General features: G+C 39.8%; 32 protein-coding genes. 24 read left to right on the top strand and 8 right to left on the bottom strand.

Annotation, left to right across the window (positions count from 1 at the left end; translation table 11 throughout):
• The first annotated feature begins 847 nt into the window (after nt 1–847).
• From VB732_RS20400 to VB732_RS20355, 10 genes are all read left to right on the top strand, one after another.
• The gene (locus VB732_RS20400) at nt 848–3,052 is read left to right on the top strand and encodes a polysaccharide biosynthesis tyrosine autokinase (RefSeq protein ID WP_323232726.1); all 2,205 of its coding nucleotides are present in this window, start codon (nt 848–850) and stop codon (nt 3,050–3,052) included.
• Between the two features lie 52 nt (nt 3,053–3,104).
• Nucleotides 3,105–4,064: a glycosyltransferase family 2 protein gene (locus VB732_RS20395; RefSeq protein WP_323232725.1), complete on the top strand. Its 960-nt coding sequence runs from the start codon at nt 3,105–3,107 to the stop codon at nt 4,062–4,064.
• Nucleotides 4,065–4,138: 74 nt separating this feature from the next.
• Nucleotides 4,139–5,461: a flippase gene (locus VB732_RS20390; protein WP_323232724.1), complete on the top strand. Its 1,323-nt coding sequence runs from the start codon at nt 4,139–4,141 to the stop codon at nt 5,459–5,461.
• Between the two features lie 51 nt (nt 5,462–5,512).
• A complete protein-coding gene (locus VB732_RS20385) occupies nt 5,513–6,442 on the top strand; it encodes a glycosyltransferase family 2 protein (RefSeq protein WP_323232723.1) in 930 nt (309 codons plus the stop codon).
• A gap of 27 nt (nt 6,443–6,469) precedes the next feature.
• A complete protein-coding gene (locus VB732_RS20380; protein WP_323232722.1) occupies nt 6,470–7,750 on the top strand; it encodes an O-antigen ligase in 1,281 nt (426 codons plus the stop codon).
• A complete protein-coding gene (locus VB732_RS20375) occupies nt 7,731–9,002 on the top strand; it encodes a glycosyltransferase family 4 protein (RefSeq protein WP_323232721.1) in 1,272 nt (423 codons plus the stop codon). The genes VB732_RS20380 and VB732_RS20375 overlap by 20 nt, the downstream gene beginning before the upstream one ends.
• 24 nt (nt 9,003–9,026) lie before the next feature.
• Nucleotides 9,027–10,043 carry a hypothetical protein gene (locus tag VB732_RS20370; RefSeq protein ID WP_323232720.1) on the top strand — a complete coding sequence of 339 codons (1,017 nt, stop codon included), beginning with the start codon at nt 9,027–9,029 and terminating at the stop codon, nt 10,041–10,043.
• Between the two features lie 76 nt (nt 10,044–10,119).
• Complete coding sequence (locus VB732_RS20365; RefSeq protein WP_323232719.1) at nt 10,120–11,013, top strand: glycosyltransferase family 2 protein; 894 nt, start codon at nt 10,120–10,122, stop codon at nt 11,011–11,013.
• A gap of 112 nt (nt 11,014–11,125) precedes the next feature.
• Nucleotides 11,126–12,277, top strand: coding sequence for a glycosyltransferase (locus tag VB732_RS20360; protein WP_323232718.1), 1,152 nt, complete (start codon nt 11,126–11,128; stop codon nt 12,275–12,277).
• A 134-nt stretch (nt 12,278–12,411) separates the two neighbouring features.
• Nucleotides 12,412–13,236 carry a WecB/TagA/CpsF family glycosyltransferase gene (locus tag VB732_RS20355; protein WP_323232717.1) on the top strand — a complete coding sequence of 275 codons (825 nt, stop codon included), beginning with the start codon at nt 12,412–12,414 and terminating at the stop codon, nt 13,234–13,236.
• A 95-nt stretch (nt 13,237–13,331) separates the two neighbouring features.
• On the opposite strand, the gene VB732_RS20350 is transcribed toward VB732_RS20355, so the two are convergent.
• The gene (locus VB732_RS20350; protein ID WP_323232716.1) at nt 13,332–14,078 is read right to left on the bottom strand and encodes a creatininase family protein; all 747 of its coding nucleotides are present in this window, start codon (nt 14,076–14,078) and stop codon (nt 13,332–13,334) included.
• 330 nt (nt 14,079–14,408) lie between these two features.
• On the opposite strand from VB732_RS20350, the gene VB732_RS20345 reads away from it, so the two are divergent.
• From VB732_RS20345 to ribD, 4 genes are all read left to right on the top strand, one after another.
• Entirely contained in the window at nt 14,409–15,008 is a 600-nt protein-coding gene (locus tag VB732_RS20345; protein ID WP_323232715.1) for an MBL fold metallo-hydrolase, read from the top strand.
• A 211-nt stretch (nt 15,009–15,219) separates the two neighbouring features.
• Entirely contained in the window at nt 15,220–16,482 is a 1,263-nt protein-coding gene (locus tag VB732_RS20340; protein WP_323232714.1) for an NAD(P)/FAD-dependent oxidoreductase, read from the top strand.
• A gap of 80 nt (nt 16,483–16,562) precedes the next feature.
• On the top strand, nt 16,563–17,099 hold the full coding sequence (locus VB732_RS20335) for a DoxX family protein (protein ID WP_323232713.1): 537 nt from the start codon (nt 16,563–16,565) through the stop codon (nt 17,097–17,099).
• Between the two features lie 142 nt (nt 17,100–17,241).
• Entirely contained in the window at nt 17,242–18,453 is a 1,212-nt protein-coding gene (ribD, locus tag VB732_RS20330; protein ID WP_323232712.1) for a bifunctional diaminohydroxyphosphoribosylaminopyrimidine deaminase/5-amino-6-(5-phosphoribosylamino)uracil reductase RibD, read from the top strand.
• A 29-nt stretch (nt 18,454–18,482) separates the two neighbouring features.
• Here ribD and VB732_RS20325 read toward each other — a convergent pair whose 3' ends face one another.
• The 3 genes from VB732_RS20325 to VB732_RS20315 form a co-directional block, all read right to left on the bottom strand.
• Nucleotides 18,483–18,701, bottom strand: a complete 219-nt coding sequence (locus VB732_RS20325; protein ID WP_114080301.1) for a hypothetical protein — start codon at nt 18,699–18,701, stop codon at nt 18,483–18,485.
• A gap of 373 nt (nt 18,702–19,074) precedes the next feature.
• Complete coding sequence (locus tag VB732_RS20320) at nt 19,075–20,901, bottom strand: protein kinase domain-containing protein (RefSeq protein WP_323232711.1); 1,827 nt, start codon at nt 20,899–20,901, stop codon at nt 19,075–19,077.
• Between the two features lie 265 nt (nt 20,902–21,166).
• Nucleotides 21,167–22,213, bottom strand: coding sequence for a hypothetical protein (locus tag VB732_RS20315; RefSeq protein WP_323232710.1), 1,047 nt, complete (start codon nt 22,211–22,213; stop codon nt 21,167–21,169).
• Between the two features lie 475 nt (nt 22,214–22,688).
• Between VB732_RS20315 and VB732_RS20310 the strand changes: the two genes are divergently transcribed.
• From VB732_RS20310 to VB732_RS20300, 3 genes are all read left to right on the top strand, one after another.
• Nucleotides 22,689–24,617: an alpha-amylase family glycosyl hydrolase gene (locus VB732_RS20310; RefSeq protein WP_323232709.1), complete on the top strand. Its 1,929-nt coding sequence runs from the start codon at nt 22,689–22,691 to the stop codon at nt 24,615–24,617.
• A gap of 477 nt (nt 24,618–25,094) precedes the next feature.
• A complete protein-coding gene (locus VB732_RS20305; RefSeq protein ID WP_323232708.1) occupies nt 25,095–25,835 on the top strand; it encodes a hypothetical protein in 741 nt (246 codons plus the stop codon).
• Nucleotides 25,836–26,118: 283 nt separating this feature from the next.
• Nucleotides 26,119–26,739 carry a hypothetical protein gene (locus tag VB732_RS20300; protein WP_323232707.1) on the top strand — a complete coding sequence of 207 codons (621 nt, stop codon included), beginning with the start codon at nt 26,119–26,121 and terminating at the stop codon, nt 26,737–26,739.
• Between the two features lie 242 nt (nt 26,740–26,981).
• Here VB732_RS20300 and VB732_RS20295 read toward each other — a convergent pair whose 3' ends face one another.
• Nucleotides 26,982–28,196: a DUF790 family protein gene (locus tag VB732_RS20295; protein WP_323232706.1), complete on the bottom strand. Its 1,215-nt coding sequence runs from the start codon at nt 28,194–28,196 to the stop codon at nt 26,982–26,984.
• Nucleotides 28,126–29,727, bottom strand: a complete 1,602-nt coding sequence (locus tag VB732_RS20290) for a DEAD/DEAH box helicase family protein (protein WP_323232705.1) — start codon at nt 29,725–29,727, stop codon at nt 28,126–28,128. Before VB732_RS20290 ends, VB732_RS20295 begins: the two co-directional genes overlap by 71 nt.
• 112 nt (nt 29,728–29,839) lie before the next feature.
• Here VB732_RS20290 and VB732_RS20285 point away from each other — a divergent pair, with 112 nt between their 5' ends.
• The 3 genes from VB732_RS20285 to ada all read left to right on the top strand — a co-directional run bounded on the left by VB732_RS20285 (nt 29,840) and on the right by ada (nt 35,666).
• Entirely contained in the window at nt 29,840–31,141 is a 1,302-nt protein-coding gene (locus VB732_RS20285; RefSeq protein ID WP_323232704.1) for an adenylate/guanylate cyclase domain-containing protein, read from the top strand.
• Nucleotides 31,142–31,392: 251 nt separating this feature from the next.
• Complete coding sequence (locus VB732_RS20280) at nt 31,393–34,074, top strand: PAS domain S-box protein (RefSeq protein ID WP_323232703.1); 2,682 nt, start codon at nt 31,393–31,395, stop codon at nt 34,072–34,074.
• Between the two features lie 488 nt (nt 34,075–34,562).
• Entirely contained in the window at nt 34,563–35,666 is a 1,104-nt protein-coding gene (gene ada, locus VB732_RS20275) for a bifunctional DNA-binding transcriptional regulator/O6-methylguanine-DNA methyltransferase Ada (RefSeq protein WP_323232702.1), read from the top strand.
• 67 nt (nt 35,667–35,733) lie between these two features.
• On the opposite strand, the gene VB732_RS20270 is transcribed toward ada, so the two are convergent.
• Both VB732_RS20270 and VB732_RS20265 read right to left on the bottom strand, forming a co-directional pair.
• Nucleotides 35,734–35,982 carry a hypothetical protein gene (locus tag VB732_RS20270; protein WP_323232701.1) on the bottom strand — a complete coding sequence of 83 codons (249 nt, stop codon included), beginning with the start codon at nt 35,980–35,982 and terminating at the stop codon, nt 35,734–35,736.
• A gap of 341 nt (nt 35,983–36,323) precedes the next feature.
• Nucleotides 36,324–36,731, bottom strand: a complete 408-nt coding sequence (locus tag VB732_RS20265; protein WP_323232700.1) for a hypothetical protein — start codon at nt 36,729–36,731, stop codon at nt 36,324–36,326.
• 188 nt (nt 36,732–36,919) lie between these two features.
• On the opposite strand from VB732_RS20265, the gene ppsA reads away from it, so the two are divergent.
• The 4 genes from ppsA to VB732_RS20245 all read left to right on the top strand — a co-directional run bounded on the left by ppsA (nt 36,920) and on the right by VB732_RS20245 (nt 40,969).
• Entirely contained in the window at nt 36,920–39,400 is a 2,481-nt protein-coding gene (gene ppsA, locus VB732_RS20260) for a phosphoenolpyruvate synthase (protein WP_323232699.1), read from the top strand.
• Between the two features lie 12 nt (nt 39,401–39,412).
• A complete protein-coding gene (locus VB732_RS20255; RefSeq protein ID WP_323232698.1) occupies nt 39,413–39,850 on the top strand; it encodes an element excision factor XisH family protein in 438 nt (145 codons plus the stop codon).
• Nucleotides 39,820–40,173: a XisI protein gene (locus tag VB732_RS20250; RefSeq protein ID WP_323232697.1), complete on the top strand. Its 354-nt coding sequence runs from the start codon at nt 39,820–39,822 to the stop codon at nt 40,171–40,173. Before VB732_RS20255 ends, VB732_RS20250 begins: the two co-directional genes overlap by 31 nt.
• A 172-nt stretch (nt 40,174–40,345) precedes the next feature.
• On the top strand, nt 40,346–40,969 hold the full coding sequence (locus VB732_RS20245; RefSeq protein ID WP_323232696.1) for a GNAT family N-acetyltransferase: 624 nt from the start codon (nt 40,346–40,348) through the stop codon (nt 40,967–40,969).
• Nucleotide 40,970 lies beyond the last annotated feature (1 nt).

Genomic DNA, 40,970 nt, shown 5'->3' with positions numbered 1-40,970 from the left:
CAAACAAGGCAATTGCAATGTTTTAGAGGAAACTCTCACGTAACCGAGAACCGCTAAAGCCAAGGATTGGAACTGTATTGAATTATAATTTCATACCTCAAGCCACATCAAAAAACATTTTTCATCAGCCTCATAAACTTAAACTGAGTACAAGTTATTACAACTGTGACACTCAAATCACACAACCTTATTATTACAGTACCTATCATTCCCAAGATTGATCGTTATTTAGAGCAAGAATTAATTTTTGCTGAAAGCTTTTAAACAGGTTATATAGACATTCACCCAGTCGTTCCAAGTGGCTATATTGACTCTATAAAGTTTCTATTTGAAATATTTATATTGTTTAGAGGACGGAGCAATCGCTCTATTCCTTACCTTTAAGGTATTAATTACTCTTGTGTTTTCACAGTTAGTGAACAAGTAGCGAATATACTAGCAATTTGTATGAATTTTGTGTAAAGTTCTACAATTCAGTGTTCTTACATAATATGATGTTGATTGTTAGATTGCTAACGAACACTTGCGTCAGTACTAACGCAAAGTTACAGTGGCAGAAAACAAAGTTGACAAAAAATCGAAAGTGAATAAATTAAAAGAAAGTTGCGAGCTATCCTATTTTTGCCGCCAGGATAATATCAAGCAACTTGATCTGTAAGTGCGACTATTTAACCTAATTAGTTTATTTGTTTTTTTGAACAAACCCCGCTAAAAAAAACTTTGATTTACAATCAATGCAACTATTACCATATCTAAATAGACTCCAATCCTAATCGCCGATAAAACACTGATAAATAGAAACATTTTCTGTGAGTAAATAAACTTTTTTATTGAATTTGTACATATTATGACAATGGAATCTTTGCCACAGTTTGAAGAAGTAAATATTCAGAAATACTTAGAAGTTGTTCAACGGCGTTGGCTACCTCTAGTCGGAATTTTTAGCATCGCTGTTACCCTTGGATGTTTATATGCATTTTCACTAAAACCCTTCTATAAAGCAGAAGGGAGTTTGATGATTAAAACAAATCGATCTTCCTCACTCACAGGCTTATCCGAAGATATAGGACGGCTAGAAGCCTTGAATATCAATGACAATCCTTTGGAAACTCAGGTGAGAGTTATTGGCTCAAATCCAGTGATTGACAAAACAATTAAATCCCTCAACCTCAAAGATAATAAAGGTAAACTACTGTCTATTCGTGACCTGATAAGCCAACTAAAAATAGAAGGAATTAAAGGCACTGATGTTGTGCAAATTTCTTATAAAAGCACTAACCCTGAACTAGCTGCCGAAATCGTCAATGAAGTTATCAAAAATTATATCAATTTAAATATCGAGGCTAATCAGGATGAAGCGCGGACAGCCAAAGCCGTTCTCGTAACAGAAGTACCGAAATCTGAGGAAGTTGTCAGAAGAGCCGAATCAAAACTACGGGTATTTAAAGAACAAAATAAAGTTGTTGTTCTGGGACAAGAAGCAACCGCAGCAGTTGATACAATATCCAAGTTAGGAAACCAAATTTCTCAAGCTCAAGCTCAACTAGATGATGTCAAAGGCCGTTTAGAACAGTTAGGTAGTGAAGTTCAGTTAGATTCACGTCAAGGTGTAATCGCATCTGACTTGAGCCAAGCACCTGGAGTTCAGAAAGTGCTTATCCAACTCCAAGAAACAGAAAGTCAACTAGCAATAGAGCGGACTCGTTTTTCTCCTGAGCATCCTACAATCACTAACTTAGAAGATAAAGTTGTAGCTCTTAAGAATTTACTAAAAGAGCGGACAGGACAAGTTGCCGGGAAAGCACAAGTAACAGAAGGAAGTTTACAGATTGGACAACTGCGCCAAAACTTAATTGCAGATATTACTCGTGCTCAAGCAGAACGTGTCGGTCTAGAAAGACAAATTGCCACCCTTTTACGGCAGCAAGATGCTTACATCAAACGAGCAAATAATTTACCAAGACTAGAACAGACTCAACGAGAGCTAGAACGGAAACTACAAGCGGCTCAAACAACTTACGAAACACTTTTAAAGAAACGTCAAGAAATTGATATTGTACAAAACCAAAAGATTCCTAACGCTCGTGTCATTTCCTTAGCTTTAGTCCCTGATAAAGCAGAAGGCCCTCGCAAAATCTTATTTATTGTTGGTGGAGGAGCAGTTGGTCTTTTCTTGGGTATTATTGTTGCCTTTAGCTTAGACTTAATAGACCGCTCAGTGAAGACAGTTAAAGAGGCTAAAGAAGTCTTGAAATACACTGTTTTAGGAGTGATTCCTACACAAAGTAAAAATGGTAAAACTCATTCTTCCATAGGAGGAATTGATAGACCTATTCCCAAAGTTATTGGCAGAGATATTCCTTATTTCCCTCTTGGTAACGCTTACCAAATACTCCAAGTAAACTTAAAGTTCCTCTGTTCTGATAAACCGCTCAAGAGTATTGTAATCACAAGTTCCGTTTCTAAAGAAGGAAAGTCTGACGTATCTGCAAATTTAGCTGTGACTATGGCTCAGGCAGGTCGTCGAGTCTTATTGGTGGATGCAGATATGCGTAATCCCATACAGCATCATATTTGGGGGCTAAACAATACATCTGGACTAAGTAATGTCATCGTCGGTCAAGTTTCTTTAGACGAAGTTGTTCAAGAAGTGATGCCTAATCTAGAAGTTCTAACTTCTGGAGTTTTGCCTCCCAATCCAGTAGCATTACTAGATTCTCAACGGATGGCAACATTGATAAATAATTTTGGTAGAGATTACGATCTCGTTATTTTTGATACCCCACCTCTTTCAGGTATAGCAGATGCTGCTGTTTTAAGCACCCTAACTGACGGTATCCTATTAGTCGTTCGTCCTGGAGTCGTTGACTTGAACAGTGCCAATTCAGCTAAAGAATTTTTAAACCAGTCAGGTCAGAAGGTGTTAGGGATAGTCATTAATGGTGTGAATATTAAAAATGATTCTCATAATTATTTGCCTGAAAGTAAAAAGCCACGAATTGAACAAGATTTAGTATCTAGTGGTTTAACCAAATTTTCCAAAGATCGTTAATCGAAACAAATGACAAAATTTAATTTTTCTTGGGGAGGCATTTTGATTTTATATGGATAAAAGCAAAATAAAAACATCTTGTTTAATTAATAACTACAATTACGCTGAATTTATTTCAGAGGCAATTGATAGTGCTTTAACTCAAACAATTAAATTTGATGAGATTATTGTTGTTGATGACGCATCCACAGATAATTCTGCGGAAGTCATCGCTAGATTTGCTCAAGCAGACAATGTTAAATGTATCTTCAAAGAAAAAAATCAAGGGCAGTTATCATCCTTCAACGAGGGTTTTTTAGCCGCAACTGGAGAAATTTTATTTTTTTTAGATGCTGATGATGTTTACGAACCTCAATATTTAGAAACTGCCCTAAATTTTTATAAGAGACGTAGTGAATGTGACTTTCTCTTTTGTGCATATAAGAAATTTGGGGCAATGGAAGGAATATTTAAAACTGATGTAGTTGATGTAGATTTGGGTTATTCAGTAATCCGAACTTTATGCAATGGTGAATGGATTGGTTCCATAACTTCAACATTATCAATACGGCGAGAAATAATCAGTAAATTTTTACCTATTCCAAACACAGAAGATTGGCGCGTAAGGGCTGATGATTGTCTGGTGTGGGGAGCCTCTTTGGTAGGGGCTAAAAAGTTTTATATGTCTAACCCTTTAGTAAGGTATAGAATCCATCAAAATAATCAGTATCATAACAAGAGATTTTTAGATGTAGACAATAACTATGAATATAAAAGATTTTGGAAACGCAATTCTTTATTTAATTACATCCTTCAAAAAAATTATTTTAGTTTACCGTTATTATTAGCCTTTAAATCCCTTGATGAGCTAAAAACAATCCCATGCCCGAAAATTACAGATTTTATTTCATATTTGAAAATAATATTTTTGTTTGAACGTAATTTTTATTGGAAAATCAAGGGTATTGTTCTGCTATTTAACTACTTTTTAAAACTTTTCATGTCTGGCAAATTAAAAAATATTAGTCAATAGTTCTATAAAATTCTGAGTTAAATTATCAAAAATTTGCATATTGATGGAGAGTGTCACATGGTTAAGAAAGGGTAATGCTAAGTAAATTAAAACTTAAAAGCTTATCACAATTAAAATCTCGTTCTGGGCTGCGGGCAATTATTGCCAATACAGGTTGGTTGTTCGCTGACCGCATTCTCCGTATGGGTGCAAGCTTAGTAGTAGGAGTATGGGTAGCACGCTATTTAGGAGTACAGCAGTATGGTCTTTTTAACTATGTTTTAGCTTTTGTTAGCTTATTTAGTCCGATTTTTACTCTTGGACTAGACGATGTAGTAGTTCGCCATATTGTCCGTAAATCATCAAACAAAGAGGAAATTTTAGGAACCACTTTTTGGTTAAAGTTTCTGGGTGGAATTGCGTCTGTCTTATTGGCAGTTGGCAGTATGTTCTTCTTAGGTGAGCATGAAGCACTGAAGATATGGCTAGTTGCAATTTTAGCAATGGCAGGAATTTTTAGGGCGACTGATACCATCGAACTGTGGTTTCAATCACAGGTGCAGTCAAAATACAGTGTGATTGCTAAGAATATAGCTTTTCTACTCAATACCATCATCAAAATAGGACTAATTTTAACAAAAGCACCATTGTTAGCTTTTGCTTGGGTAACATTAGCAGAATTTGTCATGAGTGCAATCGGCTTGCTCATTGTTTACCAAATCAGAGGAACTTCGGTGTTGTTATGGCGCTGGAGTTTTAGTGCTGCCAAGACTCTTTTAAAAGAGAGTTTACCCCTCATTTTTTCGGGGTTCGCCATCATGATTTTTATGAGAATAGACCAGGTAATGTTAGGCCAAATGATTGGAGATAGCGAGGTTGGAATTTATTCTGCTGCTGTCCGTGTTTCTGAAATTTGGTATTTTATTCCTGCGGCCATTGTCTCTTCAGTTGCTCCTTCAATTTACGCAGCTAAAGAAAAATCAGAAAGTCTTTATTATCAGCGTATAGGACAATTACTCCGTCTCCTGACATATATATCTTTTGCAATTGCTCTGCCAATGACATTTTTATCTGACAAGATAATTATGGTGATGTTTGGAAATGGATACGCAGAAGCAGGCCCAATATTAGCAGTTCATATTTGGACTTCTTTATTTGTATTTATGGGTCTTGCAACATCACCGTGGTTTATCGCTGAAAGTTTGAACCACATTTCTTTAGGTAAAACTTTATTTGGGGCAATATTAAATATTATTCTTAATTTCTTGCTTATCCCTAAATATGCGGGTTTTGGAGCCGCGATCGCAACAATAATATCCCAAGCTTCTGCTGCTTTTCTATGCAATGCATTTGATAAAAGAACACAAAAAATATTTAAAATTCAGATGCGATCGCTACTTCCTTTTTATAAATTTTGATTTTTATCTTTAACCTTTACCGACCAATGAACCTAGCCAAATTAATCAAAAATGCAAACACCAGTAGCTCTTATTATTTTCAATCGTTCACAAAAAACAGAGAAAGTTTTTGAAGCTATTCGCCAAGCCAAGCCAAAAAAACTTTTTGTCATTGCAGATGGCCCTCGCAGCAACCGTGAAGGTGAGGCAGAGAAGTGTGAAGAAACTAGGGCAATTATTGAAAAGGTTGATTGGGAATGTGAAGTTATTAAGAACTATTCTGATATTAACTTAGGCTGTGCAAAACGAGTATCTAGTGGCTTAGATTGGGTATTTAATAATGTTGAAGAGACAATTATTTTAGAAGACGATTGTATCCCTCACCCGACTTTTTTCAGATTTAGCGAAGAACTACTGGAAAAATATAGATATGATACTAGAATCGCCACCATATCTGCCCAAAATGTTCAATTTGGGCGAAAACGCACAAATTACAGTTACTATTTTTCTCGCTATAACCACTGCTGGGGTTGGGCAAGTTGGAGACGTGCTTGGCAACATTATGATTTGACTATCAAACTCTGGAAAGAAGTGGAAGCAGAAAACCTTTTACATCATATTCTTATAGATCCGAAAGCAGTAAACTATTGGCGACGAATATTTCAGTCTGTTTATAACAATCCTACAGGTATAACCTGGGATTATCAATGGACATTTGCTTGCTGGATGCAGGGTAGTTTAAGCATTATTCCCAATGTCAATTTAATTTCTAATGTTGGTGTTGGTGCAGATGCAACTCATTTTAATTCCAAGCAAGAATTTTCGTTTATTAATATGCCGATAGAGGCAATGGAATTTCCTTTAAAGCATCCACCATTTATTGTGAGGAATATAGAAGCAGATATTTTTACACAGAAAACAGTTTATAAAGCAACTGCATTAGATATTTTTAAAGAAGAATTTAAGAAAAAATTAAATTACTCAAAAGTGAAACATAACTAGCAATCTAGTAAATTAAACACAAATAAAATGTCAGAAACAGAAACTAAGGTAAAGTTAACAGAAAAAATATTAACTATCTTATTATTGCTCATTACTGTAGGGGCATTGACCATACACCCTGCACAAGAAATTTCCACATCTACTCTTGGAGGCGATAAGTTAGATACTATATTCAATATAGTTTCATATTTAATTCTATTTTATTTTCTACTTTTATACTGGAAAGGCTTTCTTTATGTAATTACCAGAAGCCCATTACAATTTCTTTTAATAACAATAGTTATATTTTCTGTTTTGTGGTCAGGAGACTTAAATTCTAGTCTTACTTATTTGAGAGGTTTAATCAGACTGTATTTTCTGGCAATCTATTTGGCAATGCGTTATTCCCTCAGAGAACAAATGAGACTAATCGCTTGGGCCCTTGGCGCATCTGCATTATTATCGATGTTCTTTTCTGCATTTATACCTGGTTTTATTCACAAATCGCCTGAATTAGTAGATATGTGGAGCGGAATTTATGGTCATAAAAATGAATTAGGATACATGATGGCTTGGAGCGCAGGAGCTTTTTTGCACCTTGCTCTTAGTAGCAATCGATATCGTTGGTTGATGTGGGGAATATGTGGGGTATCTGTATCTCTAATTATCCTCTCACGTTCGACAACATCTTTAACGATTTTATTAACGATGATATTGCTTTTACCGATCTATAAATCCTTTCAAAAAACTAATTATAAATTACAAGTTATTATGATTACTTCGGCATTAATGTTATTAATTGTAGGTGTAACATTACTTGTTAATAATGCCGACGCTGTAGTTGGTACTTCTGGGAAAGACCTTACCTTTAATGGACGTTCTGATCTCTGGGAGCTAGTGATGTCCAAGATTTGGGAAAGACCCTGGCTAGGTTATGGATTTTCTGGGTTTTGGACTAGTACTGATGCATCTAATTTAAGGGCTACTTATGATTGGGCAAGTAATGCCCACAATGGTTTTTTAGAACTATTATTAGAATTAGGATTTTTAGGTTTTTTGACTTTCACAGCAGGTTTTATCAGGTTCTTTTTAATGGCATTTAATCGAATTATTTCTGTTGCTAAAAAACCAGAAGATTATTGGCCAATGCAGATGCTAATTATCATTGTAATAGTTAATTTTTCGGAAGCTCGACTATTAACTCCCAGTTGGAATTGGTTAATGTATGTCACCACTTCGTTATCTTTGACCCTGGAATATCAACGAAATCATAAGAATATTTTAGTTAGTAATTACGCAGTTAATAAAAATGAAAGTTTTACATCTTAGTACTCACGATATTGGTGGAGGTGCTGCAAGGGCTGCCTATCGCTTACACACAGGTTTGCAAGATATAGGACTACAGTCACAAATGTTAGTTCAGGAAAAATCTAGTAATGATAAAACAGTAATTGCCCCTAAGCTTAGACTATTTCAAGGGATTGCCAAGGCTAAATTGACATTTGAAAGCCTACCATTAAAACTTTATCGTCAAAAGAAAAACACTCCATTTTTTATTCAATGGTTGCCAGATAGAATTATTCCTAAAGTCGCTCAAATTAATCCAGATATAATCAATTTGCATTGGATTAGCGCAGCTTTTATGCAAATAGAAACGTTGCCTAAACTGAAGCGTCCTTTAGTTTGGACTCTCCATGATATGTGGGGGTTTACTGGAGGGTGTCATGTTATTGGAGAATGCGATCGCTACAAAGTATCCTGTGGATCTTGTCCCCAACTCAACAGTAGTAATGAATGGGATTTATCTCGTTGGGTATGGCGGCGCAAAGTAAAAGCTTGGAAAAATCTTAACTTAACTCTGGTTTCCCCAAGTTCTTGGTTAGCAGAGTGCGCTAGTTCTAGTTCTTTGTTCCAGAATTTTCGAATCGAGGTGATTCCTCACGGATTGGATACTCAAAAATATCGACCGATTAATCAGCATTTTGCGCGAGAAACACTGAAGTTACCTCAAAATAAGAAGCTAATTCTCTTTGGAGCAATTGAAGCAACAAGCGATCGAAATAAAGGATTTCATTTGTTGCAACCAGCTTTACAAGAATTGAGTAAATCTGGATGGAAAGAAGACTTTGAAGTGGTGATTTTTGGGGCATCTCAACCTGAAAATCCACTTGATTTGGGTTTTAAAACATACTATTTAGGGCATTTATATGATGATATATCTTTAGCAACTGTTTACTCAGCAGCTGATGTGATGCTTGTACCGTCTCTGCAAGAATCTTTTGGACAGACAGCTTCGGAATCTCTCGCTTGTGGTACTCCAGTTGTTGCATTTAATTCTACTGGTTTAAAAGATATTGTTGATCATCAACAGAACGGCTATTTAGCGAACCCTTATGAAGTTGATGATTTCGCCAAAGGAATTGCCTGGGTACTTGAAAATGAACAACGTTTAGAAAAGCTGTCATTCTATGCTCGCAAAAAAGCAGAGCAAGAATTTACTCTGGAACTTCAAGCATGTCGTTATTCAGGTTTGTTTCAGGAGATATTGACGATAACAAAGAAATCTTCATTTAGTAACTAGCTTAGTAAATCAATACTTCATAATATGTCAATACCTATAGCTTTTATAATTTGTACAGAACCTGGGCGCTTAGAAGCCCAATCTTTAATGCTTGCAGAAAGTATTCGTAAATTCTGTGGAGAATTGAAAGATACGCCTATATATAGTTTTCATCCTAGAGTGGGCGAACCTATAGCAAAGCAAACCCAAAAAGCATTTGAAGCGTTACAGGTAAATCATCAACAAATCCCTATCAATCAAGAATTCCATGAATATTATTTAGCAAATAAGCCCCTAACTTGTGCCTATGCAGAACAAAATATTGATGCAGAAATATTAGTTTTTCTGGACAGTGACAAATGCTTTTTCTCTGAACCAAAAGAATTTTTATTACCCGCGAATTGTAGCGCTCGGTTACGTCCTGAATATGGCCAAGGAATTGGTTCTACAGGTTTGCGAGACTCTCAAGAATGGTACTGGAAAAAATTATATGAAGTGCTGGGGGTAAAGCGTGAGGTATTTGTTGAAACACCAATTGGTAAGAAAAGAATTAGAGCTTACTGGAATTCTGGTTTGGTCGTTGTGAGAAGGAGTGCAGGTATATTTACAGCTTGGAAAGAGAATTTTGAAAAAGTAATGCGCCTTGATATAACTCCTCCTCAAGGTATTTATTTTGTTGAGCAATCTGTTTTATCTGTAACTTTATGTGCGTTGGAAGAAAACGTCGACCATCTTCCTCCTAATTATAGTTATCCATTGCCTCTACATAACCGATTATCACCAGAATTACAAATTAAACATTGGAATGATATTACATCGATTCATTACTTCAATTTATTCTTTTATAACGATTGGAATGCACAAATCAAAAAATTGAAAAAACTTAATATCAATTCCGAAAAATATCGATGGTTGTGCCAAGAGGTTGTCAGACTCCAAATGCCTCGCGTATCAGTTTTGCATCGATATATGTTGGTGATTAGAAGAATGGAACAAAAATTAAGAAATTTTAATTTAGATATTAACTTAAGTAGCTGGATAGAAAAAATGGCGAAACTTTAAACGTAATTATTTTTATTACGTTTAAATTTATTATTTGTATTGCTCGTTTCCAGACAAATTACATGAGGTAAATAGGATGAAAAAAGCAAATCTAGCTGTAGTGATGACCTGTCATAACAGGCGTAATATAACTCTCGCCTGTCTACATACTTTATATGAGCAGAAAAATAATTTTGATGTCTATCTAACTGATGATGGTAGTTCTGATGGAACTGCACAAGCGATAAAAGCACAATATCCAGAAGTACATATTCTTCAGGGTAATGGCAATTTATTTTGGGTGGGAGGGATGCATCTCGCCTTTGGTGAGGCGATAAAAAATCAATATGATTATTATCTGTGGCTGAATGATGACACATTTCTAGAAGCTAATGCTGTCAGTAAATTATTACAGATTCATCAAAATTTATCTGAGCAAGGTTATCCAGACTCAATTGTAGTTGGTTCAACGAAAGATCCAATGACAGGAAAAGCAACCTATGGAGGAGCAATAAAATCTAAAAAGTGGTATTCTAACAAATTTGAATTTTTAGAACCAAGTTCGGTTATCCAACAATGTGATGCTATGTATGGTAACTGTGTGCTAATTCCTAAAACTGTTGCTGCAAAAGTTGGCAATATTGATACAGCTTTTATTCACAGTTTGGGAGATTTAGATTATGCGCTCAGAGCGCGGAAATTAGGTTGTCAAATATGGGTAGCTCCTGGATATATTGGTACTTGTACTAAAAACTCTATCCACAATAGTTGGGTAGATACCAATTTAAGTGTATTACAGCGCTTGGAAAAAGTGATGCAAATTAAAGGATTTCCATTAAAATCCTGGACTATATTTTGTATCCGACACTCAGGCCCATTGTGGATATTTTACTGGTTCTTACCTTACATTAGAGCAATTATTGGTTACAGAAATTTGGCAAGTTCTCCTACCTTTTCTGATGATATTAGCCAAACTAACTCGGAAATCTGATTTTGCTACTTATAACCATTAGCTAATAATATTTAGATAATTTATAACTGTCTAAGTCATAAAAATCTTTCAAAACCTCAATTTATTAAATAGTTGAATAATCAATCATGTTATGGGTAAACGCTTACTAATTGTCTCAACGCTTGATTCAAGCCAACCATTTGGTGCATTTACTAGACCTTTTTATTTAGGACAATATCTTACTAAAGATTTTGATGTTTTTCAGCTAGGATTAGATTGTTCATCAGTTAATTATGCTCCTTCCCTTTCGATTGGTTCAAGAAGTCTAAAATCATATATTCAAACTATAGGAAAGTGTATCGATGAGTTTTGCCCAGATATTGTTTATGCTCAAGAAACTTTACCTGGATTAGCTGCTTTAATTTCACTTAAGCTTAGAAAACATAAAAATTCCTCTCTTGTATTAGATTTCCATACATTTTCAGCATATGAATACTGGATGCGCTTGTTTTCAGTTGCCAATCCTTTCAAGGAGTTTGTACAATGTATTAAGACATATATTGCTCAGGGAATTTTGGTATTCTCTGGTAGTCCAATTATTGCAGCAGGTGACTCTATTCCTAAACTAATTTCCCAGTGGTACGGTAAAACTCCACAAGAAATTTATAGTATTGGGAATGGAGTTACTGAAGATTTACTAAATACTGAATTGTTGTTAAATAAAGACCCCTATCAAGCCTTCAGACCAGCAAAAATAGTGGTTCTTATTGCTCCGAAAACATTTCAATTTCCAAGTAATGATATGTCTGTGTCAATGACTATTGAGGTTGCGAAACATCTTGAAAGTCATCAAGAAAAAATTCATTTTGTTGTTATAGGTAGAGATAGTAGCGATATTTCAGAACCAATACCCTCTAATATTTCTTTCTTAGGGTTTTTACCTAAAAGAGAGGATTTCGTTGACCATGTTAAATATGCGGACATTGCTTTGCTTCCATTCTCAAAACAAGCAGTAGCAGGTGGCGCTCGTAATAAAGCATTAGATTATTTTGCTAGTAAAAAGTTGGTTGTATCAACACCAGAAGGCTTACGAGGTTTAGAAGAGTTTCGGCACTTAGAACATCTTCTAGTAACAGGATATTCTACTGAAGAAGTCGCTAATACAATACTGGATGCAGCCTCAAATTTTCATAAATATCAACCACTCGTAGATACAGCATATACCTTAATTACAGAAAAATATTCCTGGAATGCAAAAGCACACAATATCGCCAATATCTTGATGAAAATAAGTCATGTTTAGTTAAGTCTTTCTAGTTTTAAATTTTCTTAATATTTAAATATTTATAAATTTAAATATTTCTACCAATTGCTTTCTAAATAATCACTTTGCTGTGACATAAACTCTCATAATTCTAAAAATAAAAATCTTAAGTCATGAAAAAACGATTTTCTTATAAACTTCTTGGTATTAAAGTTGATGCGCTCTCTATCCCAGAGTTAAATTTATTAATTGAAGAATCTGTCGAGAAACAGCAGAAGTGGATTATTGCAAATCACAACTTGCATAGTCTTTATCTATTTCATAATGACCCTGAAATGCAAGCTTTTTATGCTCAGGCTGAATATATCCATATTGATGGTATGCCTCTATTGTTCATTGGAAAGTTGTTAGGTTTTCCGATGAAACGAGAACAAAGAGTAACCTATGCTGATTGGATATGGCCTCTGATGGCGGAAGCAGCTAATAAAGGTTGGCGTGTATTCTATTTAGGTTCAAAGCCAGGAATTGCTGAACAAGGAGCAAGTATTTTACGCGAGAAGTTTCCTAGTTTAGACATTGCTTGCGCTCATGGCTACATTGATATGGATAAAAATAGTCAAGAAAATCTTGCGGTTCTGGCTGCAATTAATGCTTACAAACCTCATGTACTAATGGTAGGAATGGGTATGCCACGCCAAGAGCATTGGATTTCTGAAAATCTGGAATATATTCATGCCAACACTATTTTAACTAGTGGAGCCTGCATGGACTATGTAGCAGGAGCAATACCCACTCCTCCTCGGTGGATGGGAAGGGTGGGTTTGGAATGGTTGTATCGCTTGCTGTCTGAACCGAAAAGACTTTGGAGACGCTATTTGCTTGAGCCTTGGTTTGTAGCCACATTATTTTTACGGGAAATTTGGAGTATGCCAAGCCAACAAAAAAAAAATAGGATGCTGTTATTTCTCAGTACAAGATTTCACAAGTTTGTTGCGTGATTGAGTCTTGCAAAGCCTTATCAGTAGGGAACTCGATTCGTTGCGAATTTATGGAATACTGTATTAAGGCTTAGTCATGAATTACTCAACATTCTTTATTCTGCGTTCAAAAATTCCAAATACCCATTGCTAAGTTCTTTCACCGCCAAATCATAAAATTGCTTACCGTGTTCTGGTGTTGCTAAAGCCGGATTTGAACCCATACGTCCATCTGGATAATGCATTCGAAAATCAGCTGCGCTGTAAATTCTGTGTCCGGTTGCAACTTCTGGCGAGAGGGGTGCTTGCTTAATCGCCTTTGGATAAACGTACTGGGTGAGAGCTACTTCACTTGGGGTTGCATGAGAACCTTCTTGATTTCCATATAATTCTTTAGCTAGCTTATATACAGAATTGCACATAAACCAGTTTCCCACTTGACATTGCACGTGTTGAGCATTGGAAATCTGCAAGTCTTCTAAATGGGCGTAAGTTTCTGAGAATGCAGCTTTGAGGGTAGCAATATTACCGCCGTGTCCATTGATAAAGTAGAACTTGGTAAAACCAGCTTTGGCTAAACAAGTTATATAATCTCGCACTACTTGAATTAAAGTGCTGGGACGCAGACTGATAGTACCAGGAAAGGCAGTATGATGCAGTGCCATTCCCACATTGATTGTAGGGCCAACGATCGCTTGAGTCGCATCACCCACACCATGCGCGATCGCTTCTGCACAAATGGCATCAGTACCAATCAAACCAGTTGGCCCATGTTGTTCTGTGGAACCAATAGGGAAAATAATACCCCGTGACTGCTGTAAATAAGCTTCCACTTCTTGCCAAGTACTTAAATGCAGTAACATTTTGGATGATTTTCCTCAATAAAATTGTGGTGGGACATAAATTACCCCTAACATGATTATGAACTCCTTTGCTTTCTGGTGGTGGCGATCGCAATAAAATCAAGTTGGGGTGTTGAAGAGAAACGAACCGCAGAGGCGCAGAGAGAACATTGTGAATTCAACAATCTGTTGCGGTTATGCAGGAATTTTTCTAACGATAAATCCAAAATACCGATAGTCTTATCGTAGTATAATCAAATTCCAGATTCAGAGGGAATGCAACCTTATTAATCTATATACTTAATTATTGATATTAATAGTCAATTACTGAAGTACCGATCCAGAATCATCATGAAATCTTTGCATCGTCCCGATCTCTATAGCTGGTCTAATTTCAATCCGGCAAGAAATATTGATTTCAATGGGATTGCCTGGATTCGCCCAGATGGAAACATCTTGATTGACCCAGTAGCCCTATCAAACCATGATTGGAATCATTTGAAATCCCTCGGTGGTGTGCTTTGGATTGTGCTGACGAATTCTGAGCATGTCAGGGCAAGTAAGGAAATTGCCGATCAAACTTATGCTAAGATAGCTGGCCCTGTAGCAGAAAAAGATACTTTCCCTATACCTTGCGATCGCTGGTTATCTGATGATGAAGAGTTTGTACCTGGGTTAAAAGTAATTGAACTCCAAGGCTCGAAAACTCCTGGTGAATTGGCTCTGTTACTGGAGGAAACAACTTTGATTACAGGGGATTTAGTCAGGGCAAGGAAAGCAGGTAGTTTAACTATACTGCCAGATGACAAGCTGCTAAATCGAGAAGAGGCTGTTGCCTCTGTTCGCAGGTTGGCAGAACTGAGTCGAGTTGAAGCAGTGTTGGTGGGGGATGGTTGGCCAGTATTCCGTGATGGACGCGATCGCTTAAAGGATCTTGTAGCGACGCTGTGATGGGTGGGGCGATTGTTCATATAAAAGACCTCTCCCTGGTTTTACTACGCAAAACCTGTCCCTCTCCGACTCGGAGAGGGACAGGCTTGAATTTTAGTTCAAGAGGTCTGGCAAAATAAGGTTGCCTAAGCGCTGATGCACTATCGATAATTTGTTATCAATATATTGACAGTTAATAACTTGGCTGGCTAGCTAAATCAAGAGGGGAAGAATGAACAGTCGCCGCGTTGTCATTGTTGGCGCTGGATTTGGTGGATTGCAAGCTGCCCAATCTTTAGCTAATTCTGGTGCAGATGTATTGTTAATTGATCGCAACAACTATCACACCTTTGTACCGTTGTTGTATCAAGTTGCGACAGGTCAATTGGAACCTGAGTACATTGCTTACCCTATCCGCACGATATTACGGCGATTCTCTTTCCTGCGGAATAAGTCTAAGGTTCAGTTTTTGATGGCTGAAGTCGAGCAAATTGATTTTTCGGGGCAAACTGTTGAAACAGATAGTTGTGTAATTACCTATGACTTTCTGGTGCTGGCAACTGGCAGCCAAACCCAGTTTTTGGGAGTTCCTGGAGCTTTAGAATATGCTTTCTCGATGAGAACATTAGAAGAAGCAATAGCAATCCGAAATCAAATTTACTCTTGTTTTGAGGGAGCAATCCAGGAATCTGATTCATCACGACGCCAACAACTGCTGACGTTTACCATCGTCGGTGGTGGGGCAACGGGTGTTGAGGTTGCAGGTGCTTTCGTTGAAATGCTTCGAGGCCACTTGCGTCGAGATTATCCGACACTTTGGCAGCAAGTGAGGTTGATTCTCGTCCAATCTGGCGATCGCTTATTGGCTGATTTGCCAAAGAAGTTGGGAACTTACACTTACAAAAGATTACATCAGCTAGGAGTGGAAGTTTATCTGCAAACAAAAGTGACTAGAGTGACTCTTGAATCTTTATATCTGCAAAACGATGAGATAATTCCAACTGCAACCGTCATTTGGACTGCGGGGTTAGAGGCGAATTATCCGACAACATCTGAGGAGATATCTTCAGCAAAGAAGGGAAAATTACTTGTTCATCCCACCCTACAATTGCTAGAGCAACCCAATATTTATGCTATTGGGGATCTGGCATATATGGAACAGAACGGTAAACCATTAACTGGGGTTGCACCAGAGGCACTTCAGCAGGGTGTTGCTGTAGCTCGAAATATTCAACGGCAATTTCGAGGGAAATCACCAGAGCCTTTTAGCTATTTCAACAAGGGAAGATTAGCGATTATTGGCTGTTATTCAGGTGTAGGAAAAATTGGCGCATTTGCCTTTACAGGATGCTTGGCTTGGCTGATGTGGCTAGGAGTTCATTTAGTATATCTTCCTGGCTATCGCAGTCGTTTGCTAGTATTGCTTACTTGGCTTCACACTTACTTATTACGCGATCGCTCAGTTCGCTTAATTTTGTCTATGAAAGAACGTTAGCCCTCAAAACCGCCAAGAATTTCTCAATTCCTGCAATTGAAATCAATCAACGTTGACGTACTATAGTTGGAGTTAAGGCAATGAATGAAAACAGAAACTACATTAGTCTCAAATCAAAGGATGTTGCGATCGCCTATTTGTTGCTGCGAATTCTCATCGGTGTGAATTATTTTAATCACGGATTTACTCGCATTTTTAACATCCCTGGATTCGCTGAAGATACTGTCAAAGAACTAGCAAATTCTTATTTTCCAGAATTTCTGGTGAGAATCAATTCTTACCTAGTGCCCCCTGTAGAGTTAATTGTGGGCGTGTTAATCACACTTGGGTTAGCAACCAGAAGCGCTTTGATTGTCACCTTTGCCCTGATGATTATTTTAAAGTTGGGGGTGACATCGATCCAAAACTGGAGTGCAGCTACTTCTATGCTTTCTTACGGGATTGTGCTGTTTATTTTGCTTGCAGGTAGCAGCTTTAATATTTACTCCCTTGATCACTGGAGAAAAAAGAAACAAAACCTTGCAGACTCAGGAGCGGATCGTGAACAAGGTAGGGTCAACTTCTTTAGGAATAACTTTTGGATAAAACGTCGCCTACATAATCGTTTATTTAAGTAAAAGTTGCTACTCAGGGGATGGTTGACTCGTTTTCCGCGATGGAAGCGATCGCTTAAAGGAACATTACCCTGAGCAAAGCGCGATTATCCTATGGAAAGGCTGCGCGATCGCGTGCAGAATATTTACAGTACTGCGTAAAATTATGGATAATTCCCCAGTAGTCGCTCAAGCAGATGCATCCTTAGCAAATTACACTCAGGAAAATATACATCTAGTGGAGTCAGCAGTTATAAACGAAAAAATAGGAACTGATTTTGACTCTCGCATGATGCTGCGGTGTTTGGAACTTGCTCGCCGCGCTTTAGGACGGACTTCGCCAAACCCGTTAGTGGGAGCGGTGATTGTCAAAGATGGCGAGATTGTCGGGGAAGGGTTTCACCCTCGTGCAGGTGAGCCTCATGCAGAAGTGTTTGCTTTGCAAGCAGCAGGCGTTCGCGCTCGTGGTGCAACAATCTATGTGTCACTTGAACCTTGCAATCACTACGGGCGGACTCCCCCGTGTTCAGAAGGATTGATCCAAGCAGGGGTGGCAAAAGTGGTGGTGGGTATGGTTGACCCCAATCCACTTGTAGCTGGAGGTGGTATTGCCCGTTTACGAGCGGCGGGGATCGAAGTGTTGGTGGGAGTAGAAGAGTCAGCTTGTCGTCAACTAAATGAAGCTTTTGTGCATCGCATTCTCTACAAACGACCTTTGGGAATTTTAAAATATGCCATGACTTTAGACGGCAAAATTGCTACTACCTCTGGTCATAGCGCCTGGGTGACAAGCCAAGAAGCCCGCACTGAAGTACATCAGTTGCGGGCGGCTTGCGATGCAATAATTGTCGGCGGTAATACAGTGCGACAGGATAATCCTTATTTAACCAGCCATCATCTGGAGGCACATAATCCCCTGCGGGTAGTGATGAGTCGCCATCTCAACTTACCGGAAAGTGCCCATCTGTGGCGAACTGCGGATGCTCCTACTTTGGTGTTGACAGAGAAGGGTGCTAACCCCGATTTCCAAGAACTGTTGCTCAAACAGGGGGTGGAAGTCGTGGAATTAACATCCCTTACACCAGATCAGGCAATGGCGTACTTGTATGAGCGGGGTTTTTGTAGCGTATTGTGGGAATGCGGCGGTACTTTAGCTGCAAGTGCGATCGCTCAAGGAGCAGTGCAAAAAGTTTTAGCGTTTATCGCCCCAAAAATCATTGGTGGTAACATTGCTCCCACACCTGTGGGCGATTTAGGTTTTACTACCATGACTGAGGCATTGTCTTTGGAACGGGTTCGTTGGCGTGTAGTTGGCTCGGACTGCTTAATGGAAGGTTATTTCTCTAAAAAACCAATAGTCAATAGTAATAATACTTGACTATCAATCAATTTATCGTGATTTTACTATCATGAACACTGACGTTCATGGGCAATATCACGTATAAGGGCGAGCCGAGATTGAATGTAGTGGCACAGATAATCAGTTTCGTTAGGATCTAACAAAACTTGCGTTTCGGTTTGTTTCACTAACCACTGCACCAAGCTAGCATCATCCAGTTGTAAGAGGAGCTTGGCTTGGGCAGTTTCAACCACTGACCAAAGCTGACGCATGATTGTAGGAGTCATCAGACCTCAATTGAATAATTTAGCTTTGCTGTCTTCAGATTACACAATTCCGATCGCAATTTACGACATGAATGTACAAGCTGAGACAAGTATTATTAAAAACTTAATAATGGTATTTATAACTTTATGAAGATTAAGAATTTGAAACTCAGTTTGGAAATGGGGATTGGGGAAAACAGGTTCTTATGGGTTTAGCTGCAAAATTTAGAAGACAAATACACTAATTCTAAAAACTGGGTTTTTGTGTTTGCGAAGACTGAAATTATGTAGATTTTAGCCCAGTAAAGACAGTTTTTCAAATACTATATTGAATCCTGAATCTGTCTTCTAAGATACAAAAATTAAATTTTTGAGAACAACACTTTCTAGAAAGTTAACATCTTTTGGCTGTCGATGGACTCACAAAATCATGCAACTTTTCATCCCAAATACTAATGTAAATAAAATTACATTCTTGGCGGATAATCTGGCCCTTGACTGAGCCATTCTTAAATCTAAAATTATTAGACTGACGCTGTTGTACCTGTTTAAGCCCCTGCTTAATTTCTTCAGTCGCTTGCCCCTTTAACATTCCATTCAAGGTAGCCTCCATTACCTGCGGATCTACCGATTGGGCAAAAGATACCTCAGTTTGACGCAGGACTTTAGAATTACGATCAAATAAGTAGCCAAGATCAATTTTGTTTGGTACTAGTTTGTAAACAACAGCACGGGTATTGCCCCACGCGCCTCTTAAATCTCGATTTGGTTTGCCGAGGGTAGCTTCTACGGCACTTCTTGATGTACCTGTAGGAAATGCGGGAACGCTTTGGCTGCTGGTAGTTGCAGCTACTTTGCTAGGCGGTTGCTCGTTCTTTTGTGGTGTAGAACGTGGTTCTGGTGTGGGAACTGCAATATTCTCTGGTTCTGGCTGTGGTGTAGAACGTACTTCTGGCGCTGGAGTATCTGAAATTACAGGTTCTTCTGGCTGTGGCGTGGATACAATTGGGGGATTAAAGGTTGGCACGGGAATCACTCGCCGCCGTGGTGGTGAAACCGGTACAACTGGAACTGGAGAAGTTTGGGAAGAAAGGGGCGATTCGGTAGATGCAGGAGTGGGTAAAGACTCTAGCGATGGGGTAGGACTTGTGACAATGGTTGTTTCTGGTTGTTGCTGACGAGTGATGTTAGAAATTGCTACTGCACTAAGCAAGCCGCCTATGAGCAAACTACCAACAATCACAGCAGGTTTTTGCCAGTTTCCAGGAGTTGAAGAGCCTGGAATCACAGAATTTTTTTGCGGGGAATATAATGGCTGGGTTTGTCGAGTTGATGTAACAGTGGAAGGAAAATTGAGTGTGGAAGTCTTTGCAGCTAAATGAGGAGGGATATTACTAGCAGATTGCAAGGCGTGTAACATTTTACTAGCAGTGCTGTAGCGATCGCCAGCATGAGGCTTAATTGCTTGATTGAGTACCGCCGCCAATTGAGAAGAGACGTTAGGGGCGTACTCCTGCCAAAGTATTTCCCCAGTTTTTAAATCGGTTTGTAGTTCTTGTGGGTGTTTACCAGTTAGCAGATAAATCGCCGTTAAACCTAAGCTGTAGATATCAGTACCGTAAACTGGACGGCCAACGGCTTGTTCGCTAGGCATATATCCAGGCGTACCAATAACAAGCGATCGCGTGGGGTATCCTGGAGAATTCACCACAGAACGGATTGTTTCTTTGACTGCACCAAAATCAATCAAAACTGGCTTGTTATCAACAGAACGGAGAATAATGTTTTCAGGCTTGATATCCCGGTGAATAATGCCCTTGCTGTGGACATAATCTAAGACTGGTAGCAGACTCAAGAGAATTTGTTGAACAGCAGTCTCACTCTCAAATCCTTTGGCTTCGACAATTTTTGTCAGAGTTTGGCCGTGAATCCATTCTTGGACAAGGTAAAATTGCCCGTTCTCAGAAAAGTAGGCGTAAAGTTTAGGAATTTGGTTACTACTTTCACCCAAATATTCCAAGGTTGCGGCTTCCCGTTCAAACCGTTTTTGGATAATTTGATAATTTTGCGGTTCATTATTAGTTATCGGCTTGAGTTGCTTGATTACACAACGACGGCGAGAAGGTAAATGAACATCTTCTGCCAGAAAGGTTTCGCCAAAACCACCAGCGCCGATTACCTGGATAACTTGATAACGATTGTTTAACAGGGTTATTGTCATGAAAAATCACAAGCATAGACATCGGAGACACTCCGCCTCTGGGCTTGTCGTCAGACATCGCCCTTTCCAAATGTACATCACATCAAAGCCAGGGCGAAGGTCATTCGCGTCTACACAAGTAAAGTCCGCCTCTGTGGGCTAAGAATTTAAACCCACGTTCGCGTAGCGTTCCGTAGGAAAGGTGGCTAAAGCTTCATGTAGACGCGGTTTTTTACCGCCGATTTCGCTAAGTAAAAGTTAAGGGCTTGAAACCTACGGAGATGTCTTAGGTAAACTCTATAGTCTCAACAAACTCTAAAATACTCTCCTTAATATCTTCAGCTTCTTCTTCAACGGACTCAGGAGTTTCGCCGTCTAGAAAGCTATGCTGACTACTAACTATATACAAAAATTCACCACTGATAAAGGTAATTAGCCCCCGGTATGCATCTAATCTGATCGCAGTTCCATTATTTTCTTGTTTAGAAATCGTTGAACCTTTGGGCATATCAATTAATGCATAGTAAGCGCCTCGCAAAGTATCTTCTAGATATTCGGTATACTCCACAGAAGCCTCTGGTACATTGGCAAAAATCGCCTGGGGTACATACTTGTCTATTAAAATTGTTTGTAAATATTCTTCTTGCCCAACAGATTCCAGTTCCTCTAACTGTTCTAAAGGGAAAGGATAATAATCGATTCTCAACAAAGTACCGATGTCATCAGAAAAGCCAACAACTCCTTCCTGGCTTTGAATTCTACCGCCTTGTTGAGGATCGACTGGAATCGGCACAGTAAAATTACCTAAAGGGGATTGATATGTCTGTTCACTAAAATCTTCTATAACGACTGTCTCATCTTCATCATCGTCTGTATATTCTTCTGCTTCTTGAAAGGCTGCAATTACCTCCTTAATGATTTCCTCGGCTTCTTCATCTTCCAGTTCTAAGGCTGCTTGTAGCTTTTTGAGGTAGGCTTGTTTCGGTTTGGCGATCGCAAGTTCATCGTCTAAAAGCACTATTACCCCGGCTGCAAAACCATCCAAAACTAATTCATCTGAGAGAGATACTTTGGCAGTGTTAAATAGGGGCCCAATTCCCTCTTCTTCTGCAATAGCTAAAAGTCTATCAACTATTTCAGCGATTTCATCTTCTGAGTATTCCTCAAAAACCTCGAATTCCCAGAGGATACCCGCTAAACTTTCTGCATCTACATCTTCAATCACAGAATCAGCGATCGCAGTGACAGTTGCGATCGCCGCCACCGCTTCCTCTGGACTTAGAGATTCTTTTGATCTCTTTGGTGAGTTAAAAACCTTATCATATTTGGTCATAATTGCTACCTAAATTAATTCCTTGATAGTAATAATAGATTGAAAGTGACAATGGTCAGCTTACCAGTGGAGCGAATCTTCTAGAGAAAAAGTTAGCGAATAGGTGGTCAACTCATCCCACAGCTACGAAAACATCGCTTGGCTTCCAACACCCACCCGCGTCTGCGACAGCCGTAGATTCGGTTTAGCTACGCTATGATTTTCTTGAATTGCCGTGAAAAAATGGAAGTCATTAGTACCAACGACCAACGACCAATGACCAATAACTAAATGACTATTAATAACTGCTATATTTCTTGGTTTTTATCCTCTAGCAGATGAATTACATCTATCGATAGAATTATAAACTAGCTAGCGATAGATACCTACACCGTGGGATAGATGTCACAATACCGATGTTTGTAGTGACACACGATCTTGAAACGATGTGCTATTGATTCTACAAATGTGAATTACATAAAATTTTGAGTTTTTTATGGTACAAACTCCCGCATCCCAATTTTCACCAGATCAATATAAAGTTGATTCTGCACAAGAAAAAGTAGAAGCTATTATAGAAGCACCGCTATCAGATACTGAGATTGACTTAGAGTTTCTTTACACCAGAGATATTGAATTTCGTCAAGAAACCATTTACTTTCTTGTGGTTGATCGTTTTTATGATGGCGATCCAGGTAATAGCGAAGGTGCAAACTCAGAACTGTACGATCCAGCTAGAGAAGATTGGGGTAAGTACTGGGGTGGTGACTTGCAAGGTGTCATCGATAAATTAGATTATCTCAAAAATATGGGAGTTACAGCCCTTTGGCTAACTCCACTATTCGAGCAGGTTGAAGAGTTGTTTGTTGGCAATGCAGCGTTACATGGCTATTGGACAAAAGACTTTAAGCGGCTCAATCCTCGCTATATTGCTGATGGAGAGAACCCTTCTTTAAATGCTACGCAAGAAGAAAAAAATACGACCTTTGATCGGTTAGTTACGGAACTGCACAAGCGCAATATGAAGCTGGTGCTAGATATTGTCTGCAACCACAGCAGCCCTGATACTAGCGGTAGTAAAGGTGAATTATATGATGATGGCGTTAAAATTGCTGACTTCAATGATGATGTCAATAATTGGTATCACCACTATGGTGAAGTGCAAAATTGGGAGGACGATTGGCAGGTACAGAATTGTGAACTATCTGGTTTAGCAACCTTCAATGAAAACAATACAGAATATCGGCAGTATATTAAATCAGCCATTAAACAATGGCTAGACCGGGGTGTGGATGCACTACGGGTTGATACTGTCAAGCACATGCCCATTTGGTTCTGGCAAGAATTCACTGGCGACATGAGCAATCACAAACCAGATGTATTTATTTTTGGTGAATGGATTTACAGTAATCCTAGTGACGATCGCTCGGTGGAATTTGTTAACCACTCAGGCATGACACTGCTAGACTTTGGGCTGTGCGTAGCAATTCGAGCCGCACTAGGGCAAGGTTCAGAAATGGGATTCCAGACAATTCAATACATTTTTGACCAGGATTATCGCTATAGCGGGGCAACAGAGTTAGTTACCTTCATCGATAATCATGATATGTGCCGCTTCCAATCGCTGAACCCCGATCCAGCGATGCTAAAGGTTGCGATCGCCTTAATCATGACATCTCGCGGTATTCCCTGTATATATTACGGGACAGAACAGTATTTACATAACGATACTGATGGCGGTAATGATCCATACAACCGCCCGATGATGGAAAATTGGGATACTGAGAGTGAGATTTATCGTTGTATTAGATTGCTGTCTGGTTTACGGCGGCTGAATCCAGCCATATCAATGGGTAGCCATTGGCAAAAATACTTAACAGCAGATATTTACTGTTATGTGCGCCGCTATCGTGATTCTTTGTGTTTCGTAGCTTTAAATCGGGGAGGAGAAGTTACTCTCCCAGAAGTAGAGACAGAATTACCCGATGGTGAGCATACCTGCGTGGTGACTCGCAATAAGTATGAAGTAAAAGATGGCAAGATTTATGACCTAGTACTAGAAGAACGGGGAGTGCTTGTTTTCAGCCACGTTGGAGAACGGATCAAAGCACAGACAATTGTCCGCGTCCAACTTAATGGTGTGGATACCCAACCAGGTGAAATCGCTGTGGTGACAGGAGATTGCCCAGAGTTGGGTAACTGGGATATTAGCAAAGCATATCCGCTAGAGTACATCAACTCGAATACTTGGTCTGCCGAGATTCCCTTTGATGAAAGTGCTGGTAAGCTGATTGCTTATAAATATGCCATGTGGCGGGAGGGGCGATCGCCTCTGCGCGAAAATCTCGTAAATCGTCGCTGGGTGATTGCCAAAGAAGGTACTGTAAAATGGCGTGATACCTGGGCATCGGGAAGAGAATCGTAGAAATTTTATTCATTTATTCAGATCAGCAATAAAGTGCGAAGGAGCAAAATTTTCATCCTTTGCACTTTATTGTTTGTGAATTACTGAACCACATTTGTCGTAACGGTACAGCATTGCTGCGCCTTTACCGCGTGGTCTATATACGTGAAAATAGCTGTAATAAAACTTCTTATACCTATGGATACTCCGTTAAAGAACTTAAAGAGTAGCCGCTATATATATCCAAATATATCCAATACTCTGATTTCTAAATGCTTTTTCAATGTATTTTAGCTTACAGTGATCTGGATCACACCATCTTGTCAGTAAAAATAGGTAGTATCAAGCACATAAACATTTAAGAACTGTCAAAAAGAGGAGCTAAAAGGCTCTATCTTTTACAGAATAAAAGAATAGATATACCTTTACGAGTATTAAACTCACCAGTTTTTAATTCTTACCAAGTCATGTAAAAAAATGAGAAAAAGGTAAATGGTGATGTTCGATCTCCTACTGAAAAATCAATTAAGCGCTCCCAAAAAGCTGGAATTTAAAAAGGAAATTTTGGCACGAGTTCAGGGTAGAAATCCAGGTCATCTAAATGACGAAATAAATTTTTATAAAACTGAACTACTTCCCTATTTTATAAAATTGAGCCAACATAATCCTGTTTCCAGTGTTACAGAACAATTACGGCTTTTAGTGGGTGTTTGGACACCGATCTGGTCTAGCATGTCATTCCATGAAAGTTTACCAAAAAGAATACAAGACCAGTCTTTCCAAATTTTTCAGCATGATGGTTACTGTGCCAGTGTAGCTCGCTACATAATGGGGAAAGAGGCATCTTTATCTCAGAATTATCAATCAAATTTACCAGCTTATGATTTCATGGTAATCCAAAAATATGGAGTCCAAAATGGTAAATGGTATCTTCAAAATATTGATAGGTTTCAGGCTTTTCAAAATAGAGAAATTCCTTTAACTTTAGAATCAGTCTACAACTGGTTTACTAATGTAGTTAACACTAAAGTAAAAGTTAACGCGCCAAAATCTGATTTGTCTAATGCTCTAAATTTAGACAGCATAGAGATAAATCATGCTAATGAATTTCAAAAAACATCCTTAGCAACTTCTCAAATTTTTAAGCATTTATATATAGATAATGATTGGCGACTTGTGAAAACTCAAACAGATGCCTCACATCTGCCTAGCTACACAATTGCAGTGAAGAGACAGTAAAAAGCTTCCAAAAAGTGCCCAACGCACCGCGTTACATGGCGGTGGGTTAGGCTAAATAACCTGAGTGACCGTCAACCAGTGCCTAATACCCAGCCTTCAGATGGAATGGCTTTTATCTAAAAGTGCTTAACCCGAACTCAGGTTATATAATATTATGTCCGGTTAAACAATCGTCATTGCGTACCGCCAAGGCGGAATCCGTAGGGTAGGAAGCGATCGCACAGGTTACTTATCGTTAAACTGGAAATTGAACAACCATATAAATTTTTTTCAGGATTGCAATATGGCTTCCAGTAGTTACAAAACTATCGGTGAAGTTCTCAAAGTATTTCAAATTACTTATACGGAATCGAATTTCATCGGTGAAGCCGAGTTCAATATTCCTGATTATTTCCGGGAAGACTTAGAAACGGTAATGCGGGAAGGAGTCGTAGACAACTCAGAGTTTGCCATTTGCGAAAACTTGATTTACCCAGTTTTGAAGGAAGTTTGGAAGAAATACAGTAGCAAGTTTACTTTATGGAGTCATCAGTCATTAAATTATGATGAAAAATTATCAGGATTTCCTGAATATATTTTGGCTAAACGTTCTCCTTTAGGCAAAGTTGTATTTGACAAGCCATATTTCATTTTAATAGAGGCAAAGCAAGATAATTTTGAAGCTGGGTGGGCACAATGTTTGGCAGAAATGATTGCTGCACAGAGATTAAATGATGAATCGAGAATCACTATCTTTGGTATTGTTTCTAATGGCGATCGCTGGCAATTTGGCAAGCTAAAGGATGAATTATTTACTAGAAATATCACATTTTACTCTATTCAAGAGTTGGATAAATTATTTTCTGCTGTCAATTACGTATTTCAACAGTGTGAGTTGCAGCTAAATAATCTAGTTATTGCTTAATTAATCCCCACAAGGTGACAAAAAATGTGTCCGCCTATACAACAAAATAGTAACAATTGTTATAGGCTTGAAAAGCCCTTTACTTTTATACTTTTGGCGAAACTTCACCGCCAAAAAAGCACCAGAGCGATAGAAAATTACCTGTTACCAAATGCATTTGATAACTGACAAACGCAAATTTGGTTAAGTTGAACATATTTCTGTCAGCAGATAGGTGACTTTCTACGTTCTGGTTATTTCTTTTAATCCATCACAGCTAACACAGCTTTCGGCAATAACTTATCTTTAAACCAAACAATTCTCGCAGGGACATCATTTAATTTTACTCCCGCTTTTTCTAAATTAAGTCGTTCAGAAATTGCCAAAATTAAGTCATCACGTCCAGCCCGCCGCACCTGAGAAAACTTCTTTTGTAAATATTCTGGCCGCCAATAACCAACAATTTCTAATAAAAAGGTGCGTCCATCAGCATGAACTAAGCGAAAATCGGGAATCATCACACTACCAGGAATTGGTATTAAATCCACTTCTCGCTCTAATGCCCAACCACTTTTTAAAGCATCCCATTTATCAGCAAAGGACGCTTCTAACATACTATCATAGGGTTTCCCTGGTGGATAATGGGATACTAAACCACATTCAGAATTGAGAGTGAAACGCCCAGTTTTCCAAGTATTTGTATAAGCGTCGCGGGTTTGAAGAATGGACGAAAGACTCCATTTAGTAACGTGAAGTAAAGCAGGAATAAGTTTAGCGATCGCTAACCCATATCGCGTACTAGGATTAAACAAACTCGTCGGCCCATCTATCGTAATTGTAAACCCGTGGTCAGCATCGCCTTCAATATAAGCCATCAATTGAAACAACTTTAAATAGCGAAATAACAGCTTATATTCACCCGGAACATTCCGATGAGCATTTAACACCAGTTGACTGGCTTTATAAAATACACCCTGCACTTGAGATAAGTTATATCGATTTATCAAATCTGGCGCTGTTGGTGCATCAAACACTGTCAAAATTTTATTTTCAGATAAATCAGCATATAACCCATTACGAACCTGTTCCAATAAAACTTCCCGTTCAAGTTCTTTAGTTAACTCATCAGCAATTTTACTCAGAGTCACTTGTGTAGATTCTCGACTAGAAACAGACTTTGCAGCCAAAGAAAACACCCGTTCTCTTAACATTTGTGGTTCCAAAGGACTTACCACCTCAAAAGTGCAAAAACTGCTTTTGAGAATATAAGCTAACCCTCGCTTCACCCGATAATCTGTAGAATCTCCTTCAAAATCAGTCAATTGTCGCTCAAGCATACCTTGAGTCTTCCCCACTGCTGATTGAAAATAATTAATTAACTCAATCGCCAACTCCGAAGTTTTCTGATCAATCTTCAGTCTCTTCGGAATGATCTCCTCTCCGTTTTGGCGATGCATCAGTAAGTCTGTCGGTAACATCTGAATTCTGAATTTTAGATTTTGAACTTCCGGTTGAATAATTAATCTCTAACTGTTCCGCAGCCTTCAAACTCCTTTCCTTCCTACTCCCATACACAACCTGTAACTTTCCTTCCTTCTCTTTCTTCCCTTCGTGTCCTTCGCGCCTTCGCGGTTCGTCTCTCCTCTCCCCTCTCCGCCTAGCCGAAGTCCCCTCCTCACTCGTATCCTCCGCCACCACCTCATACAAAATTGCCTGCTTATTCTCAATATTCCCCTTCCGTAAAATTCTACCCAAGCGCTGAGTATACTCCCTAGCCGAACCCGTCCCCGATAAAATAATCGCCACCGAAGCCGCCGGCACATCAACCCCTTCATTCAACACATGAGAAGCAACCAAAGTATTATATTTACCCTCCCGAAATTTTGTTAATATCTCATGCCGTTCCTTCACAGGAGTTTGATGAGTAATCGCCGGAATTAGCAACTCTTGAGAAATACGATAAACCGTTGCATTATCAGCAGTAAAAATCAAAATTCTGGCCGGATAATGTTCTGCCAATAAATTAATCAAAATTCGCAACTTCCCATCAGTCCCCAAAGCGATATCTTTTGCTTCTCGGTGCGCCAACATCGCTCTCCGTCCAGATTGCGATCTAGCACTCATTTGCACGAACATTTGCCAACCTTGAAGACTCCCCAAAGAAATCTTCGATTGCTTCAAAAAATCATTGCGGGTTTGAATTAACTGGTTGTATCTTTCCCGCTCAAGTTGCGATAACTTTACCTTAATTTGGACAATTTCATGTTCTGCTAATGCCTTCCCCGCCAAATCTTCAGCGCGTTTGCGATATACTTCTTGGCCAATGAGGATATTTAACTCAGCGTGTTTACCATCGGTGCGTTCTGGTGTAGCGGAGAGTCCCAAGCGATAAGGTGCGATCGCATATTCTGCAATTACCCGATTAAAATCTGTCGGTAAGTGATGACATTCATCAAAAACAATCAACGCATATTGGTTTCCCAATGTTTCGGCGTGAATTGCGGCGCTGTCGTAAGTTGCAACTAGAATTGCCGTTCTATCCCGCGAACCACCCCCCAGCAATCCCACCTCAGCATCGGGGAAAGCCGCTACCAAGTGTGCATACCACTGGTGCATTAAATCCAAAGTTGGTACAACAATTAGCGTTGTGCGCGGCGTTGACTGCATCGCCATTTGCGCCAAATAAGTCTTTCCCGCCGCCGTAGGAAGCACAACCACCCCTTGTCTACCCGCTAGTTTCCAAGCTGCTAACGCCTCAGTCTGGTGGGGATAGGGTTCCATTTCTAGAGTAGGAACCAAATCTACTGGATAAAATTGCTTCGCCTCATCAATAAAATAAACATCTTCCGCTTGTAGTGCTTCTACTAGCGATCGGTATCTAATTGCGGGAATGCGGAATTTTTCAACTCTATCATCCCACGTAGCATAATCCATCCAACCTTTGCCGCGCGGTGGTGGATGCAAAATTAATGTGCCACGATCAAAATTTAGTGTAGGGGTACGAGCCATTTATGGGAATTGGGAATTGGGAATTGGGAATTGGGAATTGGGGATTGGGAATTATTTCTATTCGCCATGCCCTATTAACTAGTCCTTTGATTACTAATAACGCAAAAAGTGCATGATTCATCCAAGTAACTCAGATAAAACCCAACTAGATGCGCTCATTAGTCGTGGAATGTCCCATCGGCAAACCAAGAATAACCTGGCAGCATCCTATCAAGAACAGCGAAAAAGCTTTCTGCTAAAACGCCTGCAATTGCAAGCACAGATTCTTTTAGTAGCTGGCTTAACTTTAATCGCTTTTTTCCTTTGGGCAAATTCATCTCTAGAAGCCAAGATATACGCCTTTAAAATTGGGGCCGTAGTGGAATTATTTATTCTTCTTTGCTGGGGTTTATGTAAAACTCCTATCGGCCGCCGCTATCCTGACTTAATTTTTTTGAGTTTATCCTGGGCTGTCACTTGTGTTGTCCAAGTAGATATAGCTTTGCTATTTAACGATCTAGAACCTAGAACCAGTATTTGGACTTTGATGTTTCTCACTCAGGCTACAATCATTCCAGTCCAATGGTGGATGCATTTAATATCTCAACTCGGAACAATAATTTGCTATTTAACCTTATATCTCTTATATAATCCCGTCTTGAAAAATCCCTCGGCTTTTTATGTTGAACAAGGATTATACTTTTTTTGGACTTGCATAATTTGTGTATTTTCTGTTTATTTATACGAACGCTTACGAAAAAAAGAATTTCAGGCGCGTACAGCAATGGAACTGGCACAGCAGAAATCCGAACGGCTGTTACTAAATATCCTGCCAGAGATGATTGCAGAACAATTAAAACAACAGCCTACAACCATTGCCGATAGCTTTCTAGAAGTTACAGTATTATTTGCCGATATTGTCGGTTTTACTGAGCTTTCAACTCGGACATCTCCTGCGGAATTAGTCGAGTTATTAAATACAATATTTTGTTTATTCGACCAATTAGCGGAACTTCATGGAGTAGAGAAAATCAAGACTATTGGCGATGCATACATGGCTGTCGCAGGATTGCCAAATCAGTCTAAAAACCATGCTTCAGTAATAGCTAATATGGCGTTAGGTATGCAAAAGGCTATAACTACCTTCAATACAGAAAACAATCAATTATTTCGCATCCGTATTGGTGTTAGTACGGGGCCAGTAGTGGCGGGAGTGATTGGATTGAAAAAGTTTGCCTACGATCTCTGGGGAGATACAGTAAATACTGCTAGTAGAATGGAATCACATGGGATAGCAGGTAGTATCCAAGTTTGTGAAGCGACTTATCAGCTTTTAAAGGATAAATACTTATTTGAGAAACGAGGTTTAATTCAGGTTAAAGGTAAAGGAGAAATGATGACTTATATTCTCAAAGAAATTAATTTTAAACCTTAATGTAACTATGCTTTTTGAAGGATATCCCCAAATATAAACTATATAATTAGAGCGATATAGATCAGCTATTGAACATTTGGTAAAACGAAGTTTTACTACTTTAGACAGATTCACAGGAACTAATTGCTTTGATGTGTATTTTTCCGATGCATAATAAATGTTGAGCGATGTCTATAACGGGCTACGCCTACGCATTATCTAGCTGATTTTGGGAATAATCCTTTAGCTAGCTGCATAAAAGGAGAGCCACATTGAAAGGAACACGTTCCCTTCTATCACCTTATGTTGTTGCATTATTAGCTGTTAGTAGTGCATTACTACTAACACTATTGCTACAGCCACTACTGAAACCAACTATTTTCTTACTGTTTTTTGCTGGCGTGGCGGTTAGTGCCTCGTATGGCGGTATGGAAGCAGGGTTGACGGCTATTGCTTTGTCTACTTTAGCAGTCAGCTATTTTTTCTTAGAGCCAGTGTTTTCGCTCTTGGTTGTGAATCTGGACAGCATCAGACGGTTAGGCTTGTTTGTCCTGGTGACGACATTCGTCAGCTTGCTGAACTCAGAATTACGCACTGCCAAACGACATCTTCAAATAAGTTTGCAGAAATTAGAGGTGAGCGAGGCAAAGCTGAGAAGGTTGGTAGAGTCCAACATTATTGGGGTAATTGTAGCCAATATGGACGGGGCGATCGCAGAAGCTAATGATGCTTTTTTACAAATGGTAGGTTATTCGCAAGAAGATTTACTTGCAGGGCGGGTTCGATGGCGCGACATGATCTCACCAAAATATATTGAAGCAAACGATCGCGCGATCGCAGAACTCAAAACCAAAGGTGTATGTCAGCCTTTTGAGAACGAATACATCCGCAAAGATGAAACCTGTGTTCCCATTCTGTTAGGTTCTGCTTTGTTAGAAAATAATTCTAACAATATTATCTCTTTTGTCCTTGATTTAAGCGAACGCAAACGAGCCGAAGCAACACTACACCAACGAGAAGATGAACTGCGGCTAATTACAAATGCCGTGCCTGTCCAGATTTCATACGTTGATGCCGAGCAGCGTTATCGCTTTAATAATAAACGATATGAAGATTGGTTTGGGCTTCCTACTTCAGAAATTTATGGTAAACACATTAGAGAAATTCTCGGAGAGTCGGTTTATCAGTCAATTCTTCCTTATATAGAAACGGTACTTTCAGGAGAAGAAGTAACTTACGAAACCCAATTACTCGATAAAGATGGCACAAATCATTACGTGAATGTCACTTACATTCCCCAGTTCAATCAGCAAGAAAAAGTTAAAGGATTTGTTGCCTTAATCACAGATATTACACTTCATAAATTAGCAGAAGCAGCCCTCAAACAAAGCGAGAAGCGGTTAAAGACACTAACCGAAAAAGTCCGCATGATTCCTTGGGAAGTAAATGCCAATACTGGAAATTTTACTTATGTAGGGCCGCAAACCGTTGAGATTCTTGGCTATCCATTATCAGACTGGTACATCGATGATTTCTGGGCAAAACATATCCATCCAGAAGATCGATGGGCTATCCAGTATTGCCAAGAATCTTCTTTAACACTGAATAATTATGAATTTGAATACAGAATGTTAGCTGCTGATGGGAGAATTGTCTGGTTATATGACATTGTTAATGTCGTGCGGGATGAAAATGGGCCACAGCTACTACACGGGTTCATGATTGACATTACCGATCGCAAACAAGCAGAGCAAGAACGCGAACAACTGCTTGAGCGCGAACAAGCAGCACGCGCCGATGCCGAAGCTGCAAACCGGATGAAGGATGAATTTCTCGCTACACTCTCCCACGAACTCCGCACACCCTTAAACGCCATACTGGGTTGGACGCAGCTACTTAGGAGTCGCAAGTTTGATGAGGCTACCACTGGAAGGGCGCTAGAGACAATTGAGCGTAACACCAGATCGCTGACGCAACTGATTGAAGATGTTCTCGACGTGTCACGGGTTATTAGAGGCACACTTCACCTAAGTATGCATCGGGTAAAACTTGTACCACTTGTAGAGGCGGCAATCGATACTGTGCGCCCAGCAGCTGCGGCTAAAGAGATTAGGATCAACTGTAGATTCGATCCTGAAGTCGGGGTGATTGTGGGTGATACCCAGCGCCTGCAACAGGTTGTGTGGAATTTGCTCTCCAACGCCGTCAAGTTTACACCCAAAAATGGAAGAGTTGATGTGCAATTAAAACGAATTGAATCTTCCGTGCAAATTCGGGTAAGTGATACGGGAATGGGGATTGCTGCCGGATTCCTTCCCCATGTATTTGAACGCTTTCGTCAAGCTGACAGTTCGATTACGCGATCGCACGGCGGATTAGGATTAGGATTAGCGATCGTCCGTCACTTGGTAGAATTACACGGTGGTACAGTCTCTGTGGAAAGTCCAGGAATTGGACAGGGAGCGACATTTATTGTCAATCTGCCCATGAAAGCCGTTTATGTAGAGGCTAATACAGCAGAGGAGCTTTCACTTCTAGTAGATGTTCAAGAGGCTAACAATTACCTGCCCAGGCTAGATGACTTACGAGTGCTGATTGTCGATGATGAAGCAGACGCGCGTCATTTACTCACGACAATTCTGGGACAGTATGGGGCGCAAGTCATAGTAGCTGCATCTGCTTGTGAAGCACTGCTTACTTTACAAAAATTTTCTCCTCACATAATAGTGAGCGACATCGGTATGCCACAGGAAGATGGCTACGCACTAATTCGTCAAGTGAGGGCGCTACCAGCAGATCGAGGAGGGCGGATTCCAGCAGTGGCGCTGACAGCTTATGCTAGGGCTGAAGATCGCACACAAGCGTTGTTAGCAGGTTTTCAACTCCACGTCCCCAAGCCAGTTAATCCCGCCGAGTTAGCAGCTGTGGTTGCCAACCTCACTGGACGCACTTGAAGAATTAAACAGGACTTACGCAAAAATTGCCGAAAAGCTTAATTTATCGAACCGCCCTCCGGGTTCACAGTCGCCTACGGCGGGAAACCCGCCTACAGCGCTGATTCACCAAGACGCCAAGAACGCCAAGAATTCGTAGAGTGTGCGTAAGTCCTATTAAAAATTAACGATCTGCGATTTATCAGCAATGCCCAAAAAAGCACTCTGGGGTAGGTTGGGTTGAGACACGAAACCCAACATTCTCAGGGCTTTGTTGGGTTTCACTCCGTTCAACCCAACCTACAAATCTCATAAAAATTTGCCTATGTTGGCCTAATTTAAGGTTTCATCGAGCAGTGAACACCTGTTCAGCAAATTGATACATTGATCGCAACAATCAGATAGAAAGTAGTTTATCGATACATTTAATCTAGTTTTATCTAAAGGTAAAAACTAATAATGGGCACTCCAAAGTGGGGATATTTTGCAATACATTGAAGGAGGCATTAATGCAATTACAACAAACACCAGTCTTGGAAGAAACTTTTTGGCAAGCAGTTCTCAATCGAGATCCCAGTTTTGAAGGTAAGCTTTTCTATGGTGTTCGCTCCACAGGCGTTTATTGCCGACCGATTTGCCCTAGTCGCAGACCAAATCGCAATCAAGTTTGTTTCTTTAAGTCGGCACAAGAGGCTGAAATTGCAGATTTTCGACCTTGTAAGCGCTGTCAGCCACAATCTGAAACAGTTCCAAATCCAGCCAAAGCGAAAGTTTTAGCAGTATGTCGATATATTGAAGCACAAGTTGACCACATCCCCACCCTCTCGGAATTATGCTCTCAGGTGGAAATGAGTCCTAGTTATCTGCAAAAGGTATTTACACAAATAATTGGTGTATCTCCTTTCCAATATGCGGATGCACTGCGTAGTCAACGCTTGAAACAGCATCTCCAGTTAGGGGAAGAAATTGCTGATGCAGTTTACGAAACGGGTTATGGTTCAAGTAGCCAACTCTATGAGAAAGCACCTAAACAACTAGGAATGACACCAAAAACTTATCAGCAAGCTGGAAAGACAATCAAGATTGTTTATGCGATCGCTCCATGTTCGCTAGGATATTTACTGGTGGCAACAACAGAGAAGGGTATCTGTGCCGTTAAACTAGGTGATGAAGCAGACAAGTTGGAACACATTTTACTTCAGGAATTTCACCAGGCGCAGATTATGCGTGATGACCACACACACAAAGACTGGATACAAGCAATCCTTGACTTGATTGCAGGAGATGAAACACATCTTGATTTACCACTTGATGTCCGTGGGACAGCATTCCAGAAACAGGTTTGGCAAGCATTACAAAAAATTCCCTATAGCGAAACCCGCACCTATACCGATATTGCCCGTGATATTGCCAAGCCACACGCAGTCCGCGCCGTGGGAAATGCTTGTGGAGCTAATCCGATCGCACTGATTGTACCGTGTCATCGAGTGCTGCGGAGTGATGGCAGTGTTGGTGGTTATCGCTGGGGAGTTGAGCGCAAACAAAAACTGCTTATCCAAGAATCGAAGTTACTCAAAGATTACTCAAACACTAGAACTAGAATCGCTGACTGAAGAAAGTCTCACCCGTGGTTCATGACAGATATTCCGCCATGCAATGCCTAGCGATTAGAAATCGCGGCTATACAAACGAAGTCCGCCTGCGCGGACTAACACAAAACCAAGGCTTTTCAACCTGCGGAGGCAGGTAAAGTCTCGTGTAGCCGCGACTTCTAGTCGCCTGGTGCAAGATATAAGTTAAGCTACCTATTTGATCCAGATAGCGATCGCTTTTCCACCGCACATATAACGCCTTAACTCCTGGGGGTACATTCGTCTTCGACATTGCGGAGGAAGGACAAATTGCACCAGGTACTAAGTAGTTAAACATAATTAATTACACAATGTCATTGCGAATGTAGCGAAGCGAAATGAAGCAATCCCAGCCCTTGCGATTTCTATCTCTACGAGACGCTCCGCGAACGCTTCGCTCGCAATGACTGTAATTAATTTTGTGTGGTTACTTATAACTAAGGGTTTCACAGAATTTATTGCATACAGACCAAGATTATAAATACTTAAATCAAATCCAACATCTAATTTTTTTGTTATGGTGATCCCAAAGGAATTGTTGAGTAATTATGAGGTGTCAATTAAGTGACTAGTCGATTAATTTGTATATTGAAATACAAATTTATAGGAAGGTTTTTTCTCTAAAGCGAATTTGTTTTGTCAGTTATTAGGTTGAGCAATACGCATTTCAATATCTTCCAATGTTTGTAACAATAGACTTTTTGCCTGCAATTTCCAACCCCATTTTTGAATTCTGTAAGCTGATACAGTCCCAACTATAGCTGCTAACAAACAAATGGGTTGATTTAAAGAAATTCCGAATAATAAACCTAATCCAGCAATTCCCCAAAATGGTAAGGCTACCGTTTGTCTTTGTTCTTCCACAATTTGAGTCACTATATTAGAAGATTGCTTAGTAGCGAGTAGTGCTTCTTTGACTTGTCGCTGTTCAGTCGCCGATACTGATAAGCCTATTTTACGGCGCAGTTTTTCTATTTTGCGGGCATCAGTGCTGTACTCAGTTAACTCATCTTCTGCCATTTTCAGCAGTCGTTCTAGTTGTGCCATTGTGTATTGCATCCGGTATTTTGATACAGCTATTAACCTGAATAATTGTTAACTTTTCTTGACTGTAGCGTTGTATTCAATCGCCAAATTTAAAGTTACGCGACAAAAAGAAAATCTAAAATTGAATGTGGGAAAGATATGCTCACGGTTACGCACTTACAAATTGAGTATAAATTTAAAAGGTAATTATGACTACAGTATCTAAAAGTACCTTATCTCCATCTGCTCAAGAGCGATCGCTCATCTTGTGGTTTGATGAAGTTGGAATTGCTGATATCCCCTTAGTTGGTGGTAAAAATGCCTCACTGGGGGAAATGATTCAACAGCTAACCCCTAAAGGGATTAACGTTCCTACAGGATTCGCTACAACTGCTTACGCCTATCGTCATTTCATCAAATCAGCAGGTTTAGAAGCAAAGTTACGCAAACTCTTTGCTGATTTGGATGTTGAGGATGTCAAAAATTTACGAGAACGGGGAAAAAAAGCGCGATCGCTATTAATCCACACTCCATTTCCTGTAGAATTGCGAGAGGCGATCGCCACAGCCTACCATAATCTTTGTGAACAATACAACGCAGAGACAGATGTAGCAGTCCGTTCTAGCGCCACCGCCGAAGACTTACCCGATGCTAGTTTTGCTGGACAGCAAGAAACTTATCTTAACGTTGTCGGTGCTGAAGGGGTTTTAGCAGCTTGTCACAAATGCTTTGCTTCCATATTTACCGATCGCGCTATTTCTTATCGTCATACCAAGGGATTTGACCATTTTAGCGTTGCTCTGGCTGTGGGCGTGCAAAAAATGGTGCGTTCTGACTTAGCAACCTCTGGGGTGATGTTCTCCATTGATACAGAAACCGGATTTAAGGATGCGGCACTAATTACAGCCGCTTATGGTTTAGGTGAAAACGTTGTTCAAGGTTCTGTAAATCCCGATGAATATTATGTTTTTAAACCAACTTTAAAAGCTGGTTTTCGCCCAATTATCGATAAAAAATTGGGTAGTAAAGAACTGAAAATGATTTATGATGACGGCTCCAAATTTACGAAAAATGTCTCTGTTCCTGCTGGGGAAAGAGCCAAATTCGCCCTAAGTGATGAAGAGATTTTGCAGCTAGGAACTTGGGCATGTTTAATTGAAGATCATTATTCTCAAGTCCACGGTATTTTCACTCCAATGGATATTGAGTGGGCAAAAGATGGCATTACTAACCAACTTTTTATTGTGCAAGCGCGTCCCGAAACCGTCCAGTCGCAGAAGACAGGAAATGTATTGCGGAGTTATCGGTTGGTATTGGGGAATAAGGAATGGGGAATAGGAAATGGGGAAAAATCTTCCCAATTCCCAACTCCCCTGGTTACGGGAAGTGCAATTGGAGAAGCTATTAGTCAAGGGAAAGTCCGCCTAATCTTAGATGTTCAGAAACTCGAACAGTTTCAACCTGGGGAAGTTTTAGTGACAGAAAGAACTGATCCCGATTGGGAACCAATTATGAAACGCGCTAGTGCAATTGTCACCAACTCTGGTGGTAGAACATGCCATGCAGCAATCATCGCGCGCGAATTGGGTGTACCTGCGATCGTGGGATGTGGCAATGCTACAAAAATCTTAAAACCTGGTCAAGAGGTAACAATTTCTTGCGCCGAAGGGCAAGAGGGAAAAGTTTATGCAGGTTTATTACCTTTTGAAGTTGAAGAAGTTCCTTTAGAGAACTTACCGCGTACTCATACTCAAATTTTAATGAATGTGGGTAATCCCCAAGAAGCATTGAGTTTATCGGCAATTCCTAACGATGGCGTAGGTTTAGCACGGACAGAATTTATTATCGCTAACCAAATTCAAATTCATCCAATGGCGTTGATTCATTATGAATTATTAAAAGATGAATTTGTCAAAGTTAAAATTGCTGACATTACCTCACTTTATGAAGATAAATCTCAATATTTTGTAGATAAATTAGCTCAAGGCATTGGTAGAATTGCCGCAGCATTTTATCCTAAACCAGTAATTGTGCGAATGTCAGATTTTAAAAGTAATGAATATGCAAATTTATTAGGTGGGCGACAGTTTGAACCCCATGAAGAAAACCCGATGCTGGGTTGGCGAGGAGCAGCACGTTACTATGATGAAGGCTACAGAGAAGCTTTTGCCCTAGAATGTCATGCCCTCAAACGGGTACGGGAAGATATGGGTTTAACGAATGTTATTCCGATGATTCCCTTTTGTCGCACTCCTGATGAAGGGCGGTTGGTTTTGGCAGAGATGGCAAAAAATGGTTTAAAGCAGGGCGTTAACGACTTGCAGGTTTATGTAATGTGTGAGTTGCCCAGTAATGTGATTTTGGCTGAGGAATTTGCTGAGGTATTTGATGGGTTTTCAATTGGTTCTAATGATTTAACTCAACTAACACTAGGGATAGATAGGGATTCGGCATTGGTCGCGCGATTGTTTGATGAACGCAGCCCTGCTGTTAAGCGAATGGTGAAAATGGTTATAGAAACGGCGAAAAAATGCGATCGCAAAATCGGCATTTGTGGACAAGCACCCAGCGACTATCCAGAATTTGCCCAGTTTTTGGTTGAACAAGGAATTGACTCGATTAGTCTGAATCCAGATTCGGTTTTAAAGACGATGCTGGAAGTCGCAAAAGTCGAAGGTACTAATTCGTAATTCGAGTAATTTATGCCAGCTAAAGACCGCTATCACCAGAACGTCAAAAATGCCCTAATTAAAGATGGCTGGACTGTTACAGACGATCCCTTTCATCTAAAGTGGGGAAAAAAGGATCTTTACGTGGATTTGGCAGCCGAAAAGTTGCTCATCGCAGAAAAAGGAACAGAGAAGATTGCTGTAGAAATCAAAACCTTTGGTGGCGACTCAGAAGTGGCAGACCTAGAACAGGCAATTGGCCAGTACTTTACCTACCTTGCTGTCATGAGCCGCAATTATCGAGATAGGGTTTTGTATATCGCTGTTCATGAGGATATTTTTACCGACATTTTTGAGGAAGAACCGCTTGGTAAACTTATATTGGAAGATTACAAAATTCCTCTAATCGTTTTTAATCCAAAGCGGGAGGTTATAGTCCGATGGGTGATCTGGAGCAATACAGGCAGCTAATTTGCAGCATTCTTACTGAACACACAAAGATTCCCTACTCTTACGGTGATATTCAGCATGAAACTATCTTTGATCGAGAACAGGATCGATATTTGGTCATGATTCTTGGTCGAGAGCCAGTGCCAGAACTCTCTCCAACTGCAACGCGTCGCGTTCACGGCTGTCTAATTCACATTGATATTATAGATGGCAAAATTTGGATTCAACGTGATGGCACTGAAGAGGGATTAGCAACGGAATTAGTTAGGGCTGGTGTGCCGAAGGATCGGATTGTGTTAGGGTTCCGGTCTGAAGAACTGCGGAAAAATTCAGAATTTGCGTAGTTTACCGCCGCAGGCATCGCATAACCAAAGCTAATTAAACTTCTGGATAATTGCCCATAGCATAGCGATCGCCATTTTTTTGTTTGTCTAATTGTCTACAAAACTTTTGACTGCTCAACCATAAGTATCTTAGTATTTTGCAGAATGGCAATTTATTTTAGCCAAAAGCAAGATGACAAATCTTTGGGAAACCGAACGCTTGATTATTCGCAGTTGGATACCCGAACGCGATGCCGAACAAGCCTTTGTAATTTATAGTGACCCCGAAGTTACGCACTTTCTTGGTAAAGCTTCTCTGGTAACAAGTGTTGAGTCACAGCGTCAGCGTTTGATTGACAACATCGAGCGATGTCTACGACGGGCTACGCCTACGCACCGACGCAACAATGGTACTGGATATTGGGCAATTGTCGAAAAGCAAACTACAACAATTGTAGGAACTATCATTCTCAAACAATTGCCCGACAAAGATGGTTTACCCACTCAAGATTATGAGGTAGGCTGGCACTTAAGGCGAGCTTCTTGGGGTAAAGGCTATGCAACAGAAGCCGGACAAGCTATGCTCAACTACGGATTTAGTGTGTTGAACTTGCCAGTAATTTATGCCGTAGTGAAGCCAGAAAATCATGCCTCAATCCGTGTAACAGAACGATTGGGTATGAAACCAGTGGGGCGAACAAACAAGTATTACAATATTGAACTACTCCTGTTTCAACTAGATGCACCTGAAGAGTGGAAGGGAAATAGGGGAGCAGTTCTTGAGCAGAGGGCAGGGGGGCGAAGGAGTGGAGTTTAAA

Origin of the sequence: Nostoc sp. UHCC 0252 (assembly GCF_034931145.1) — a bacterium.
In the GTDB taxonomy this organism is placed as follows: Bacteria; Cyanobacteriota; Cyanobacteriia; order Cyanobacteriales; family Nostocaceae; genus Nostoc.
This window is presented reverse-complemented; position numbering and strand designations above follow the sequence as displayed.

Excerpts from the sequence above, each read along its gene's own strand:
- VB732_RS20285 (WP_323232704.1), top strand. The coding sequence starts at position 29,840 with ATGATTCATCCAAGTAACTCAGATAAAACCCAACTAGATGCGCTCATT.
- VB732_RS20320 (WP_323232711.1), bottom strand. The coding sequence starts at position 20,901 with ATGACAATAACCCTGTTAAACAATCGTTATCAAGTTATCCAGGTAATC.
- VB732_RS20380 (WP_323232722.1), top strand. The coding sequence starts at position 6,470 with ATGTCAGAAACAGAAACTAAGGTAAAGTTAACAGAAAAAATATTAACT.
- VB732_RS20400 (WP_323232726.1), top strand. The coding sequence starts at position 848 with ATGACAATGGAATCTTTGCCACAGTTTGAAGAAGTAAATATTCAGAAA.
- VB732_RS20310 (WP_323232709.1), top strand. The coding sequence starts at position 22,689 with ATGGTACAAACTCCCGCATCCCAATTTTCACCAGATCAATATAAAGTT.
- VB732_RS20390 (WP_323232724.1), top strand. The coding sequence starts at position 4,139 with ATGCTAAGTAAATTAAAACTTAAAAGCTTATCACAATTAAAATCTCGT.
- VB732_RS20340 (WP_323232714.1), top strand. The coding sequence starts at position 15,220 with ATGAACAGTCGCCGCGTTGTCATTGTTGGCGCTGGATTTGGTGGATTG.
- VB732_RS20370 (WP_323232720.1), top strand. The coding sequence starts at position 9,027 with ATGTCAATACCTATAGCTTTTATAATTTGTACAGAACCTGGGCGCTTA.
- VB732_RS20375 (WP_323232721.1), top strand. The coding sequence starts at position 7,731 with ATGAAAGTTTTACATCTTAGTACTCACGATATTGGTGGAGGTGCTGCA.
- VB732_RS20385 (WP_323232723.1), top strand. The coding sequence starts at position 5,513 with ATGCAAACACCAGTAGCTCTTATTATTTTCAATCGTTCACAAAAAACA.
- ada (WP_323232702.1), top strand. The coding sequence starts at position 34,563 with ATGCAATTACAACAAACACCAGTCTTGGAAGAAACTTTTTGGCAAGCA.
- VB732_RS20355 (WP_323232717.1), top strand. The coding sequence starts at position 12,412 with ATGAAAAAACGATTTTCTTATAAACTTCTTGGTATTAAAGTTGATGCG.
- VB732_RS20245 (WP_323232696.1), top strand. The coding sequence starts at position 40,346 with ATGACAAATCTTTGGGAAACCGAACGCTTGATTATTCGCAGTTGGATA.
- VB732_RS20325 (WP_114080301.1), bottom strand. The coding sequence starts at position 18,701 with ATGACTCCTACAATCATGCGTCAGCTTTGGTCAGTGGTTGAAACTGCC.
- VB732_RS20290 (WP_323232705.1), bottom strand. The coding sequence starts at position 29,727 with ATGGCTCGTACCCCTACACTAAATTTTGATCGTGGCACATTAATTTTG.
- VB732_RS20255 (WP_323232698.1), top strand. The coding sequence starts at position 39,413 with ATGCCAGCTAAAGACCGCTATCACCAGAACGTCAAAAATGCCCTAATT.
- VB732_RS20295 (WP_323232706.1), bottom strand. The coding sequence starts at position 28,196 with ATGTTACCGACAGACTTACTGATGCATCGCCAAAACGGAGAGGAGATC.
- ribD (WP_323232712.1), top strand. The coding sequence starts at position 17,242 with ATGGATAATTCCCCAGTAGTCGCTCAAGCAGATGCATCCTTAGCAAAT.
- VB732_RS20335 (WP_323232713.1), top strand. The coding sequence starts at position 16,563 with ATGAATGAAAACAGAAACTACATTAGTCTCAAATCAAAGGATGTTGCG.
- VB732_RS20345 (WP_323232715.1), top strand. The coding sequence starts at position 14,409 with ATGAAATCTTTGCATCGTCCCGATCTCTATAGCTGGTCTAATTTCAAT.
- VB732_RS20270 (WP_323232701.1), bottom strand. The coding sequence starts at position 35,982 with ATGTTTAACTACTTAGTACCTGGTGCAATTTGTCCTTCCTCCGCAATG.
- ppsA (WP_323232699.1), top strand. The coding sequence starts at position 36,920 with ATGACTACAGTATCTAAAAGTACCTTATCTCCATCTGCTCAAGAGCGA.
- VB732_RS20300 (WP_323232707.1), top strand. The coding sequence starts at position 26,119 with ATGGCTTCCAGTAGTTACAAAACTATCGGTGAAGTTCTCAAAGTATTT.
- VB732_RS20360 (WP_323232718.1), top strand. The coding sequence starts at position 11,126 with ATGGGTAAACGCTTACTAATTGTCTCAACGCTTGATTCAAGCCAACCA.
- VB732_RS20265 (WP_323232700.1), bottom strand. The coding sequence starts at position 36,731 with ATGGCACAACTAGAACGACTGCTGAAAATGGCAGAAGATGAGTTAACT.
- VB732_RS20250 (WP_323232697.1), top strand. The coding sequence starts at position 39,820 with ATGGGTGATCTGGAGCAATACAGGCAGCTAATTTGCAGCATTCTTACT.
- VB732_RS20365 (WP_323232719.1), top strand. The coding sequence starts at position 10,120 with ATGAAAAAAGCAAATCTAGCTGTAGTGATGACCTGTCATAACAGGCGT.
- VB732_RS20395 (WP_323232725.1), top strand. The coding sequence starts at position 3,105 with ATGGATAAAAGCAAAATAAAAACATCTTGTTTAATTAATAACTACAAT.
- VB732_RS20315 (WP_323232710.1), bottom strand. The coding sequence starts at position 22,213 with ATGACCAAATATGATAAGGTTTTTAACTCACCAAAGAGATCAAAAGAA.
- VB732_RS20350 (WP_323232716.1), bottom strand. The coding sequence starts at position 14,078 with ATGTTACTGCATTTAAGTACTTGGCAAGAAGTGGAAGCTTATTTACAG.
- VB732_RS20305 (WP_323232708.1), top strand. The coding sequence starts at position 25,095 with ATGTTCGATCTCCTACTGAAAAATCAATTAAGCGCTCCCAAAAAGCTG.